This window comes from Nitrospirota bacterium (genome assembly GCA_040754395.1).
Classification (GTDB): Bacteria; Nitrospirota; Thermodesulfovibrionia; order Thermodesulfovibrionales; family SM23-35; genus JBFMCL01.
In genome coordinates, this window is the sequence record JBFMCL010000001.1 from 173,015 (window position 1) to 230,685 (window position 57,671).

General features: G+C 50.6%; 60 protein-coding genes (2 of these 60 running past the window's edge). 37 read left to right on the forward strand and 23 right to left on the reverse strand.

Features of this window, described 5'->3' with window-relative positions; translation table 11 throughout:
• Window positions 1–102, forward strand: partial view of a ribonuclease PH gene (gene rph, locus AB1552_00820; GenBank protein MEW6052317.1) — the final stretch only. The gene continues 630 nt to the left of window position 1, outside the view; only the last 102 of its 732 coding nucleotides appear in the window; the start codon falls outside the window, past its left edge; its stop codon occupies window positions 100–102.
• Window positions 103–218: 116 nt separating this feature from the next.
• Window positions 219–2,027, forward strand: coding sequence for an ATP-dependent zinc metalloprotease FtsH (ftsH, locus tag AB1552_00825; protein ID MEW6052318.1), 1,809 nt, complete (start codon window positions 219–221; stop codon window positions 2,025–2,027).
• A 63-nt stretch (window positions 2,028–2,090) separates the two neighbouring features.
• Here ftsH and chrA read toward each other — a convergent pair whose 3' ends face one another.
• On the reverse strand, window positions 2,091–3,416 hold the full coding sequence (chrA, locus tag AB1552_00830) for a chromate efflux transporter (protein ID MEW6052319.1): 1,326 nt from the start codon (window positions 3,414–3,416) through the stop codon (window positions 2,091–2,093).
• Between the two features lie 27 nt (window positions 3,417–3,443).
• A complete protein-coding gene (locus AB1552_00835; GenBank protein ID MEW6052320.1) occupies window positions 3,444–4,103 on the reverse strand; it encodes a transposase in 660 nt (219 codons plus the stop codon).
• Between the two features lie 87 nt (window positions 4,104–4,190).
• Between AB1552_00835 and folP the strand changes: the two genes are divergently transcribed.
• From folP to AB1552_00850, 3 genes are read left to right on the forward strand one after another with little or no spacing between them, the layout of a single operon-like run.
• Complete coding sequence (gene folP, locus AB1552_00840; protein MEW6052321.1) at window positions 4,191–5,042, forward strand: dihydropteroate synthase; 852 nt, start codon at window positions 4,191–4,193, stop codon at window positions 5,040–5,042.
• 48 nt (window positions 5,043–5,090) lie between these two features.
• On the forward strand, window positions 5,091–5,501 hold the full coding sequence (locus tag AB1552_00845; GenBank protein ID MEW6052322.1) for a threonyl-tRNA synthetase editing domain-containing protein: 411 nt from the start codon (window positions 5,091–5,093) through the stop codon (window positions 5,499–5,501).
• An 18-nt stretch (window positions 5,502–5,519) separates the two neighbouring features.
• Complete coding sequence (locus AB1552_00850; protein ID MEW6052323.1) at window positions 5,520–5,789, forward strand: cupin domain-containing protein; 270 nt, start codon at window positions 5,520–5,522, stop codon at window positions 5,787–5,789.
• Window positions 5,790–5,820: 31 nt separating this feature from the next.
• On the opposite strand, the gene glgA is transcribed toward AB1552_00850, so the two are convergent.
• The 8 genes from glgA to AB1552_00890 all read right to left on the reverse strand — a co-directional run bounded on the left by glgA (window position 5,821) and on the right by AB1552_00890 (window position 11,973).
• Window positions 5,821–7,047: a glycogen synthase gene (gene glgA, locus AB1552_00855; protein MEW6052324.1), complete on the reverse strand. Its 1,227-nt coding sequence runs from the start codon at window positions 7,045–7,047 to the stop codon at window positions 5,821–5,823.
• A 24-nt stretch (window positions 7,048–7,071) separates the two neighbouring features.
• Window positions 7,072–7,644, reverse strand: coding sequence for a CAP domain-containing protein (locus AB1552_00860; protein ID MEW6052325.1), 573 nt, complete (start codon window positions 7,642–7,644; stop codon window positions 7,072–7,074).
• Between the two features lie 149 nt (window positions 7,645–7,793).
• The gene (locus tag AB1552_00865; GenBank protein MEW6052326.1) at window positions 7,794–8,378 is read right to left on the reverse strand and encodes a hypothetical protein; all 585 of its coding nucleotides are present in this window, start codon (window positions 8,376–8,378) and stop codon (window positions 7,794–7,796) included.
• A 171-nt stretch (window positions 8,379–8,549) separates the two neighbouring features.
• Window positions 8,550–8,987 (reverse strand): hypothetical protein, encoded by a 438-nt coding sequence (locus tag AB1552_00870; protein MEW6052327.1) that lies wholly within the window; start codon window positions 8,985–8,987, stop codon window positions 8,550–8,552.
• Between the two features lie 2 nt (window positions 8,988–8,989).
• Entirely contained in the window at window positions 8,990–9,817 is an 828-nt protein-coding gene (locus tag AB1552_00875; GenBank protein ID MEW6052328.1) for a radical SAM protein, read from the reverse strand.
• Window positions 9,818–9,919: 102 nt separating this feature from the next.
• On the reverse strand, window positions 9,920–10,753 hold the full coding sequence (locus AB1552_00880) for an aldo/keto reductase (protein ID MEW6052329.1): 834 nt from the start codon (window positions 10,751–10,753) through the stop codon (window positions 9,920–9,922).
• Window positions 10,754–10,852: 99 nt separating this feature from the next.
• Entirely contained in the window at window positions 10,853–11,233 is a 381-nt protein-coding gene (locus AB1552_00885) for a YkvA family protein (protein MEW6052330.1), read from the reverse strand.
• A gap of 92 nt (window positions 11,234–11,325) precedes the next feature.
• On the reverse strand, window positions 11,326–11,973 hold the full coding sequence (locus AB1552_00890; GenBank protein MEW6052331.1) for a SagB/ThcOx family dehydrogenase: 648 nt from the start codon (window positions 11,971–11,973) through the stop codon (window positions 11,326–11,328).
• A gap of 54 nt (window positions 11,974–12,027) precedes the next feature.
• On the opposite strand from AB1552_00890, the gene AB1552_00895 reads away from it, so the two are divergent.
• Window positions 12,028–12,750, forward strand: a complete 723-nt coding sequence (locus AB1552_00895) for a DNA alkylation repair protein (protein ID MEW6052332.1) — start codon at window positions 12,028–12,030, stop codon at window positions 12,748–12,750.
• 10 nt (window positions 12,751–12,760) lie between these two features.
• Here AB1552_00895 and AB1552_00900 read toward each other — a convergent pair whose 3' ends face one another.
• Complete coding sequence (locus tag AB1552_00900) at window positions 12,761–13,300, reverse strand: lipocalin family protein (GenBank protein MEW6052333.1); 540 nt, start codon at window positions 13,298–13,300, stop codon at window positions 12,761–12,763.
• A gap of 4 nt (window positions 13,301–13,304) precedes the next feature.
• Window positions 13,305–14,072, reverse strand: coding sequence for a hypothetical protein (locus tag AB1552_00905; GenBank protein ID MEW6052334.1), 768 nt, complete (start codon window positions 14,070–14,072; stop codon window positions 13,305–13,307).
• 236 nt (window positions 14,073–14,308) lie between these two features.
• On the opposite strand from AB1552_00905, the gene xseA reads away from it, so the two are divergent.
• From xseA to AB1552_00920, 3 genes are all read left to right on the forward strand, one after another.
• The gene (gene xseA, locus AB1552_00910; GenBank protein ID MEW6052335.1) at window positions 14,309–15,775 is read left to right on the forward strand and encodes an exodeoxyribonuclease VII large subunit; all 1,467 of its coding nucleotides are present in this window, start codon (window positions 14,309–14,311) and stop codon (window positions 15,773–15,775) included.
• Window positions 15,726–15,965, forward strand: a complete 240-nt coding sequence (gene xseB / locus AB1552_00915; protein MEW6052336.1) for an exodeoxyribonuclease VII small subunit — start codon at window positions 15,726–15,728, stop codon at window positions 15,963–15,965. The genes xseA and xseB overlap by 50 nt, the downstream gene beginning before the upstream one ends.
• 105 nt (window positions 15,966–16,070) lie before the next feature.
• On the forward strand, window positions 16,071–16,412 hold the full coding sequence (locus tag AB1552_00920) for a hypothetical protein (protein ID MEW6052337.1): 342 nt from the start codon (window positions 16,071–16,073) through the stop codon (window positions 16,410–16,412).
• 12 nt (window positions 16,413–16,424) lie between these two features.
• Here the strand turns inward: AB1552_00920 and AB1552_00925 are convergent, their stop codons facing one another.
• Complete coding sequence (locus tag AB1552_00925; GenBank protein ID MEW6052338.1) at window positions 16,425–16,802, reverse strand: hypothetical protein; 378 nt, start codon at window positions 16,800–16,802, stop codon at window positions 16,425–16,427.
• A gap of 196 nt (window positions 16,803–16,998) precedes the next feature.
• Between AB1552_00925 and AB1552_00930 the strand changes: the two genes are divergently transcribed.
• Window positions 16,999–17,763 (forward strand): tetratricopeptide repeat protein, encoded by a 765-nt coding sequence (locus tag AB1552_00930; protein MEW6052339.1) that lies wholly within the window; start codon window positions 16,999–17,001, stop codon window positions 17,761–17,763.
• A 33-nt stretch (window positions 17,764–17,796) separates the two neighbouring features.
• Here the strand turns inward: AB1552_00930 and AB1552_00935 are convergent, their stop codons facing one another.
• From AB1552_00935 to AB1552_00945, 3 genes are all read right to left on the reverse strand, one after another.
• Entirely contained in the window at window positions 17,797–20,331 is a 2,535-nt protein-coding gene (locus AB1552_00935) for an FtsX-like permease family protein (protein MEW6052340.1), read from the reverse strand.
• Window positions 20,328–20,972 carry an ABC transporter ATP-binding protein gene (locus tag AB1552_00940; GenBank protein ID MEW6052341.1) on the reverse strand — a complete coding sequence of 215 codons (645 nt, stop codon included), beginning with the start codon at window positions 20,970–20,972 and terminating at the stop codon, window positions 20,328–20,330. Before AB1552_00940 ends, AB1552_00935 begins: the two co-directional genes overlap by 4 nt.
• 138 nt (window positions 20,973–21,110) lie before the next feature.
• Window positions 21,111–22,157, reverse strand: coding sequence for a lipocalin-like domain-containing protein (locus AB1552_00945; protein MEW6052342.1), 1,047 nt, complete (start codon window positions 22,155–22,157; stop codon window positions 21,111–21,113).
• Window positions 22,158–22,452: 295 nt separating this feature from the next.
• Here AB1552_00945 and AB1552_00950 point away from each other — a divergent pair, with 295 nt between their 5' ends.
• The 4 genes from AB1552_00950 to AB1552_00965 all read left to right on the forward strand — a co-directional run bounded on the left by AB1552_00950 (window position 22,453) and on the right by AB1552_00965 (window position 27,527).
• Complete coding sequence (locus AB1552_00950) at window positions 22,453–23,904, forward strand: M48 family metalloprotease (GenBank protein ID MEW6052343.1); 1,452 nt, start codon at window positions 22,453–22,455, stop codon at window positions 23,902–23,904.
• A gap of 96 nt (window positions 23,905–24,000) precedes the next feature.
• Window positions 24,001–24,807, forward strand: a complete 807-nt coding sequence (locus tag AB1552_00955) for an inositol monophosphatase family protein (GenBank protein ID MEW6052344.1) — start codon at window positions 24,001–24,003, stop codon at window positions 24,805–24,807.
• Window positions 24,808–24,901: 94 nt separating this feature from the next.
• Window positions 24,902–26,533, forward strand: a complete 1,632-nt coding sequence (ade, locus tag AB1552_00960; GenBank protein MEW6052345.1) for an adenine deaminase — start codon at window positions 24,902–24,904, stop codon at window positions 26,531–26,533.
• Window positions 26,534–27,095: 562 nt separating this feature from the next.
• Window positions 27,096–27,527 (forward strand): hypothetical protein, encoded by a 432-nt coding sequence (locus tag AB1552_00965; protein ID MEW6052346.1) that lies wholly within the window; start codon window positions 27,096–27,098, stop codon window positions 27,525–27,527.
• 38 nt (window positions 27,528–27,565) lie between these two features.
• Here AB1552_00965 and AB1552_00970 read toward each other — a convergent pair whose 3' ends face one another.
• The 3 genes from AB1552_00970 to AB1552_00980 all read right to left on the reverse strand — a co-directional run bounded on the left by AB1552_00970 (window position 27,566) and on the right by AB1552_00980 (window position 31,976).
• Window positions 27,566–28,585, reverse strand: a complete 1,020-nt coding sequence (locus AB1552_00970; GenBank protein ID MEW6052347.1) for a hypothetical protein — start codon at window positions 28,583–28,585, stop codon at window positions 27,566–27,568.
• Window positions 28,582–30,561: an ATP-dependent helicase gene (locus tag AB1552_00975; GenBank protein ID MEW6052348.1), complete on the reverse strand. Its 1,980-nt coding sequence runs from the start codon at window positions 30,559–30,561 to the stop codon at window positions 28,582–28,584. The genes AB1552_00970 and AB1552_00975 overlap by 4 nt, the downstream gene beginning before the upstream one ends.
• A 71-nt stretch (window positions 30,562–30,632) precedes the next feature.
• Window positions 30,633–31,976 (reverse strand): Mur ligase domain-containing protein, encoded by a 1,344-nt coding sequence (locus AB1552_00980; protein ID MEW6052349.1) that lies wholly within the window; start codon window positions 31,974–31,976, stop codon window positions 30,633–30,635.
• Between the two features lie 178 nt (window positions 31,977–32,154).
• Here AB1552_00980 and yajC point away from each other — a divergent pair, with 178 nt between their 5' ends.
• The 6 genes from yajC (at window position 32,155) to AB1552_01010 (ending at window position 40,003) form a co-directional block, all read left to right on the forward strand.
• A complete protein-coding gene (gene yajC, locus AB1552_00985) occupies window positions 32,155–32,496 on the forward strand; it encodes a preprotein translocase subunit YajC (GenBank protein ID MEW6052350.1) in 342 nt (113 codons plus the stop codon).
• A gap of 90 nt (window positions 32,497–32,586) precedes the next feature.
• Entirely contained in the window at window positions 32,587–34,209 is a 1,623-nt protein-coding gene (secD, locus tag AB1552_00990) for a protein translocase subunit SecD (GenBank protein MEW6052351.1), read from the forward strand.
• A 14-nt stretch (window positions 34,210–34,223) separates the two neighbouring features.
• Entirely contained in the window at window positions 34,224–35,135 is a 912-nt protein-coding gene (secF, locus tag AB1552_00995) for a protein translocase subunit SecF (GenBank protein ID MEW6052352.1), read from the forward strand.
• 93 nt (window positions 35,136–35,228) lie between these two features.
• Window positions 35,229–36,953, forward strand: a complete 1,725-nt coding sequence (gene recJ, locus AB1552_01000) for a single-stranded-DNA-specific exonuclease RecJ (GenBank protein ID MEW6052353.1) — start codon at window positions 35,229–35,231, stop codon at window positions 36,951–36,953.
• 38 nt (window positions 36,954–36,991) lie between these two features.
• On the forward strand, window positions 36,992–39,124 hold the full coding sequence (locus AB1552_01005) for a bifunctional (p)ppGpp synthetase/guanosine-3',5'-bis(diphosphate) 3'-pyrophosphohydrolase (GenBank protein MEW6052354.1): 2,133 nt from the start codon (window positions 36,992–36,994) through the stop codon (window positions 39,122–39,124).
• Between the two features lie 129 nt (window positions 39,125–39,253).
• Window positions 39,254–40,003: a DUF72 domain-containing protein gene (locus AB1552_01010; protein MEW6052355.1), complete on the forward strand. Its 750-nt coding sequence runs from the start codon at window positions 39,254–39,256 to the stop codon at window positions 40,001–40,003.
• A 1-nt stretch (window position 40,004) separates the two neighbouring features.
• On the opposite strand, the gene AB1552_01015 is transcribed toward AB1552_01010, so the two are convergent.
• From AB1552_01015 to AB1552_01025, 3 genes are all read right to left on the reverse strand, one after another.
• Entirely contained in the window at window positions 40,005–40,949 is a 945-nt protein-coding gene (locus AB1552_01015; protein ID MEW6052356.1) for an FAD-dependent oxidoreductase, read from the reverse strand.
• A 76-nt stretch (window positions 40,950–41,025) separates the two neighbouring features.
• Window positions 41,026–41,847, reverse strand: a complete 822-nt coding sequence (locus AB1552_01020; GenBank protein MEW6052357.1) for a ParB/RepB/Spo0J family partition protein — start codon at window positions 41,845–41,847, stop codon at window positions 41,026–41,028.
• Window positions 41,819–42,598, reverse strand: a complete 780-nt coding sequence (locus AB1552_01025) for an AAA family ATPase (GenBank protein MEW6052358.1) — start codon at window positions 42,596–42,598, stop codon at window positions 41,819–41,821. Before AB1552_01025 ends, AB1552_01020 begins: the two co-directional genes overlap by 29 nt.
• A gap of 103 nt (window positions 42,599–42,701) precedes the next feature.
• Between AB1552_01025 and AB1552_01030 the strand changes: the two genes are divergently transcribed.
• The 15 genes from AB1552_01030 (at window position 42,702) to nfi (ending at window position 55,986) form a co-directional block, all read left to right on the forward strand.
• On the forward strand, window positions 42,702–43,373 hold the full coding sequence (locus AB1552_01030; protein ID MEW6052359.1) for an MBL fold metallo-hydrolase: 672 nt from the start codon (window positions 42,702–42,704) through the stop codon (window positions 43,371–43,373).
• 5 nt (window positions 43,374–43,378) lie between these two features.
• Window positions 43,379–44,155, forward strand: a complete 777-nt coding sequence (locus AB1552_01035) for a biotin--[acetyl-CoA-carboxylase] ligase (GenBank protein ID MEW6052360.1) — start codon at window positions 43,379–43,381, stop codon at window positions 44,153–44,155.
• Window positions 44,152–44,916 carry a type III pantothenate kinase gene (locus AB1552_01040; GenBank protein ID MEW6052361.1) on the forward strand — a complete coding sequence of 255 codons (765 nt, stop codon included), beginning with the start codon at window positions 44,152–44,154 and terminating at the stop codon, window positions 44,914–44,916. Before AB1552_01035 ends, AB1552_01040 begins: the two co-directional genes overlap by 4 nt.
• Complete coding sequence (locus tag AB1552_01045) at window positions 44,909–45,913, forward strand: HIT domain-containing protein (GenBank protein ID MEW6052362.1); 1,005 nt, start codon at window positions 44,909–44,911, stop codon at window positions 45,911–45,913. The genes AB1552_01040 and AB1552_01045 overlap by 8 nt, the downstream gene beginning before the upstream one ends.
• Window positions 45,913–46,359, forward strand: a complete 447-nt coding sequence (locus AB1552_01050) for a universal stress protein (protein MEW6052363.1) — start codon at window positions 45,913–45,915, stop codon at window positions 46,357–46,359. The genes AB1552_01045 and AB1552_01050 overlap by 1 nt, the downstream gene beginning before the upstream one ends.
• Before the next feature lie 11 nt (window positions 46,360–46,370).
• Window positions 46,371–46,877 carry a Mov34/MPN/PAD-1 family protein gene (locus AB1552_01055; GenBank protein ID MEW6052364.1) on the forward strand — a complete coding sequence of 169 codons (507 nt, stop codon included), beginning with the start codon at window positions 46,371–46,373 and terminating at the stop codon, window positions 46,875–46,877.
• Between the two features lie 130 nt (window positions 46,878–47,007).
• On the forward strand, window positions 47,008–48,102 hold the full coding sequence (locus tag AB1552_01060; protein MEW6052365.1) for an NAD(P)/FAD-dependent oxidoreductase: 1,095 nt from the start codon (window positions 47,008–47,010) through the stop codon (window positions 48,100–48,102).
• Window positions 48,099–48,920: an energy transducer TonB gene (locus tag AB1552_01065; protein ID MEW6052366.1), complete on the forward strand. Its 822-nt coding sequence runs from the start codon at window positions 48,099–48,101 to the stop codon at window positions 48,918–48,920. Before AB1552_01060 ends, AB1552_01065 begins: the two co-directional genes overlap by 4 nt.
• A 31-nt stretch (window positions 48,921–48,951) precedes the next feature.
• On the forward strand, window positions 48,952–49,173 hold the full coding sequence (locus AB1552_01070) for a DUF3553 domain-containing protein (GenBank protein ID MEW6052367.1): 222 nt from the start codon (window positions 48,952–48,954) through the stop codon (window positions 49,171–49,173).
• 84 nt (window positions 49,174–49,257) lie between these two features.
• On the forward strand, window positions 49,258–50,262 hold the full coding sequence (locus AB1552_01075; GenBank protein MEW6052368.1) for an HD domain-containing phosphohydrolase: 1,005 nt from the start codon (window positions 49,258–49,260) through the stop codon (window positions 50,260–50,262).
• Window positions 50,255–53,644, forward strand: a complete 3,390-nt coding sequence (locus AB1552_01080; protein ID MEW6052369.1) for a diguanylate cyclase — start codon at window positions 50,255–50,257, stop codon at window positions 53,642–53,644. The genes AB1552_01075 and AB1552_01080 overlap by 8 nt, the downstream gene beginning before the upstream one ends.
• Window positions 53,616–54,116: a methylated-DNA--[protein]-cysteine S-methyltransferase gene (locus AB1552_01085; GenBank protein MEW6052370.1), complete on the forward strand. Its 501-nt coding sequence runs from the start codon at window positions 53,616–53,618 to the stop codon at window positions 54,114–54,116. The genes AB1552_01080 and AB1552_01085 overlap by 29 nt, the downstream gene beginning before the upstream one ends.
• A 16-nt stretch (window positions 54,117–54,132) precedes the next feature.
• Window positions 54,133–54,447, forward strand: coding sequence for a divalent-cation tolerance protein CutA (cutA, locus tag AB1552_01090; protein MEW6052371.1), 315 nt, complete (start codon window positions 54,133–54,135; stop codon window positions 54,445–54,447).
• 11 nt (window positions 54,448–54,458) lie between these two features.
• Window positions 54,459–55,289 (forward strand): nitrilase-related carbon-nitrogen hydrolase, encoded by an 831-nt coding sequence (locus AB1552_01095; protein ID MEW6052372.1) that lies wholly within the window; start codon window positions 54,459–54,461, stop codon window positions 55,287–55,289.
• A 31-nt stretch (window positions 55,290–55,320) separates the two neighbouring features.
• Complete coding sequence (gene nfi, locus AB1552_01100) at window positions 55,321–55,986, forward strand: deoxyribonuclease V (protein ID MEW6052373.1); 666 nt, start codon at window positions 55,321–55,323, stop codon at window positions 55,984–55,986.
• Window positions 55,987–56,014: 28 nt separating this feature from the next.
• Here nfi and AB1552_01105 read toward each other — a convergent pair whose 3' ends face one another.
• Window positions 56,015–56,356: an Mth938-like domain-containing protein gene (locus AB1552_01105; GenBank protein ID MEW6052374.1), complete on the reverse strand. Its 342-nt coding sequence runs from the start codon at window positions 56,354–56,356 to the stop codon at window positions 56,015–56,017.
• 137 nt (window positions 56,357–56,493) lie between these two features.
• Between AB1552_01105 and AB1552_01110 the strand changes: the two genes are divergently transcribed.
• Window positions 56,494–57,318, forward strand: a complete 825-nt coding sequence (locus AB1552_01110) for a class I SAM-dependent methyltransferase (protein ID MEW6052375.1) — start codon at window positions 56,494–56,496, stop codon at window positions 57,316–57,318.
• Between the two features lie 112 nt (window positions 57,319–57,430).
• A protein-coding gene (locus AB1552_01115; GenBank protein MEW6052376.1) for a diguanylate cyclase crosses the window boundary here: on the forward strand, window positions 57,431–57,671 show its beginning. 1,145 nt of this gene lie beyond the right edge of the window; only the first 241 of its 1,386 coding nucleotides appear in the window; its start codon is at window positions 57,431–57,433; its stop codon lies off the right edge, out of view.

Here is a 57,671-nt window from a genome sequence, read left to right on the forward strand (position 1 = left end):
AGGGAATCTCTCGAAAGCCTGCTTAAACTTGCAGAGGAAGGCATCAATACCCTGATAAATCTCCAGAAAACGCTCTTGCAGGAAAACACTATCGGCTTCTAAAAAAGCTGTTCACATGTGCTAAAATATAACCTGAAGGTTTTTTTATTTCCCCCCTCAGTGTGAAGGGTCAGAAAAAGAAGGAATACGTGTAGAACAATTTTTCAGAGGTGAATGCATTGAACACATACAGGAGTTTATTTGTCTGGCTGCTGATCGGCGTCATGATGATTCTCATGTTCAACCTCCTCAGTACGCCCAAGAAAGCAGAACAGGAAATGATATTTTCCGAATTCATGACCAGGCTCGAGGCCGGGGAAGTGGTTGACGTAACCATGAAGGGCAGCGTCATAACCGGTCAGTTAAAAGATGGCAAGCAGTTCAAGACATATGCCGCAGAGTTCCCTGACCTTGTGAAGACCCTGCGCTCGAACAATGTGAAGATATCGGTAAAACCGGAAGACCAGAATCCCTGGTACTGGAACCTCTTCTTCTCCTGGGGACCTATCATCTTCCTTGTTGCGATCTGGATCTTCTTTATGCGCCAGATGCAGACAGGCGGGAATAAAGCCCTTTCATTCGGAAAAGCAAAGGCAAAACTCGTATCCGAGAAATCCGTGAAGATAACCTTTGCCGACGTCGCCGGCATAGAAGAGGCAAAGGCTGAAGTACAGGAAATTATCGATTTTCTCAAGGATCCCCAGAAGTTCCAGAAACTCGGCGGAAAAATCCCCAAAGGGGTTCTTCTGGTAGGCGCTCCCGGCACCGGCAAGACGCTGCTGGCAAGGGCTATCGCAGGAGAGGCAGGTGTCCCGTTTTTCTCAATATCCGGGTCCGACTTTGTGGAAATGTTTGTCGGCGTCGGTGCATCGCGTGTGAGGGACCTTTTCGACCAGGCGAAGAAAAACGCCCCCTGCATCATCTTTATCGATGAGATAGACGCGGTCGGCAGGCACAGGGGAGCAGGTCTTGGAGGGGGACATGACGAACGCGAGCAGACCCTGAATCAGCTTCTTGTTGAAATGGACGGGTTTGAGGCCAATCAGGGTGTTATTATCATTGCAGCCACAAACAGGCCTGATGTGCTCGATCCTGCGCTCTTGCGGCCGGGAAGGTTTGACCGGCAGGTAATTGTTCCTCCGCCTGATGTCAAAGGGAGGCTCGAGATACTCAAGGTGCATACCAGAAATATCCCTGTTGACGAAAAAGTCAGTCTCGATGAGATCGCAAGGGGGACACCCGGCTTCTCCGGGGCAGACCTTGAAAACCTTGTAAATGAAGCCGCCCTGCTCGCGGCCAGAAAGGCCAAAAACAAGGTGGAGAGGTCGGATTTCGAGGCGGCAAAGGACAAAGTACTGATGGGTGTTGAAAGAAGAAGCATGATTATCAGCGAAGAAGAGAAAAAGAACACCGCATACCATGAAGCCGGACATGCACTGGTCGCGAAGCTTACCCCAGGCACAGACCCGCTTCATAAGGTGAGCATCATTCCGAGAGGCAGGGCCTTGGGCGTGACACAGCAGCTTCCGATAGACGACAAATATACCTATTCAAAAGATTATCTTCTGAACGCCCTGATGGTGCTTCTCGGCGGGAGGGCCGCAGAAGAGATCGCACTGAACCACATGACCACAGGTGCAGGCAATGACCTTGAGCGCGCGACGAATCTCGCACGCAAGATGGTCACTGAATGGGGCATGTCCGAAAAACTTGGCCCCCTGACCTTCGGCAAAAAAGACGAGCAGATATTCCTTGGACGGGAGATTGCACAGCACAAAGACTACAGTGAGAAAACTGCGGTCGAAATAGATGAAGAAGTCAAGAGAATCGTGACTGACGCATACAATTCAGCCAAAAGCCTCCTTACAAAACAGCGGGACCTTCTCGAACTGTTCGCAAAGACCCTTCTCGAAAAAGAGACCATGGACATTACCGAGATAGACGCCCTAATTCATGATATGCAGTCAGGGAGCGCTGTTCAGGCATAGGCACGACCGGAACCTGAAAAAAACGACGACTCCCAGCAGCGCGTTCTGACAGTCCTTTCTTTCCTAAAGCAACAGGGAGTATACCAACCCAACCACCGCACATGCGCCAATAACTGAGACAATGCCTGCCTTGTACCTGAATAGCGCAATAAACGCTGCTATTCCAATTAAGGCGGCAAACCACTCGAACCTTGCATCAAAACCATGAGGCCACAGCACATGATAGGCAAAAAAAACGGCCAGATTGATCACGACACCAGCCACCGCAGCCGTAATACCGGTTAAGGGCGAGGTAAATCTGACTTCATGTCTCGTTGCCTCAACTGCCGGACCGCCCACCAGAATAAACAGAAACGACGGCAAAAATGTAAAAAATGTGGCAACACCCGCGCCTGCTGCGCCTGCCAATGGCAGCATCTCAGGCCCAAAAAGCTCCTTGGTCCAGCCGCCCACAAAACCCACAAAGGCAACAACCATGATCAGCGGACCAGGCGTGGTTTCGCCCAGCGCAAGTCCGTCAATCATCTGTGGACCGCTCAACCAGGCATAGTGCTCAACACCTCCCTGATACACATAGGGCAGAACTGCATACGCACCCCCAAACGTGACGAGTGCAGCCTTGGTAAAAAACCAGCCCATTTGTGTGAGCGTACCTTCCCATCCTCCTGCCATGTAAAGCATACCCATGACACTGCTCCAGATAAGAAAACCTATCAACGCGAATACAATGACCCGGCTCCATTTGAAGCGGGCATGGGGGGGAACAGGGGTATCGTCATCAATGAGCGCAGGACCAAAGTCCTTGCGTGATTCTGCATGATGCCCAACCGCCCTGAATTTATTGGGTATAAAGTGCGAACCGGCATAACCGAGAATGCCTGCCATCAGCACGATATAGGGAAAAGGCACGTTGAAGGCAAAAATCGCGATGAACGCAAGGATAGCGATGGCACGAAGCATATTGTTTTTCAACACGCGCGAGCCAATGCGGTAGGCCGCAAAGACCACAATAGCCGTCACCGCAGGTTTTATCCCGTATAAAACACCCGCTACCGCCGGCATGTCACCGTATGCAAGATAAATCCATGTTAAGGCCATCAGCATGAATAATGAAGGAAGCACAAACATAACGCCGGCAACAATGCCCCCCCTCACGCCGTGCATAAGCCAGCCAATATAGGTCGCCAGCTGTTGCGCTTCAGGCCCCGGCAGCACCATCGTATAATTGAGCGCATGCAGAAAACGATGCTCGGAAATCCATCTCCGTTTCTCGACCAACTCCTGATGCATCATGCTTATCTGACCTGCCGGTCCGCCAAAACCGGTAAGACCCAGCTTGAGCCAATAGCTAAATGCTTCCGAAAACGATACCACTTTTTGCTGATCCATTTTTTTTATTAGGGACAACCCCCAATTTTATTTCTTTCTTGGTCTTCCTCTTTGCTCTGGCTTCAATTTGCGATGTAATATCTCTTCTAACATATCCACAAATTTCGTTCCGCCAAACGGTCTGCCAGACGATGTCGCTTTCCTTATCTTCTTCTGGAATGTTTCTTCAAGTATCATTTTTGCATATTCATTTTGTTCTTCATCTCTTAACCATTTATGAAGTGCTAAGGTATTGTCAGTTCTTCCATTTATATGCTCTTGAGCGCTTGACCATCTCCACTCTTCAGGATGTTTCACAATCTGCGCTCTCACCGGGTTCATCTCTATATACTTGACTACAGCCCACAAATATTCCTCCTTTTCCACAGGACATGAAAAATAGCGATTCTGCCACAGTCTGCCACTTCGGTTATATTTGGCATTGAAATGCTGTGCATACAAAAAAGTCACGCCATGTAAACATTTCCCTAATCCTTCTGCACTGACTGGAGTTAGCAAAAGATGGAAATGGTTGTCCATCAGACAATATGCCCATACCCCAGATTGAGTTCTTTTTGTCCATTGATCGAGCAATCTAAGAAAATAGAGATAATCTTCAGAATCAATAAAGATTTCTGACCTATTCGTCCCCCTTTGGGTAATATGATGCGGATATTGTGGAACTACAATCCGTGCTATCCTTGGCATAGTGAATGATAGTAGAAATATGGAGTTATTTCAATAAAAATTAGGGGGTTGTCCCTATTATTTACGGATAAAATGATACAATAGACCATGAAAGTTAAATGGAAAAATTTCTGTCTCGACTTCTCACAGAGAACACATATCATGGGCGTCCTGAATGTCACTCCGGATTCCTTCTCTGACGGCGGACGCTATTTTGATGAATCCTCCGCAACAGCACATGCGCTCCGGATGGCCCGGGAAGGCGCCGATGTCCTTGATATCGGTGGAGAATCCTCAAGGCCCGGCGCAGAACCGCTGCCCCTTGAAGAGGAATTGAAGCGAACAATCCCTGTTATTGCACGCATTGTAAAAGAGATCAGCATCCCGATATCCATTGATACCTACAAGGCAGAGGTAGCGCAGAAAGCGCTCGATGCAGGCGCCTCGATAGTGAACGATATAAGCGGACTGCGGTTTGATCCTGAAATGGCCCGGATCGTCGCCCGCTATGAAGTCCCTGTTGTCATCATGCACATGAAGGGCACCCCAAGGGATATGCAGAAGAATCCTGTGTACGATGATCTGATTCAGGAGATACTCGACTATCTAAGGAAAGGCATAAGGACAGCAGAGGAATCGGGCATAGCAGAGGACAGGATCATCATAGATCCGGGAATCGGTTTTGGAAAGACGTTTGCACATAACCTTCAGATTATTCATAAGCTCCATGAATTCACTCTTTTGGGGAAACCGGTGCTCATCGGTCCGTCCAAAAAGGCGTTTATCGGGAAGGTCCTTGGAGATGTGCCTCCCGACGAACGGCTTGAGGGCACGGCCGCAGCAGTGGCCATATCCGTCATGAACGGAGCCAGCCTTGTCCGTGTCCATGAGGTGAGGGAAATGGCAAGGGTGGTGAAGGTAGCCGATGCGATCAGAAGGATGAAAATACATGATGCATAAAGTTGTCGCTACTGTTTCTGTGTTCCCTTTGGAGAGCGGGGGAAAAATATGAAGCTGCTCCTTTTCTATGCCCACACCTGGTGGTTCAAAACCGCATCCAAAGGTCTTGCCCACGTACCGGATGCTGATTTGGAAGCCTCACTGGACAATACTGTGGTGGTGTTCTTCCATGCCGAGCAAGAGGATGAGGAAAAAGGCAAGGGACTTCTTGACAAGCTGATAAAGAACATTAAGTGGCTTGCCGGGAAATTCGTCACAAAAAATGTCGTCATCCATTCATTCAACCACCTGTCAACGAGCAAGGCGTCGTCTGAATTTTCCGAACAGATGATCAAGCAGGCTGCAGACAGGTTGCAGCACGCGGGGTATACGGTCATGTGTACTCCGTTCGGGTATTTCAACCAGTTTAAAATACACGTCAGCGGAGAAAGCCTTGCAAAGGTGTTCAAGGAGTTATAAATGGGAAAGGAGAAACGCATGGAGATCAGGATCGAAAAACCCTCGGAACAACTGCTCGAAAGCCGCAAGGTGAAGGCATGGCCTGTGTGGGAAAAAGAGGTATCGCGCTTTGACTGGCATTACGATGCGATAGAGGAATGCTATTTCCTCGAGGGCAAGGTCACGGTTGAGACAAAAGACGGGGAAAAAGTCGAAATCGGGAAGGGAGATTTCGTGACATTTCCGAAAGGGCTCTCATGTGTATGGGATATCAGGGAGCCGGTAAGGAAGCATTACAATTTCAGATGATGCATGTCTGATGCATGCATGCAGGTCGTTATTAATGCTGCTGTTGAACCAGATCACGGTAGAACTGCAGCGTCTTTTCCGCGACGGTCTTCCAGCTGAACAGGGCAATAACCCGTGCCCTTGCCTTAATGCCCATGCTTCTCATCGTGTCAGGTGACGCAAGCAGGCTTTGTATCGCTTCCGCAAGATGCTCCGCGTATCGCTTCGGGTCCCGGGGTTCGGGATTATCCGGTCCCATCGGTGCAAACGGGACTGTCAGCCCCGTTTCCCCGCTGACGACCACCTCGCGGATGCCGCCAACAGCAGCGGCTACTACAGGTGTTTCACAGGCCATGGCTTCGGCATTAATCAGTCCGAATGGTTCGTAGATGGAAGGACAGACAAACACTGCCGCGTGGGTATAGAGGGTGATAAGATCGTCTCTCGGAACAAAGCGGTCCACCCAAATGATCTCATGAGCCGTCTCTGTCTGTGCCTGCCTTACCCTTCCGGTCATCTCCTGTGCGATTTCACCGGTATCAGGGTCCGCAGCAACCAGCACGACCTGCGCAGAGGGAGCAACGTAGCGTACCGCATTGAGAAGGTGAAAGAGACCCTTCTGTCTCGTAATTCTTCCTACAAAGAGAATAAACGGTTTGTCAGGTTTGATATGGTACCGTGACAGTATCGCATGGTTTGGCCTCGGTCTGTACTGCTGCACATCTATGCCGTTCGGGATTGTGCGTATTTTTGCAAAGGGGATACCGTAGAGGTCGTGAATTGCCGTCCTCATCGACTCTGAAACAGCAATAATGCCGTCTGCGTTTTCAAGCGCTGTCCTCTCCATCCAGGTGCTTGCCTTGTATGCGGCGCCAAGCTGTTCTTCTTTCCAGGGTCTCTGGGGCTCAAGGGAATGCACGGTAATCACGAGGGGGACCCGGAACATCTGCTTTACAAGACATCCGGCAAGATGTGTATACCAGGTATGACAATGGACAATATCCGTTCCTGATACCGCGCCGACCATCATGATATTCCTGCAGAGGGTATCCAGCAGTTTTCTGTGCCTGCCGCCGGGGAAGGGAAAATCTCCGTTCAGGTGCATGCCTTCGACCGATACATTCCCTTTATGCACTTTCTGGTCACCGAAACAGAGAACCGAGATATCGTTGCCGGCGCCGTTCAGGGAAGACAATTCACGGGTGAGGTATTCCACATGCACCCCTGCCCCGCCGTATATGCGGGGAGGATATTCATTCGTGAAAAGCGTAATCTTCATCGTCTTTTTCTGTCAGAAGAACTCTCAGTGTTTCGCCTTTCCCAGCACCAGCGTCCAGTACATCCTCAGGGTTTTGCTTTTTGCATATGCAGCCCCTGCCTCGGCAAACGCCGGGGTCATGATGTTTTTGCAATGCATCTCGGACTTCAGCCATGCACGTAACGCCTCATCCGGAGACCGGTACCCCTGACCGACATTCTCTCCGTACGATGTCCACCGGTAGCCCGCTTTTGCAAGTCTTTCTTCCGGATCGCTATTGTCAGAGCCCCTGTGGCTCAGGAAGCCATTCCTTGCCATGTCCAGAGAATGTGCGAGGGATGCCTGTCCAAGCCTGTCATTCCAGGTTACCGGCTTGGCAGGCTTATAGTAGGTAGTGCCGCACATCCTTCCTTTCGCGCGAGCCTGGTTTAGATGCCCGATGATATCCTTCACGTAGGCATCGTCCCCCGTGTCCCACCATGAAGACGAGATCAGGCTGCCACCGCACCCGCAGCAGAGGGCGATAATGCCTATAAGAATAATTTTTCTTACTCTGGTCATTGAAAAAATCTTTTCATTATAAATGACCCCGGCAATCAGGTCAATTTTTTCAGGCATGTGATGAGGTGAACTGACCGGAAGAAGTCCTCGGAATCGGGCGCACTCCCTCTGCCCAGCAGATGGCAGTCCTGCAGAGGGAACTCACTCTTTACGGGTGCAGGGAATGCGAAATAGAACCCGGCTACGGGCCGTTTCTCCCTTCAGAATCAGGGTGTCTGCAGATAATTTTCGATTGTCTCTGCCGTGCTGTCAAGCATTGATGCTGTTGACCGGTCTGAATCCCTGGATTCCCTGCTGACTGCAGACTCATAGGCTCTGTAACCCTTGAATGTCGTGTTTACCGTAATGGTGCCCTGTAAACCATATTCATAGACATACAGGTACATCTTCATCTTTATTTTTCCCGTGATCCTGGTCGACTGCTTGTTCTCCGAACCGGTGAACGAGAGACTGACGATATCGACATCAACATCTGCCCCGAGTATCTCTCCCAGCGCTTCCTCGAAATAGCTTTCCATGTCATCAGGATCGAGCAAAACGGTAAATTTTCTTGCCTTCTGGCTCCATGACCCTTCCATATCGATCATCTCGAATGTGCCGTCATCATGGAAAACGAATTCATCTTCAAAATATGTGGTTTCCTTTTCGGTCCCGTATCCCTTAATAGTAACCTTTGCCGTTGTTTTGCCTTCCACATCCCATGCGCCTTCGACCAGTGCCCATGCCTGACTGCAGAAAAGAACTATTATTAAGACAAGGCTGAGTATCAGTGGAACATATTTCCTGTACATATCTCCTCCTTTGAGAAGAAAACGTTCGAAAGATTAAAATAAAATTTTTCGGATAGCGATTGAGAAACAGCTGAGACCCCTGTCATTCTATCCATCCCCCTGTCCACTCCCATATGGAAGCACAGCCCCGAATGGGGTGTCAAGGAGAAAACAACAGGTTTGCCCAGTGGGCTATTTTTTGAACATATCCCGGAGCTTAGCCCTCATTTTGAGAAAAAGGGAGAACTGCCGTGAACAGAAAAGCAGTCTGGACAGGGTTATCTCCGGAGGGGCTTCCGTGCTCACTTCAAGATTATTTGCATGCACGATCGATTCGGGTTCCGGATGCACTGGGAGAGAGCCGACCTTCTCGACGCATTTGCATATCGGATGGAATTTTCCTTTCAGAATATACGCCCTGACCTCCTGCTGCACACGGCCGTTCCAGATTTCCTGAAAGGTCTGCACTGACAGATCACCGACCGAATCCACCTGATAACAGCAATTCCTGATCTTTGTTCCGTCCTCTATCCACATCTTCATCCAGGGGAGCGTGCAGAAAGGTTGTTCATTCTTCAATCGTTCCCGGATAAAATCCCTGAGCTGGTCTTTTTTGACAATCGTTTCCATGATCAGCTGAAAAATTCATTCTCCCTGGTATATTCTGTTTCGAAAATCACCCTGTGCGCTTCCGCGATCTGCATACATCTCTCCCTGACGCGCTTGAAATCCTCATACAGGTCTCTGTGTTCGAGTATGGCCTGTTCAGCGTATCTGAAATGAAACCCGTTCCGCGTATGATCTCTGTAATCATTCTCGTAACTCTGCTTTCTCATATGCCATGTCTTGAAATTCCTGATGCCGATTTTTATGCCGTTTTCGATGAACTGCGGCAGTTCCCGGTAGTTCTCCTTCATGATCACAAACAGCAGCATGATCCTGGTATCCTTCTGCTGTTCCTGAAACCTTTTTACAAGATATGCGACATTCCCGAGGGTTTTTTCGAGCGTATAGCTGCCGTGCCCCCTGATTTTCCGATATGTCCCTTCTGTGCCGGCGTCGATGCTGAGACCGATATCCTTCACGTTGTGGGGTATCAGTTTTTCCACGTTTTCTTTGTCCAGCAATTGTCCATTCGAAAAAAAACTGAAAGGAATACGGGGGTCAAAATGCTCAAGAAAATAAAAAAAAGACTTTGACAGCAACAATTCTCCCAGCCCGCAAAAGAAGATATGGTGCACATTGAGAAACAGGTCCCTGTTTTCCTCCATTATCCTGCTGTCCAGATGTCTCATCGGCCGGTAGCCGTTATCTCCGGCTATGGATTTCAGGGCACACATAGGGCAGGGTGGCCATATATTGCATCCCCTGAAGAGCTCGACTTCCAGCGTGAGAGGATATTTCTCGCACACAGGGGAAAACTTGTATGCAGGATGCGACGCAACATTGGAATTATTCACTCTTTTTCCTCACTCATCGTCCTCCTGCAACGGTACTTGCTTCACAACAGATATTGTGTTTCATGTCAAATATCACAGCTCCGGCATGCTGACAATCCGCGTTCATGGCTTGTAGTACATAAGCTGCCTTGCAAATGGCGAAACACGCCGGATCATTTCATGCATCTGCTCTTCTCCCATCGGCGTGAAACGCGATGCAAACCGGACATTTTCCTCAAGCTGCGCGGTGCTGTCACAACCGATGACTGCGGCAGCTATTGGCTGTGACAGGGCAAAATGCAGGAAAGGCTCCATGCTCTCTACCCACGGCAGTTTTGCGGCAAATCCCCTGAAATAGACCTTCATTCCCACTATGCCCATCCCCTTATCCTGTGCGAGGGGAATTACCTGCTCAAGGAAACTGCGGTATGAGGGCTCTGCAGGATTAACCGGCAGCAGCACGGTATCGAAATCAAAAAGCCTGATGCACTGCTGTAAGATAAGGGGATCATGATGTCCTGTTACCCCGATGAAGCGTGTCTGCCCCTTTTCTCTGGCTTTGCGGAATGCTTCAAGCGCACCGTCCGGACCGAATATCTCGCCGATATCCTGCTGAGTCCTGACGTCGTGCACCTGCCAGAGATCCAGATGGTCTGTCTTCATAGTACGCAAGGTTTCCTGCAGGTGCTCCTGCGCACCCTTTTTGTCCCGTGCATGGGATTTACTCGTCAGGAATATCTCCTGTCTCCGCTCTTTCAATGCTTTGCCGTAGTACGACTCGCTTCCGGAATAGGCCCGTGCCGACTCAAAATAATTGATGCCGAGGTCCAGCGCGCGATTGATCAATGTATAGGCTTCCCTGTCATATCCGTATGTCCTCAGAACCCCTTCACCTCCGAGGCCGAGGATCGTCACCTGAACGCCGGTTTTTCCGAGCTGTCTCTTCGGAATGCTCACTGGCCTATGTCCGTTTCCCTTCCCATTACATTTCAACTGTTGTTGCGGGCACCTGCGCTCTCAGCAATCTGCAGTGAGTCTCCGCAAAAGGTTGCCCGGCTATCTTTTCGCACGCCATTCCCGATAGTGGTCAATTTCCTTTTTGAGTGAATTGAGCACGAACAGCACAATGGCTGCATCATCGGCAAACCCTACCGCACCCAGAAAGTCCGGGACAGTATCAAGCGGAGAGAGAAAGTAGAGGAGTGCGGCAATCGCAAACAGAAGGGTTTTTTTCGAAACCCCTGCATATTCACCAGAACTCCAGTCTCTGACAAGTCCTGCCAGTATCTGAAGGTCCCCCCTGAAACCCCTGATCAATCCTTCTTTGCGCGTTGCATACTCTTTCACCGCAGCAAGGAACCGCGAGCGGCTGTGAGGGTCCTGCAGATAGCCCCTCGCAAGGGTCAGAAATCTTTGAAATCCTTTTGGTCTTCGCATATTTATGCCGGGAGTTGAACGTCTCTGCTGACGCAGGAAACATCACGTATTGATAGGGAATAAAACGCGCAGATCGCCGGCCCGTTCTCTCTTTATTGCATCTTATACCCGAGCGGCATCACATACAGCGGCACCATGTCCTTTGACAAACCGAGCGATTTTCTGATTTCCGCTTCCTTTATCCCTGCCACAAGGCAGGTGCCGATGCCGCGTGCCGCAGACATGAGATAGACGTTCTGGGCGATTGTCCCTGCGGTAGCGTGTGCCCAGTTGAGTTTATTCTCTTTTGAGGAAAACATGCCGGGAATCTTTTCCATGTCCGCAACAAATATGAGTATGTGCGACGCCTTTGCTACAAATCCCTGCCCTGACATGTTCCCCTTCACATTCGCGGAGAGGATTGATTTCAGCTGGTGGTGCGGGGCATCATACAGATAACTCCCGGCATCAGTCACGATATATATATCGATGTAGTCCTCTCCGTACGCAGACGGTGCCGTTCGCTTGCCGTTTGGCCTGTTCACCCCATTTGCAGCCCAGAGGATTGCGGAAAGATCTTCCGGAGAGAGTGAAACGGACGTATATTCCCTCACGCTTTGTCTCTTTTCAAGGGCAGAAACGAGGTCTGTTGTTGCAGTCGGGGGATATTTCGGGAGTTCGATGTCTTTCCCGGATGCAAACACTGAAGCCACAAGGAACACAACAGACAGGCAAGTAAGGAAAAAAATGTTCTGCTTCATCTTCCGCCTCCTTTTTTCAGTATTATATTACATCAGGGAAGAAAAGAAAAAAGCATGGGTTCATCGATTGAGAATATCAGAAAAGATCTGCACACGCTGGGCAACCCTGACAAGGCAAAGATACTGACACGGTTTTTCAAAACCGGCAGGGGCGAATACGGCGAGGGTGATGTCTTTCTCGGGATCACTGTCCCGGAACAGCGCAGGATTGCAAAAAAATACCCCGGACTCTCTCTCAATGACCTCCGGCAGCTGCTTGCAAGCAGGATACATGAACACCGGATGATCAGCCTGCTTATCCTGATCGCGAGATACAGGAAGGCGGACGAAATAGGCAGGAAGGAGATCTTTGATTTTTATCTGGACAATATCGCACGTATTAACAACTGGGACCTGGTGGATCTTTCAGCCCCGCATATCGTGGGGGATTACCTGCTTCGCGGGGACAGATCGCTGCTCTACCGCCTGGCACATTCCCGGAGCCTCTGGGAAAGAAGAATTGCGATCATGGCAACCTTCGCGTTTATCAGAAAAAATCAGTTTGAAGATACATTCAGTCTTGCCCGTATGCTCCTGCAGGACAGGCATGACCTGATTCACAAGGCAGTGGGATGGATGCTCAGGGAGATCGGGAAGAGAGACCGGGAAGCAGAAGAACAGTTCCTGAGAAGGCATTGCCGGGAAATGCCGAGAACCATGCTCAGGTATGCAATCGAGAGGTTTGATGCAGAGAAGAGACAATCCTACCTGAAAAACCTTTCTACCGCCCCGGGATAACTCTTCTGATTTACCGGGTTGCCTGGATCGTCTTCAGCAACCGTCCCACATCGTATTCCTGCAGTTTTAGCCGTTCAAGTATTCCGCGGTACAGAGATTCATCCATGCGGGGAGTCCGGCTCAGAATCCAGAGATATTTTCTTTCAGGATGGCCTACGACCGCATACTCATAGTCATGCCCGATGTCGATAATCCAGTATGGACCATAGAACGGCCAGAAAAAGGTGACCTTGAGTTTCGCATTCGTCTTCTGATCAACAACGGTCGCCTTCCCCTTCGCATATACCACCGGACCGTCAAGGGTGTGTTTCCGGCACTGATTGAGCACATCTATCCTGCCGTCTTTCCGGAGAGTGTAGGTAGCAGTGCTTGCCACGCACCCCTCCTGAAAGCTGTTCGGATAACGCGCAATCTCGTACCACACTCCGGTATATCTCTGCAAATCGATATGGGACACAACCTTCAGAGTGGATGCCGTGCGGGTACCACAGGACAGAAGGCACACACATGAAAGCACTGCAAGCAGAAAAGCCCCCATCTGTTTCATCATGCAGTTACTCCACCACAATCTTCACCTCATCAGAAAACAGGATCCTTCCCGAAGGTCTCTGGAAGAACCCCGCGGTATCTGCGTTTTCTGTGCCGTAAAGAAAGGCTGCGGTCAGGCTGTACGTGCCGGGAAAATCGGGTGCCCTGAGAGTGAACGCCACGGTGCCTGCGGGAAAAACCCCGCTTTCGCGATCCATCTTCTGGTCAAGCACCTGAACATGGTTCATGTTTCGTTTTGTACCACTCACCCGCCGTTCAAGCCACGTCTTCTGGATATGTCCTTCCTGTTCTTCAACGATGGGCTCGCCGACAATACTCCATCCGTCCGCTGTAACAGGTCGTGCCTGATAGCGCAGGGGTTTGTCTACCAGCATGATACCGACTGCAGGGCCATTGCCGCCTTTAAAACGTACCGTTGCCAGTATCTCGGTGTTTTTTTTCACCCTTGAAGGAACATTTATCGTTACAGATGCGAGTGCGTCAATCTGCTGTGCATCCCGGATGATCTTTTCCTTCCTGTCTTTGGTCAGCTCAAGATAGGGAGAAGGTGGCAGTTCCGCGCGGATCAGGGCATAGTGCTTGTGCGCTGCAGTCTCTTTTGCGGACATCTGATCGGGCAATTCAGGCATATAGGTAGCTTTGGCAACAGCATGGCAGGATGCGCAAGAGGGGGTTGCATCGGTCACATAGAGCGGTGTTCCATTCGGGTAACCATACACAGTGCCTGCCGTTGTCAGCAATACGACTCCTGCGAAAAAAAGCAATCTTTTCATGGCCTTTCTCCTTTACAGGATCTCTTTTACACACATTATAGAACATCCGCAACATTCTGCAACCGGTCAAGAAAGGTGAAGCGTGTCATCACGGATAACGCAGACGAGTATCATTCTTCTCAGGGAAACACAGGGCTTCGCAGTTATCCTCCCTGGACAGCTGTCTGCGGGAGTGTATCTTGTAAATAAGGTGAAAAACTGCGGAAGAAACAGAGACGGATGGGGAGAAACGTTATGTGGTGACTTTCACGGTCAATCTTTACTATAGTAATACTGTGCATTATCTCAGCTTACAGGAACTCGGCGCCCTCATCAAAACGACGATTCATTCCACCCTTTCTGATGAGTACTGGGTAACTGCGGAAATCGCACAACTGAACTGCCATTACCACTCCGGGCACTGCTATATCGAGCTGGTCGAAAAAACGGATGCATCCGTCACCGCCCAAATGAGGGCAACCATTTGGGCAAGGGACTACAAAAGAATTACCGCTGCCTTCCTTAATATGACCGGTCAGGAACTTCAGCCCGGCATGAAAGTGCTGGTGCTTGCCCGGGTAAATTTCCACGAGCTCTACGGATTATCCCTCAATATTAAAGATGTCGATCCACGCTACACACTGGGGGAAATGGCATTGAGGAGGAAACAGATACTGGAACAGCTCACCAGGGAGGGTATCATAGACATGAACCGAAAGGTGCATCTGCCCCCTGTGCTCCAGCGCATTGCGGTCGTCTCCTCGGTAACCGCTGCAGGGTACAGGGACTTCCTGAGCAGGCTCGAAAACAACCCTTACGGATACCAGTTCTCTCACAGGCTCTTCCAGGCATATGTCCAGGGCGAAAAGGCCGAGGAATCGATACTGCATGCCGTGAGGGAATGCCTGAGATTCAGGGACCGTTTTGATGCGATTGTGCTCATACGTGGAGGAGGGTCAATCATCGACCTTCACTGCTTTGACAGTTATCCTGTTGCAAAAGAAATCGCACTGTCTCCCCTTCCTGTCCTGACCGGCATAGGCCACGAAAAAGACGAGACGGTTGCCGACAGGGTTGCCAATATGAGGCTGATAACCCCCACCGCAGTGGCAGAGTTTCTCATATCGAGGGCAAAGCTCTTTGAGGACAATATCGATGCGCTGAAACATGCGCTGATAACCAGAACCCATGAACTTGTGCACAGGGAAAGACTCATTCTGAAAAGCCTCGCAGAAAATCTCTCGCAATGCTCCCGGCACTTTCTCCTGTCCATATCCGGCATACTGGGCAACAACATGCACGCGCTTCAGGCGCGCGCACTGTCAGCAATCAGGAATCCTTCGCTCAGACTCGCGGCGTTTGAAGGGAGACTGAAAAATGCGTCCGACAGCCTCTTCAAGACTATGTCCCGCACCTTAGTGGAACACGCCAGGGCGCTCAAGGTGCATCCGAAACACATGCTGACGATGCACACGCAGATGCTCGAAAAGCATGCGACAACAATACGGTTGCTGAACCCCCTGAATATCCTGAAGCGGGGGTACAGCCTGACCCTTCTGAACGGCAGGGTTTTGAAGGATATCAGTCATGTCAGCAAGGCTGATATAATAGACACAAGGTTATACAATGGAAGCATTGTCAGCATTGTAGAGGATATCAGGGAGGAGAAACAGAGTGAACAGGCAGAAAAAAATCACCTATTCACAGGCGATAGAGGAGCTTGAGGGAATAATTCAGGATATCGAGACGGAAAATATTGATGTGGATGCCCTCACCGAAAAGGTCCGGAGGGCTACCACTCTGATAAAGTTCTGTAAAAGGAACCTGAGAACAACCGAGGAAGAAGTGAAAAAGGTTCTTTCCGAAATCGAAGAAACGCCTGAATCTGAAGAGGCAGAAAACGAGCCCTTCTGATCAACCCCTGTATGCAGCGCATCGGGACTTGAAATCTGCGCGCATCGGCTGGGAAATCGTCATGCGGGTAACACCGGGTACGGAAACCCGGAAAAAGGAGAACACATGAATCTGAATATCTTTGCACTGAAAAAAAACGCGCTTGACTCTGAAAGCGGAGAAGCAATCCTCGGCTCTCAGGAAACCGGAAGTCATGCGTGCTACCTTATTTACGGGGTGTTAAAACCCGGGGAAAAAGGAAGAGTAGTGAAGCCCGGAAAAGGTCACGAGGAAATCATCCTCGCCATGAAGGGAGCACTGAATGTAAGCGGGCATTATTCCGGTTATCTGCAGGAAGGATCTGCATTCCATGTATCCGGAGAAGATACCTGCTACCTTGAGAACCCGGAGGATTCCGATGCGGTATATATTATTGCAGGGGGTCATTCGGGGTCCGGTCATCACTGAACCCGCGCGCAGTCACTGCCCGAACAGCGTGCGCAGGAAAAAATAGGCGCCTCCTGCCATGACTATGGCGGCCAGCACGATGAGCAGAATCCTCATGAGGGTGTATTCTTTTTTCTGACTCCTCTTTCCGGGTTTCCGTGTCCGGGGTCTGGCCGTTTTTTTCTGTCCGGTTCCCGATGATTTGCCCGGACTCCTCAGGGATCTCCTTTCCGATGCCTTCGGTTCACCGTTTCCGGATGTCTGCTGCTTTTTCCTGATTTCAAGAAATTCCGATATCTTGAAGTCCTTGTACTCAACCTCAAGTTCCGCGTCCGGTCTCGGCACCTTTTTTCCGCATCCCGCGCAGACATCTTTCCCTTTCAGTTCTTCACCACAGTAAGGACATTTCATTTGCTGGCTATTCCCTGGATTCATTTTTTCACCGGCTACAGCATTTTAATACCACTGCCGCGAAAATTCAATACAGGAATTTTTTCTGCGAGGAATTCTCTCAGCCGGATGATGAACCGGCTGCCGGATTTTCGGAATGATACGCAAAAAGTCAGTGTAATAGTATAATAACGTTAGGCAGCGCACATTCTGTACGATGATGGACAAACAGGATAAAATACAGATCACTTCAAGCCTCCACAAGGAAATATCTACGCAGGCGCTCATTGACGGCAAGAAGTTTCTTATCCTGACCGAGGAAATTGATCCCCGCAAGCACCATCTCACGACAAAAGTCTATCTTGGCGGAAAGATCCTGATGACAAGAGACGTGGAGTGCGCACATATCCTAAATGCGCCGGATGCGGAAAAAAGACTTGCGGAACTGATTCACCGGCAGCACAAAATACTCCTGGGAATGCTCAAGGCAGACCATGAACAGAAAGTGAAGAAACCTTCAGATTATCTTGATGAGATAAAAATCCTTCTCCAGAAAAAAAACCTCAAGAAAGCCCTTGATCTGCTTCTTGCCGCACTTGAGCAGTATCCTGATGAGCCTTTCCTCCTCTCCTACTATGGGTGCCTTGAAGCCATCATCAACAAAAATCATGCATATGGCATAGAAGTGTGCCTCAGTGCGATACGGATATGCGATGAGAAGATGCCCTTCGGTCACGAGATTTTCTATCCCACGTTTTACCTCAATCTTGGAAGGGCTTATCTTGCTGCCAGAAAGAAAAAGGAAGCGGTCGCCGCATTTCAGAAAGGCCTTACGTACGACAGGGAAAACAAGGATATTCTCTGGGAAATGAGAAAACTCGGCGTCCGGAAAAGACCACTTGTTCCGCATCTGAAAAGGGCAAACCTGATCAATAAATATATCGGTCTGATACTTCACAGGCTCGGGAAAAGCGGCCCCTGAAAAACCCGCCTTTTGCCGTTTCGACGACACCGTTTACTCGAAACTCACAAACCGCCGGGGGTCTATCTTTCGAGCAACTTTTGAAGGAAGAAACCCTGCAAATACTGTCGTCACAAAAAGGATAAAGGTCACCGCAGACAGAGAGAGAACAGGTACGCGGAAATGAATCTCCCATCCGAAGGAGATCTTGTTGACCACCTGAATCAGGATGAAACTCATTACAGGCCCGAGAAGCATCCCCAATACAATCCCGGCAACTCCCACAAGTCCGGCCGAGAGCATGAGATTCTGCTGTACCTGCGACCAGCTCCCTCCCAGATACCGCAGGATGCTGATCTCCCGTTTCCGCTCGAATACAAGGGCAAGAAGAGTGTTGATTACCCCTATCAGGGAAACAAGGATTGAGATGATTTCGATCGCATAGGTGATCGCAAAGCTCTTGTTGAAGATGTCCAGCACCTTATCCCTGAGTTCCTGATTGTTCATGATTTCAAGAGAGTATTCAGGCGACAGCCGCTCCCTTACCTTATGGATAAACCCGGCGACATCAGCATCTTTTTTCAGATATACGCTGATCTGCGTCGCATCGTCAATACCCCAGTACCTCTTCAGCCACTTCCGGTCGAGGTAAATAAACCCTGCGGTGGTTGCGTAACTCGAAAAGATATCGTTAATGGTAAACTGCACATTCCCTGACGGAGATTCCAGCGTAATCGGGTCGCCCTTCTTCAGTCCGTATTTAATGCTCAGGAACTGGGAAATTCCGGCAACCTGTTCCGGCCCCCCCATCTCGCTCAGCACTTTCTCATACGCCGGGTCAGAATATTTCCTGTGAAGGTATTCTCTCTTGATCCCCGTATCGGCAAACCCTGCCGTCACCTTTTTGCCGTTCAGTTCGAGCTGCATCCCCCTGAATTTATCGATACCTTCCACCTCAGGGAACCCCAGCACCGCCCGGATGACCTCATCGGACATCGGATAAAAGCAATAGTTCGCCGTGCAGGATGCGGGTTTGATATACACATCCGCGGTGATGTTCTTATGTATCCATCCCATGAGTGATCCCCTGAAGGAAAAAATGAGGGCTAATAACGCAATGATCAGGGCGCTGCTGATGGCTACGCTCATTAGGGCGACAGAAAACCGGTAGGTGCTGCCGTTCATGTCCCCGATCGTGATCACGCCGGATGCCCCGAAAATCTTTTCAAGGGGAATTCGCAGAATGCGGAGGATTATCCGAAGATACAGGGGGGAGGCAAGCGTGAATCCCATGATAATGAGGAGTATCCCTCCGTACGCGAGTGCAGGAAACTCAAACGGCGCAAACCTGTAGTCCAGATAGGAGATGCCGGTCCCGCCTGCAATGCAGGCAATTCCGGCAAGAGAAATTATCCCGTAATATCTCCTGTACCTGCTCTCAAAAGACCCTTCCCTCGCACTCTCGGTCGGCCTGATCTTCGAGGCTTCATAGGACGGGATGGAAGAGGCGAGGAGAGATACCAAGAGGCCCAGCATCAGGGCCATGAGTGCATCTTTTGCGGTAATCATGTAATCAGCCATCGATATGGTGCTGTACATCGTTGAGATGGTCTTTTCGACCGCGATGACTGAAAAATATGCCGCGAACTGTCCCAGAAGAATGCCGAGGAGTGATCCGACCAGTCCCAGCACCAGCCCATGGATGAGAAACAGCAACACCACCGTCCCCTTGCCTGCCCCGAGACCTCTCAGAATGCCTATCTCGGTCCTTCGTTTTACCACGGAAATGAACACCGCATTGTAGAGGAGAAATATTCCCACAAGGATGGCGATGAGGCTGACGAACTGGAGATTGTACCTGAAGGATGCGATCAGCGCCTTCTGGTTGCTGAAGATCTCCTCCTTCCTCTCGATGCGCAGATGCGGGGGGAGCGTTTTCCGGAGCCCGGCAACTGTTCCTTCGTCTGATATCAGATCGATCCTGGACAATGTCCCGCTCCTGCCGAAATATTCCTGGTAATTCCCGATATCCATGATGACACTGTTGGTGAGAAGTGATTCGGCGTCAAGGATACCGGCTATTTTCAGGGGATACTCCCTGTCATACACCAGGGCGTGTATCACATCCCCCTTATGCAGGGAATGCCTGGCGGCGAATTTATTTGTGACGAGAATACCGTTCACATTCCGGTACAGCGCTTCGATGTCTATCTGCTGATGGGGTGCAGACCGGAAAAACCTGCCGGCCTTCACCGTATAGATACCGTTGATATCGATCGTATCCCTGAACGCTGCAACATACCCGAAGGTTTTCAGGACCGGAAAACTTTCCTCTGCGACAGCACGGACATGCGGATATGCCCGCTCGTCGAAATCGATTCCCGAGATGTCCAGGACCTCATAATTGGCATAGGGATTCGTTCCCGTGATCCCTGCTTCGAAAGACGCAATTGCACGGTCAGAGGCAACTTTCACTCCGGTAAAGAGCCCGATGCCTAGTGCGATCCCGACGACAGACAGGAAGGTAAGGAATTTTTCCTCTCTGATATTCCTCAGTATCAGTATTCTGACAAGGCTGAGAAACCTCATTCCATCAATGCTCCATCCCTGATCTTCACAATTCTCCCGGCATATTCCGCAATATACGATTCATGCGTGACAAGAATGACGGTCTTGTCCGAGCTCTTAATGCATTGCATGATGAGGCCCATCACCATTCTGCCGGTATCGCTGTCCAGGCTCCCGGTAGGCTCGTCTGCAAGAATGACCGCCGGGTCGTGCACGAGAGCCCTCGCAATCGCCACACGCTGCTGCTCTCCTCCCGAGAGCTGAAAGGGATATTTGTCCTCTTTTCCGGCAAGTCCTGTGCGCACGATATAGTCGGATACCCTCTCTCTGTCCTCATTCCCGTTCAAAAGCAGGGGCATCGCAATATTCTCGAATACGGTAATATTCGGCAGCAGGTTGAAAAACTGGAAAATGAACCCTACCCTTTGCCTCCGGTAGAGGGTCAGTGCATCGTCCCCGAAACGCGATATCTCGCTGTCATGCACGAAAATTCTCCCTCCATCAGGACGGTCCATGCCGCCGATGAGGTTCAGAAGGGTGGATTTCCCGGAGCCTGAACTTCCCATGACCGAGATGAACTCGCCTTTGTGCACTTCAAGCGTGATGCCTTTGAGGACCTTATGCCCGCCATAGGATTTTTCTACATTCTCGAGTCTGATCATACGCGGAAACCCGATATCCTCTCCTGTTTTCCTGTGGTCAGGCAAGGCATGGAGGCGATATGGCGCATATTCCGACTATGCTCCTTTTGTTTCCGGCATTCCGGTTTCATCATACCTGTCATTGCGTAAAAACCCATCTCAGTACCCGGTCATCTCGACATACGCCCTGCCCTTTGCCGAACCTTCGACCCTGCAGGCTCCTTCCCAGTAATAGTTTCCGGTTGAATTGTACGCAAGGACCTCCTGATCCGCAAGAAGCGGGATGACCGTTATCGAGATATGCTCGGAGGGAACGGTGATCTCCCACCGGGATGGATATCGCGCCCCTGTCTTGCTGGACGTGTAATGGTCTTGCACCCTGACAGAAAACCGGTCACGTGAGAGATACCGGTATTTTCCGTTGCGGTCTATGAATGTTCCCGACGAAGACCGGTCGAGAGTACCGTCTTTGTTTCTCATCAGATAAAGCATAAGCTCCCTGTTATCATCAAGCTGTACGCTGAACCAGTCCCAGCCCGCGAGCTTTTCATCCAAACCCCTTGAAGAGATCTCGCGGTCAAACCAGCTGTTGCCCTTCACCGTGAATACGTCGCCCCCTATCCGCAGTGTCCCCTCTGTGCGCAGGCTGGAAAAGGAGAAATAGAAGGATGCCAGGAGGGGCGATGCATCCGATTTCCGCGAATATCCGTGTTCGCCGTGCAGCACCACAGGTTTCAGGGGTACCAGGTGCAGGTCTATGCGTTTCTCCCGGTCTTCAGCCCTCAAATGCATCTTTGCGGGACTGCCTTCGAGCACAGTAGAATCAACCCATACCTTCAGTTGTGTATCGCTGGCGCCTGCAAACCCGAATGCACCCGTGTCTGTCTTCTCAGAGAAATAGAAGGTGTTTTTTGCAATATCCGAGACCGCAAAATGCGAGATGTAGAGAGTATTGACACCGAACCGTGAGGAGTAATCCTTTTTTTGTACCCCGACAATAAAAAACGTAAGCTCGTATCCGAATTCCCTGCCGCTGTCATCATACAGATGCCCGGTCACGTACCACCACTGGACCCGGTAATCCTTCTGATAGAAGAATGCACCCGGAAAGGCAAAGGTATGCTCTTCAGTAATGTCGAGGAATTCCTGCGCAGAGACAGGCAAGCAGAGAAAGAAAACAAGGAATACCGGCAGCAGTTTCTTCATGTATCTATTATAGTGTACCGGATCTCTTCATGTTCCATAACCTTCCTGAGGCATATTTATTTTTCCCGCGGTACAATAAAGAAAAAGAGAGTGTTCTGTAAGGTCTTTTACCTTCTCCGGCATCGTTCCCGCCGGCCCCGGGCAGAGGTGCCCGTTACTGCGGGAAAGGCCGGGGCCGGAACGTGAATTCCTTGTTTCGGAAGGCGAGCGGCTCGGGAATCAGGGGAAGCATACGTTCTTGACAAGAGGGTTTTTTTGGGATAACGTTAGGAAAAGCATTCCATCCGGAGGAAGTATGATGATTTTGCGTCAATTGAGATTGGCTGCGCTCCTGATACTCTGTGTATCGCTCATATCCTGTGCAGTGAACCCTGTCACCGGCCACAAGGAATTTATGCTCGTATCCGAAAGTCAGGAGATTGCGATGGGCAGGGACTTTTACCCCAATGCCCTTTGGGGCGATGTCGGCGGCGGCGGTGAGTTCAGGGACGAGCGGCTTAAGGCGTATCTTGCAGATGTCGTGCGCAGGATTCATCGTGTCTCACACCGGCCGAACCTGCCCGTCGATTTCGCGCTACAGAACAGTTCTGTGCCGAATGCCTGGGCGATACCGGGCCATGTGGTCATGACACGAGGGCTCGTTGCCGCACTCGACAATGAAGCCGAATTCGCGTTTGTCATGGGCCATGAGATGGGGCATGTCTCTGCGCGCCACTCTGCAAGGCAGATGTCCTATGGCATCCTCCAGCAGGTAGGCATGGGAGCGGCCGGCCTTGCACTTCAGGGCAGGGAATACGCAGACGCAGCACTCGGTATCGGAGCGGTCGGAAGCAGCCTCCTTCTTCTCAAATATGGCCGGGATGACGAGCTGGAGGCTGACAGGCTCGGCATCGACTATCTGGCAAGGCTTGGCTATGATCCGGCAAGCGCAGTGAGCGCGCACAGACGCCTGGAGAAGGTCTCCGCAGAATTCTTGCAGGCAGCAGGGAAAAACCCCCGGGACAAGGGCTTCTTTGAAGACCTTCTCTCCACGCATCCAAGGACCTCCGTGAGAATCGATGAGCTCCAGAGCATGATCAGCAGAACACCTCCGTATCCGCGTGCAGGAGACGGGCTGCACAGGGAAAGACTTCAGGAAATGACCGCAGGAGTCAGAAAACTGCATACGATCTATATGGAAACATATGACAAGGCACTTGCAGCATATCAGGAAAAGAACCTCGCTGAAGCCGAGTCTTTTGCTGCACGGGCAATCAGTGCAGCTCCCGATCAGCCGGCCTTCCATACCCTGAAGGGATTCATCATGCTGAAGAAAAAAGACTATGAAGGGGCGGAACGATATTTCGATACCGCTATCCGGATTGACCGCAACTACGCGCCCGCATACAGGGGAAAAGGCACCCTCATGTATTTCAGGGAGAGATATTCTGAAGGGATAGGGAATCTGCAGAAGGGCCTCGCCCTCTTCCCGCAGGACATCCCCGCTCACTACTTCCTCGGAATGAGTTATTACAGGACGACACAATACAGAAATGCGATCCCGCATCTGAATCAGTTTGCCGGGGTCAGCCCCGATCATCCGGAAATCCACGGCATTCTCGGCATCTGTTACGAGAACGCAGGAGATCTGCCTTCTGCATATCAGCATTATATCCAGCAGACACGGGTTGCACCGGAATCCGAGATTGGCAGACATGCAGCCTCGCGTGCAGCAGCATTAAAACCTGTTCTGGAAAAGAGACGTTAAGAGCACCATGAGGGTCGCTGTCCGGCGGCACGTGCATGAAGTGACCCGTGACCGACCTGCGTGCAGCAGCACAATAAAAAATACAGGAGCGCCTGAGTGACCATTGAACGCTTTCGCACCATAGGGAAAAGTCTTCTGCATCAACTTTCCTCTGCCGGGAAGTTTTCCACACGCTCCCTGGGCACCGGTGCGTCCGGCGATGCGACCTATCAGATAGACAAGCTGGCAGAGGATATTGTCCTTTCAGGACTTCAGGATTCCGGAGAATCATTCACGGTCATCTCCGAAGAGGCCGGGATCGTAGATATCAGAGGTGGGGGAAGAAAGGTGCTGATCGATCCTGTGGACGGAAGCAGGAATGCCGTTTCGGGCATCCCCTTTTATTGCACATCCATTGCGGTCGCTGAGGGGAATACCATCGGAGATATCGTAGCTGCCTATGTGGTGAATCTCGTGAATGGTGACGAGTTCTGGGCTGAAAGAGGCAAGGGGGCATTCAAGAATGGCGAACAGGTCGTTACACAGCAGGACGACATCCTTTATCTCGCGGCGTATGAGGCCCAGGCTCCCCATAAGGACATCCCCATGATCATCCCGCTTCTGTCGGAGTCGAGAAAAACACGCTGTCTCGGTGCAACCGCGCTCGACCTCTCCTACCTTGCAGCCGGGTCTATCAGTGTCTTTGCCAACCCCTCCCCTTCGAGGAGCTTCGACTTTGCAGGGGGATGGCTGCTGATAAAGGAGGCAGGGGGGATTTTTACCGATATCAGGGGAAAACCGGTCGATCCTGTTGAAGTCAGTCTCAGGAAATCCACGTCCCTGCTCGCATCAGGAAATGCGCGTCTTCATGAGAAAGCGTTGCGGTTGCTGAACAAAAGTGCCCGGAGCAAGTCCCCCGGGTGATTCATCATTCGGCGCGCATCATTGTAGTGTACCCTGTTACATGCCCCGCCATACAACCCTTCATGACCGGTGATGCATCGGACAGAGAGGACATGTGGTGAAAAGGGTATCGGGAAATATCGTTGATGTGCCCGGCAAGGAAATCTTCCCCGGCACGCTCATCATTGCTGACGGGAGAATCACGGATATTGTGCGGGAAGACAACCAATATCCCCACTACATTATCCCCGGATTTATCGACGCCCACGTGCACATTGAGAGTTCGATGCTTGTCCCGTCGGAATTTGCCCGTATCGCGGCTGTCCACGGCACCGTGGCAACCGTCTCAGATCCCCACGAGATAGCAAATGTCCTCGGGACAGACGGGGTAAGGTATATGATCGATAATGCACGTTCCGTGCCGGTGAGATTCTACTTTGGCGCTCCTTCCTGTGTGCCTGCCACGGAATTCGAAACAAGCGGTGCGGCCCTTGGAATCAGCGAGGTCGAAGAACTCCTGAAAATGCCCGAAATACACTACCTCGGAGAGGTCATGAATTTTCCGGGGGTCATCTCCGGCAATACGGAAGTCCATGAAAAGATCAGGCTCGCGCAGAAATACGGAAAACCTGCAGACGGCCATGCACCCGGACTGCGGGGGAATGACCTGAAAAAATACCTCAGCGCCGGAATCTCGACAGACCATGAAACACTCAGCAGGGAAGAGGGGATCGAGAAGATCAGGCTTGGCATGAAACTGCTCATCCGGGAAGGTTCTGCTGCGAAGAACTTCGATGAACTCATCACGCTTGTGGATAAATACCCTGAACAGTGCATGTTCTGCAGCGATGACGCGCATCCCGATGCGTTACAGCAGGGGAATATCAACCTGATGGTTGCGCGTGCGGCACGGCTTGGGATCGACCACATGAAAGTGCTGCAGGCAGCCTGTGTCAATCCTGTCCGGCATTATGGCCTTCACGCGGGTCTGCTCCGGATCGGGGACAGCGCTGATTTTCTGATTGTCAACAATCTGAAAGACTTTACGGTGCTCAGCACTTGCATACAGGGCATGGCTGTCGCTGAGGCCGGGAAATCGCTGATCCCCCGCACAGAGGTGAAGATGATAAACAGGTTCTGTGCGGAAAGAAAAAAGACGGATGATTTCAGACTGCATGTCCGCAGCGACCGCATCCGTGTCATCGAGGCAATCGACGAACAGCTGATTACCGGCTCCCTGACCGCAGCCGTCTCTGCAACAGGGGGAAATGCGGTCTCCAGTGTGGAAAGGAATCTCCACAAGATCGTGGTGGTCAACCGGTATCAGGAGACCGCACCCGCAATAGGATTTATCCGGAATTTCGGGCTGACCCGCGGAGCGATCGCCTCAAGCATCGCCCATGACTCGCATAACATTATTGCGACCGGGGTGTCTGATGAAGACATCTGCAGGGCAGTGAACCTGGTCATCGCACACAAGGGAGGCATTTGCGCAGTATCGGGGGATAAGGAAATGATACTGCCGTTGCCGGTTGCCGGGATAATGAGCAATGAGGAGCATACGGACGTGGCAGCGAAATACTCTGCACTCGACAGCATGGCAAAGGAACTCGGCTCAATGCTGAGTGCGCCGTTCATGACCCTCTCATTCATGGCGCTTCCGGTCATCCCGAAGCTGAAGATAACCGATAAAGGATTGTTCGATGCGGAGCGGTTCAGGTATGTCGATCTCTTTGTGAACCTCTGAGAGGTGATGGGGAATGCATTTTGTATAATGGCACAGAAGCAGCAGGGGCATTGCCGGGGCAACAAAGCGAGCATGTGGCAACGGTCCGGAAATGAATAGAGATCCTCAACGACTGAACTATGCGGTGGCTGATAGCCATCCGCACGAGTGATTTGTTATTGACCTATTATCTCGTTCAATCCTTCGACAACCTGCACGATTTTTTCAGGAGAAACTTTTTCGACTATTTTCCCTGTTCTCTCAACGGAAAGCGTCTATTGTGTCGACCTCACCTTGATGCAAGTTGACAGGAAAACCCAAGCTGATACAATAAAGTAAGGGGGAGCACCAATCATGCATCTGCCGGAGCAGATTATCAGCACGCACATTTGGGATCTATTTTTTGCAGCCCTTTACAAATTCTGGGGGTTCGACATTTCCCCTCCGCATTTTTCCAAAACCTGCATATAGCATAAACGGCAGATTTTTTCGGGGGCGATCCGCAGCAGTAAATCACTGAGGGAACAATACACCGGGTCATGCACACACGCCTTCTTACAATCACAAAAAAAAGGAGGACCCAATGGGTTTTTTCAACAAGATTCTGGGAGGACAGAAAAAGGAACTTCCCCGGCTCGATCCGGCCAGCCCTACGGGGCAGGACGTCGAGAAGGTAAAGGATGCACTCGCAACGATCGTGAAACAGATCAGCGATCCGCTGGAAGTGGTGCCGGGAAGGGATAAGACGTTCGTCTTTATCGGAAAACCCCCTCAACAATTCGGGATGTTCTGGATACAGGGCGGTGAGGTTCGGAACCTGACGAAATTCGCAAAGGAGAAAAATATTCCGCAGGCGCAGTTTCAGTCTATTTCAGAACAGCTCCGTGCCGCGTACAAGAACAATGCGCCCGAGGAGAAATTTTCGACGAATATCGGAAACACGTTGATCACGGTTCTGCCGTCTGATTCCCTGAAGAAGGAAGTCAACCGTATCGTCGAGACACTCCCGGGGTAAAGCATGCGGATGCAATAAATGACAACGATGTGGCGACGCTACGTATCTGCCCTGAAGAGACCGCCGGGCGAACCGGTGTCCTGTGCCGGATACTCTTCCCTTTCAGACGGTGACTGCACGGGTTTTTCAATGGACGGTGAGGTCTTCTCAGGACGAATTTCTGTCGCATAATAGTACACAAGTACTGTTGCAACAATCACAATGCCCAGGTAAGTCTCGAAGGCCGAGGAGATGAGCTGATACGGAAAGGAGAGGATCGTTCCTATGATCGGAATCAGTGTGAACGGATAGCCGACCAGGATGAGCAGGAAGCTGGTGATAAGGTACCCCGCAAAAAGCACGGAATATAGCCAGAATGCGCTGGGGTGCCGTATCAGATACTGCACCGTTTCCCTGATCGCCCTGAGGGCACCCGTCTCCTTGAACGCAAGTGCCGCGATCCCGTAGAGCGTTATCGAGAGGATTCCGAGTATCAGGACAAGTGCGAGAACGATAAGGAGAAGGGAAAAGAAGCTGCCGAAAAAGAGCGCAAGGGTTGAGTCCTGGCTCTGGGCAAAACTCACCAGTATGGCGATGCCGCCTCCGAGTGTGCCGAGCAGGAAAGCGGCGATGATCAGGATAATCCCCACGAGGGAGGTAAACCCGAGCAGCCGGAGAAAAAGCCTTTTTGCCTCATCAAAAAAAGCTCTGAGCGTGAACTTCCGGGCTTCATCCCTGAGCGACTGGACCAAAATGCCGACCGACCCGCCAAACACGTAGATGCCGAGCAGGGCAACCAGAATGACATATATAAGAAAGCTTGCGATAATGATCAGAATGAGCCCGAGATATTTCGAAAGAAGGGCAGAGGGGCCTTTCAGTACCCTGAAGATGTCTTTCATGTCTGCAAGTTCGGTGAGGTCAATGCCGAATATGATGAATGCAATGGCAATCGGGATGCCCACCATGAGAAAAAACCCGATGGTGCTCAGAAAAACCATACCGAGTTGTATCAGGACGAGCTGCCAGTTTCTGTTCACAACCCTGAATCCTTCCCTGAGCGCATCAATGAACGTCATTCGATCCCCTCATTCACCACTATCATTTCCTCGTATGCATCCGCAGGCAGTTCCCTGAGAAAACGGGACGGCCGGAGGAATCCAAAGCCCTGCCAGTCGTCTGAAGAGACAGGATAACAGAGATAGATATCATCCTTTGCCCTTGTCACAGCCACATAAAAGAGCCTTCGTTCCTCCTCCTCTGATTCTGTCTTCAGCGCCTTTGCAGACGGAAACCTCCCATCGTTCAGGCCTATGAGAAAAACCGTGCCCCATTCAAGCCCTTTTGCCTGATGCACTGTAGTGAGTATAACACATTCCCTGTCCTCATCCCCCTCCTCCCTCTCATCCCCGGAAGCACTCTGGAGGCTTAAATCGCTGACAAAGGTTTCAAGTGAGGCATACCTGAGCGCAAACCTTGCCATCTGTGCAATATCATCGATCCGCTCCTCTGCATTCGGGTAATGGCTGTACAGGAAATCCTCGTACCCCTGCACGAGTATTTGTTCTATGGCCGAAGAGGGCTGGTGAGGGGCATCGTCGTCGTGACCACCTCTCCTCAGCGTGTTCAGGAGCTCAATACACCGGGAGAAGCCGGAAACTGCTTTTTTCGGCACGAGCCTTTCCATGCCGGATATCGCATCCAGAGGGCTTCCGCTTGCGTGTATTGCGTCCCAGAGCCTTCCCGCGGTTACATTCCCGATGCCGGGAATCAACTTGAGGATTCTTTTCCAGCTGAGTTCATCATAGGGGTTTATGACAACCCTGAGAAAGGAAAGGACATCCTTGATATGTGCCTGTTCGAAAAATTTCAGACCGGACCGCACCTCGAAGGGGATGCCCCGCCGCTGCAGCTCCATCTGCAATTCCATGGACTGGTAATGCGAGCGGTAAAGCACGGCAATCTCATGCAATGATATGCCCTCTGCATTGATGTCGAGCATCTTCTGGGCAACAAAATCCGCCTGCTGGAACACATCACTGAGCGGCAGGAGAAAGGGGAGGTTCCCCGGCCCCTTCACTGAATGGAGTTCCTTGTGAAACTGCCTGGAATTGTGGATGATGCTCCGGTTCGCAAGATAAAGGATCTCCGGCGTCGACCGGTAATTCGTGGTGAGATTGAATATCGTCACACCGGGATACCGCTCGGGGAATTTCAGGATATTCTCAAAATCCGCCCCCCTGAAGGAATAGATCGACTGCGCATCATCGCCGACTACGGTAAGGTTTCTGTCAGGGCCGGAGATCAGGTCGATAACCTCGGCCTGCAGTCTGTTCGTATCCTGGTATTCATCCACAAGCACATGCACGAACTTCGATGCGTAGTGTTCCCTGACCTGCGGATGCTCGGTCAGCAGCCTTTTCCAGTTCGAGAGCAGGTCATCGAAATCCATCAGATTGAGGGAATGCTTCTTCTGTTCATAGCGGGTCACCACAGACTTTATTTCATCAACCACATTGAGAAAATGCGGGAAGCGCAGGGGAACCGTCTCATCAATGCCGGCCTCCTGGTTTTTCGCAAGACTGTGTATTTCGCACAATACAGACCCTTTCGGGAGCAGTGTTTCGCGCTTCCCGATCTCGGCGAGGCAGATATCGAACAGGTCTTTTGAATCCTCGCGGTCAAGGATCGAAAACCCTTCCCTGTATCCGACGAGCTGACAGTGACGACGCAACAGCATATTGCCGACATGATGAAATGTGCCTCCCCAGAGTCCCTTCACGTTTCTGCCAATAAGGAACTCTACCCTCCGCATCATCTCCTTTGCAGCCTTATTGGTAAATGTCAGGAGCAGGATATTCTCAGGCCGGACACCGCTTTCGATCAGTCGCGCAACCCGGTAGGTTACCGTCCTCGTCTTTCCGGTCCCCGCGCCCGCGAGCACAAGCATGGGGCCTCCGGGATGCATAACAGCCGCGAACTGTTCCCTGTTGAGCTCTTTTTCGTAGTCGAGCTTCATGCCCGAGGGTTCTTTCCGGAGGTAGTATTTTTTCACCTGAAAACCCCCTTACGCGTTCCTTTCCCGTATGGCGAAGAACGGGAGTGTGAGACCGGTGTGTGCATATTTCACTGAAGTCTCCGCGCAATATCCTGTGCATAATTCGCCAGTGTGTCATCACGGGCTCCGAAAACGATATAATTGTCCCATTCCCCAAGCCGGTCGAAGAGCAGAGCCCTCTCCTGCAAAACCTCTGCCGACCTGCCTGCCGACTTGATCTCATCCGACAGGAGTTCGCTCGAGACATTTCTGTGTGCCGTACCTCCCGCGAAATAGATGGGAAGCAGCATGAGATGATCCCCTGGACGGAGATTCCGCACAAACGCCTCAATATACTCCTGCTTCATCAGCAGTGTCGGTCCGAAACCGTGGGGCTGGAATATGTAACATACCCTATCACGCATTGCCGTTATCGTCTGCATGAGAGAAGTGATCTTATGGGGGTTATGGGCATAATCATCGATCACCAGATGTCTTCCGTTGTCGAGGTGGATGTCGAACCTGCGCTCAACGCCGGCAAAATCAAGCAGGACGCCGGCGATATCGCGCAGCCCGACTCCCATCTCTGTAAGGAGGGCTATTGCCGCAAGCGCATTGCAGAGGTTGTGTTTTCCCGGCAGGGCAAGCTGAAAATCAACTCCCTTTACGCTGAAGGCAGTGCTCAGCGAACGGTATTCCACTGATTCTACCGTATATTCAGATTGCGTATCTACCGAAAACCTTACGGGATGGTCGAACCGCAACCCGGACAGATTCCGGTCATCTCCGCCTATCACGAGCACCTGCGCGGTATTCCTTCCCAGCGTCTCAAACATCTGCCCGGTCGTTTCGATTGCATTATGATCAAGACTGAGGTTGGTGATAATGGAATGCAGGGGATAATAATGAACGACCGAGCCGTCAGATTCACAGGCTTCGATAACAAGAAAATCAGAACTGCCGGAAAGGCTGTTGCCGGGATTCACTGCTGACCTGAACTGTTTCACCCTTCCTCCGCCGATAAAGTTCGGTTCCATGCCGAGTGCGCGCAAAAGAAAGGCGAGCAGGCCTGCCGTGGTTGATTTTCCGCTTGTGCCGGCAACCGCGATAGTCCTGAATCCGGCTGCAATCTCGCTCAGGTACTGCGGACGGGTCAGCATTCTGACATTGGCTTCTCTTGCTTTCACGATGTCCGGGTTCCTGTCTTCAACCGCGGTACTGAGGACGAGCAGATCATATGATGCGTCGATGCCCGAGCCGTCCTGGGGGACGATACTGATCCCCCTGGCCCTGAAAAGGGCGCACAGGGCATTATCCGGTGATCTGTCGAAGGACCGGTCAGAGCCGGCAATATGGTGACCGCGGTCAGCCATGAAACATGCAAGCGCAGACAACCCGCTGCCGCCGATCCCCGAAAAGAATATCTTTGCCATGTGAATTTTTATTCTAAGATAAAAACCGCACAAAGCGCAAAGGGCAGCGCACGGAGGACGCATCAATACCTGTATTTTCCTTTCTGTTCGGTCTGCGGCTGCGTGTTCCTGACAGGTTGATAAAAAATGCAGAAAGAAGGTATAGTATCAGTTAAAATTCTGGAGGTGTTCTATGCTTATGGATCTGATAAATACAGCATATGCAATGGGTCCTGCCCCGCAGGGAGGCGCAGGACAGGGAGGCGCAGGAGGTCTTATCGGAAGCCTGATTCCTCTTGTCCTTATTTTCGTTATCTTTTATTTCCTCCTTATCAGGCCCCAGCAGAAAAGGGCAAAAGAACACAAGAACATGATAGATAATCTCAAAAAGGGTGACAAGATCATCACATCAGGAGGGATTTACGGCATTATTGAGTCCGTAGGAACAAATACGGTTACCATTAAGGCCGGAGAAAATGTCAAGATGAAGCTCGGGAAGTCATATGTGGCTGCCCTGAGAGCATCTTCCGATGAGGATTAATTCAAAGAACGGGGCCTAGGCTAAGAAACGTGTAGCGCTCACACTTAACCTCAACCTGTACATTTCATCTACGATTTTTATGGAGGCTGAATGAAGAAAAAGGTTCTCTGGAGATTACTGCTTATCTCCATAACAGTGGTTCTCGCAGTGGTGTTCTTCCTCCCCAACACGCCCGTGTTTCAGCATATGCCTGAGTGGTGGAAGAAAAACATGCCCGGCAAGGGTATCGTGCTCGGACTCGACCTCCAGGGCGGGCTTCATCTCGTATTTGAGGTCGAAGGTGACAAGGCAGTGGAAATCACCACAGACAGGTATGCCTCGCAGCTGAGGGAGCTGTTTGTGAAAAAAAATATCACCACTGACGTGAGCGTCAGCGGTCTGACGATAACAGTAAGCCCGTCAAGTGCCGAGACAAAAAAACTCATTGCCGATAACTTCCCGATATTTTCCGCAACTGAAAGCGGGAACAGCACTGCATACAAAATCCTGTCCAGGGAAGCGCAAAGAATAAAGGATAACGCCGCAGACCAGGCGCTCGAAACAATCCGCAACAGGATTGATCAGTTCGGGGTTGCAGAACCCACGATCCACAGGCAGGGCGAGAACGAGATCGTTGTCCAGCTTCCCGGGATAAGAGACCCGAAACGTGCCATCGACCTGATCGGGAAAACCGCGCAGCTGGAATTCAGGATTGTCGACGACGAGGCAAAGGTCGCTGCCGAGCTTCCCCAGTCGATAGGCCCTGGCGAAGAGGAACTGCTTCTCAGGGAGTTTGCGGGGAAAATCCCCGAAGATACCGAAATCCTGTTCGAAAAAAAGGTGAACACAGAAACAGGTATCGTACGAAAGTTGCCTATTCTGCTGAAAAAACAGGCCTCTCTTACCGGAGATCTGCTGAGCGATGCGAAGGTAAATATCGATACCCGGTTCAGCGAACCATATGTCTCCTTATCTTTTAATGCCGCAGGGGCAAAGCTCTTCGAGGAAACAACGGGAGCAAATGTCAAGAAGAGGCTTGCGATAATCCTCGACAACACAGTCTATTCCGCACCCGTGATCCAGGAGAAAATAACTGGAGGGAACGCACAGATCACCGGGAGCTTCACCATGGAGGAGGCCAAGGACCTGAGCATAGTGCTGAAGGCCGGCGCGCTTCCCGCACCGCTCAAAATGCTGCAGAATGTGACGGTAGGACCTTCTCTGGGAAGGGATTCCATAGAGGCAGGAAAGTTGGCGGCCATTATCGGCACAATCGCAGTCGTCATATTTATGATTTTCTATTACAGGCTTTCGGGAGTAATCGCAGACTTTGCCCTGTTACTGAACATCATTCTTCTTCTGGGGGCTATGGCGTCCCTGAACGCCACCCTGACCCTGCCCGGTATCGCCGGGATTATCCTTGCGATCGGCATGGCGGTCGACTCAAACGTGCTGATGTTCGAAAGAATACGCGATGAACTGAGGGCGGGCAAGACCCCGCGCGCCGCGGTCGATTCAGGATACGACAAGGCTTTCTGGACGATTTTCGACTCTCACGTCACCACGCTGATAACCGCAGCTGTACTGTTTCAGTTCGGTACAGGACCTATTAAGGGGTTTGCGGTAACATTGAGCCTGGGTGTCTCCATAAACCTGTTTACTGCGCTTATCGGTACAAAATCAATCTTCGACGTCATCAACAGCAGACGCGAGCTAAAGAAATTGAGCATATAGGAGAAGGACGTTACATGATAGAACTGATCAAGAACACAAATATCAACTTCATGGGGAAAAGAAAGATAGCCTTTGTGGTTTCCGGAATCCTGGCCGTTATCGGTATCATAGCAATAGTGCAGATCGCAACAGGCCGCGCTAACCTCGGGATAGACTTTGCCGGAGGAACCGCCATACAACTCAAGTTCGACAAGCCTGTGGTGCTGCATGATGTCCGCATCACGCTGGAAAACGGAGGGATGAAAGACTTTGATCTCCAGGATCTGCCGACAGAAAACAAGATACTGATACGGGTCAAAAAAACGGAACAGGAACTTGGCCAGGTTTCAGACATCATAACAAATATCCTCAGCCAGAAATTCCCTGAAAATACCTATGTAGTCGACTCGACCACTGTGATCGGCCCCAAGGTGGGCAGCAGGCTGAGGGCGGATGCTGCAAAGGCAGTGGCAATGGCCGTTATCGGTATCCTTATATATGTTGCGTTCAGGTTTCAGTTCAAGTTCGGGGTTGGCGCCACTGTCGCTACTTTCCACGACGTCCTCGCGGTGCTCGGGATGTTCTATCTCATGGGCAAAGAGATCAACCTCATCCTTATCACTGCCCTTCTGACGATCGCGGGATATTCGCTTACCGACACTGTCGTGGTATTCGACAGGATACGGGAAAACCTCAGACAGCGCCAGAGAGAGAGCGTTGAAGCGGTGATGAACATCAGCATCAATGAGGTGCTATCAAGGACCATTGTAACTTCCTTGACCGTTCTGCTGACATCGATCTCGCTGTTTTTCTTCGGTGGCGAGGTACTCCATGACTTCTCGCTCGCCATGATCATGGGAGTAATTGTCGGTACATTTTCTTCTGTGTTCGTGGCAAGCCCGATCGTGCTCCTGTGGGGAGGAAAAAGGCCGTTCGCTAAAAAATAGCGCACGCACAAGGTATGAGAAGTGAAATGCAGTGTGACATTGAAGTCTTTGTTGCTGCCTGACATTTTCCATTGTATGTTTCATGGTCGTTAAATGAACCGGCGCTGGCTTGTCAACAGAACCAATCCTGAATACATAGAATATGTATCGAAAACCGCCTCTGTTTCCCGTCCCCTCGCGCAGATACTTATTAACCGGGGGATAAAGACTTCGGAGGAGATACACTCCTTCCTTTATCCGCAACTCTCCCGGTTGTCCGATCCGTTTGATATTCCGGGCATGAGGACAGCAGTCGAAAGGATTCTTGCCGCTTCGAGGAACGGAGAGAGGGTGCTTGTGCACGGCGATTATGATGTCGACGGCCTGTCTGCAACCGCCATTGTTCACGGCGCGCTGAAGGCGACCGGGATCGACAGTGTCTATTTCATCCCCGACAGGATGAGCCAGGGATACGGCTTCAAGCCCTCATCTGTCGCAAAGGCAAAACAGGTCGGGGCATCCCTTATCATAACCGTCGACTGCGGGATCACGGCATTTGACGCGGCAGATGAATGCCGGAGAGCACGCATCGACCTGATCATTACCGACCATCATGAACCCCATGTGCGCAAAGAACCAAAACATGCGAAGCGTCCTGAGTCTGTGGCAATTCCTGATGCAGTTGCGGTCGTCAATCCCAAAACCACCGGCCCTGCGTCACGGAATACGAATCTTTCCGGCGCCGGCATCGCATTCAAACTTGTGCAGGCATTGTCAATGACGCATAGTGCACAGTTTTCGGCTTATGCCTTCCTTGACCTTGCAGCCCTTGGAACAATCGCCGATGTCGTCCCTTTGACCGATGAAAACCGTCTTATCGTAAAAGAAGGGCTGAAGCTGCTTGAAAAGGGGACCAGGCCGGGAATCCAGGCGCTCCGGAACATATCGGGCATTAAGGGAAAAGGAATCAGGACCGGACTGCTGTTATTTACGATAATACCGAGAATCAATGCTGCGGGCAGAATTGCTGATTCCCGCGATGTGGTAAAACTTTTTCTTTCCGAGGATGAGGACGAATCCGCCGCGCTGTCGGTCTGGATGGACTCACTCAATGCGAAAAGGCAGATGATAGAAGAAAACGTGTATCAGGAAGCCCTTGGCATGCTGAAAAAAAGGGGAATACCAAGGGTAATTGTACTGGCCGCAGAAGCCTGGCACAGGGGTGTCATCGGGATTGTGGCATCACGGATCGCAGAGGAATTCTGCCGCCCCGCCTTCATCATTTCGATAGAGGGAGATCATGCCAGGGGCTCCGCAAGGAGCATCCCGTCGTTCGACATCTGCAGGGCGCTCGCCGGATGTGACGCTGTGCTGAAGGGGTTTGGCGGACACAAACAGGCCGCAGGCCTGGAACTGGATACAGTAAACATTCCCCTTTTTGAGAAATACATCAACAGCATTGCCGAAGAGGCCTTTTCCGAAAACGAGTGCGTTCCCGTTCTGGAGATTGATGCGTATGTCGACCTCGAGGACGTAAGCTTTTCCCTCACAAAAGAGATGGAGATGCTTGAACCCTTTGGGGCAGGCAACTCCGAACCGCTCTTTGGATCAAAGGGCCTTGAGATCCTCTCGCCAAAGATCGTGAAGAACAATCACCTGAAAATGAAGCTCAGACAGAGGAGACGAACTATTCATGCCATAGGGTTTGACATGGCAGGGGTTCTCAGCACCCTCGAAGACTCCCCCTTAGTCGATGCAGTCTTTACTCCCATGGTCAATGAATGGAACAGAAGCAGAACCCTCCAGCTTAACCTCAGGGCTTTAAGGCCAAGCAAATAACAGGGATTGTACCTGTTTTGAAATTGTATAATAGAGTCATGGAAGAGGAACTTGTAGACATTGACCTGCTCATTAAGAAAGTCCTTTCATACAACCCCGACGCTGACATTGAACTCCTGAAACAGGCGCATCTGTTTTCAAACAAAGCACATGGCAGTCAGCGCCGTATCGAGGGCTCGCCATACATCGAACATCCCCTCTCCGTCGCATCAATCCTCGCGGACATGAAGATGGATGTCGCAACCATTGCAGCCGGCCTTCTGCATGATACGATTGAGGATACGGAAACTTCTGTCGCAGAGATGAAGGCCATGTTTGGCGATGAAGTCGCCTTTCTCGTCGAGGCATTAACAAAGCTTTCCAGAATTGAATTCAGAACAAAGGAACAGGCACAGGCTGAAAACTTCAGGAAGATGCTCCTTGCCATGTCAGAGGATATCAGGGTAATACTGATAAAGTTTGCCGACAGGCTCCATAATATGCGCACCCTGCAGCATCTTTCAGGAAACAAACAGCAGCGGATTGCGCACGAAACGCTTGATATATATGCACCTATCGCCAACCGGCTCGGAATCGGCTGGCTGAGGGCAGAACTCGAAGACCTCAGTTTTCAGACCCTCATGCCCGAACTGTATCATGAGCTCGTCAGGAAGGTGGCAACGAGGAAAGAGGAACAGGAAGCCTATTTAAAAGAAGTGTCGCAAATAGTCAACAACAAGCTGAGTGAGGAGAAAATCCCCGGGAAGGTCTCATGGAGGATAAAACACTATTACGGCATCTATCAGAAAATGCAGAAGCAGATAATCACGTTCGAACAGGTACATGATGTCCTCGGCCTACGGATAATTACCGACACCAAGGCAAGCTGCTATGCAATTCTCGGGCTTATCCATTCTCTCTGGGCACCGGTGCCTGGAAGATTCAAGGATTATATCGGCGTGCCGAAATCGAACATGTACCAGTCACTGCACACCACGGTTATCGGGCCGAAGGGAGAACGGGTCGAATTCCAGATCAGAACGGATGAAATGAACATGATCGCAGAGCACGGCATCGCATCCCACTGGCGGTACAAGGAAAAAGACCAGGTTGACGAAAAAAGCGAACGGTACATCTCTTGGCTGCGAGAGCTCATACTGGCCCAGAGGGAACTCAGTGATGCAACAGACTTCATTGAAGCGGTGAAGGGCGAGGTTGTCCCTGAAGTCATCTATGTTTTTACCCCGAAGGGCGAAATAAAAGAGATGCCTGTCGGCTCAACCCCGGTTGATTTTGCATACAGCATTCATACCCAGGTGGGAAACAGATGCACAGGCGCGAAAGTGAACGGAAAGATGGTACCCCTGAAATTTACCATGAGAAACGGGGATACCATCGAGATTATCACCTCACAGACACAGGGCCCGAGCAGGGACTGGCTGAAATTCGTCGTGACCCAGCGTGCGAAGAGCAGGATCAAGCAGTGGATAAAGGCGGAAGAAAGGAAACAGAGCATTGAGCTCGGCCAGAAACTGCTCGAAGGCGAAATGCGAAAGCAGGATGTCAGTCAGTCCATGCTGAAGTCAGATGAAATGCAGAAAGTGCTGAGATCTTTTGCGATCCAGTCCCTTGAAGACCTCTATGCCTACATCGGTCACGGGAAATTGTCCGCGCACCAGATTGTCAATAAACTGCTGCCGGAAAAACCGCCCGAAGAGTTACCCATCGCCAAAATCGTGAAGCCGCAGAAAGAGCATAGAGGCATCACCATTAAGGGGGTGGATGATGTCCTTTATCATACCGCCAAATGCTGCTTTCCGATACCGGGTGACAGGCTGATCGGTTTCGTCACAAGGGGACGGGGAGTTACAATCCACCGTAATGACTGCCCGAACCTCGACAGGCTTGCGGTTGACGATGCACGGCTTGTGGACGTTGAATGGAAGGCAGAGGGCGAAGCGACTTCGCCGGTGAAGCTCTTCATCGAAACAATCGACAAGCCCGGGATTCTCGCGAATCTCAGTGCGCTCATATCCTCGGTCAACGTGAACATAAGCAATCTGACCGCCAACTCAACCGAGGAAAAAAAGGCTCAGATCATATTCATCCTTGATGTGAAAGACAAGGCTCAGCTTACCGGGCTTATACAGAAAATTGCGCAGCTCGACGGCATATTCAGGGTCAGCAGATAGCATACTTTCGCGGATCGCATTATCCTGAGATTCCTGCCGGCGATATCTCCGGTGAACCTTTCCCCGGGTTTGTCCGGTCATTGCCAGGCGGGGCCACTTATAGCTCTTATTATGGTATAATGTTCAGTAATGGCCGACCTACGGATAGGGTGCAGTGGTTTTCTCTACGATCACTGGAGAGGAACGTTTTACCCTGAAGATGTCACAAAAAACCGTTGGCTTCCCTATTACAGCAAGCATTTTTCGACCATAGAGCTCAATGTAACCTTCTACCGCCTCCCTGAACGGGAGACCTTTGCAAAGTGGTACCGTTCAACGCCTGACGAGTTTATTTTTTCGCTGAAAGGCAGCAGGTTCATCACCCATGTAAAAAAACTCAAGGACTGTGCAGAGCCTATTGAGGCGTTTTTTTCGAGGGCATCGGTGCTGAAAGAAAAACTTGGCGTGGTACTGTGGCAGTTCCCGCCTACCTTTAATCTCGATCTTGACCGCTTCAAGGAATTCCTTGAAGCACTGGAACCCTATGGCACAAGAAACACGTTCGAATTCCGGAACAAGACCTGGATTAATAAAAAGGTCTTCACGCTTCTCGAAAAGCAGAATGCAGCCCCCTGTATGGCAGACCACCCGGAGTTTCTGAAAGACCTTCCCGTGACCTCTGATTTCATCTATATCCGGAGACACGGAAAAGAAGGCAGCCATACAACTTCATACAGCGCAGAAGCGCTGAAGGAAGATGCAAAATATGTGAAATCCCACCTGAAGATGAAAAGTGATATCTTTGTGTATTTCAATAACGATGCGTTCGGATACGCTCCCCTGAATGCCGCGGAACTGATTTCCCTCACAAGGAATAAAAAGAAAAAGAAGAAAAAATAACCTATTTCGCCCAGTCCATCTTCAGCCGCTTTCTCTTGTATATGAATTTCTCCGCTGACAGTGCCGCGATACAGCCGTTTGATGCGGCAACCACCACCTGCCTGACTTCAGTACAGGTCACATCACCTGCAGCAAAAACTCCCGGAACCGATGTCTCCATCATGTTATTGACAGGGATGCAGCCTTCTTCGCCGGTCTCGAGTGCTCCGTAAAGGAAGTCTATTACCGGCTTGTTCCCGTGCAGATAGACAAATACTCCTGCCACCTCGAGTTCGGTTTCCTTTTTGTCTGCATCAATCATCCTGATTTTTTCCACCAGTTCGGTCCCCTCAATTGAGGCAACCGTGTATCCTGTCATCACTTTAATGTTCGGTTCGTGCAGCGCGGGGTGATCCTCTACGTGAAGCTTTGTGGGAGATACCAGATAGACGGTCTCTGCAAATCTCGTAAGTACTCCTGCTTCTTTCACCGCCTCTTCTGAATTTCCGATAACACAGACCCTGAATCCTCTGTAGAATGCAGCGTCACAGATGGCACAGTAACTGACTCCTCTTCCGAGGAACTCTGCCTCACCCTTAATGCTTGCTTTCCTTCCCATGGACCCGGTGGCGATGATCATTGTCTTGCCGCTGTATGCCCTGTCCATGGTAATCGCCTCTTTCACCTCACCCGAAAAGTTGACTCCCACAACCTGTGTCTCGACATATTCGGCACCAAACTCAATCGCCTGTTTTCTCATGATGTCAAGCAGCTCCTTGCCGGGGACAGCATGGGTGAGACCGGGATAATTTTCAATCCTGCTCGAATACGCAAGTGCTCCTGCAGTCGATGATTTATCAAGGATGACGGTCTTTAATTTTGCCCTGGATGTGTACTGGCCTGCAGTAAGGCCGGCAGGCCCGCCTCCGATGATGACGACATCATAGATATCTGTATGTTCCTGCATTCAATCCTCCCTTGTCTGGACTACGTGCCAACTTACTCCATAATACTGCCGCACATTCTCGCTGAGAATGCAGGTATCAGGGTCCCAGCAGGACATCAAGAAGCCTTTCGAGCTCTTCAAACGAATAATACTCTATCTCGATCTTGCCTTTCCTGCCTTTGTTGAGTATTCTTACCCGGGTTCCGAGGTTCTTGATCAACTTTTCTTCGAGAGAAGTAATCTGGGGATCTCTCTCCGGATGTAGCTTTGGCGGTCGTGATATCTTTTTTGTCAGGTGCTCGGATTCCCTGACACTGAGGCCTTTTCTCACAATTTTCCGGGCTGCATCGATCTGATTCGCTTTTCCCTCGATGCCGAGTACTGCCTTCGCGTGCCCCATACTGAGAGAACCGTTGTACACAAGCGATTTCACCTCATCAGGCAGCTTCAGGAGACGCAGATAATTGGCAATAGTTGCCCTGTCTTTGCCGACTCTGTCAGAGAGGTCCTCCTGGGTCAGCTTGAATTCAGTGATGAGCTTGCTGAAGGCTTCAGCAGCTTCAATCGGGTTCAGATCTTCCCTTTGAATGTTTTCTATAAGGGCTATTTCCAGGGAGTCTTTCGAAGCCACGTTCTTGATCAGGGCGGGGAGTTTCTTCAAGCCTGCCAGCGCGGCAGCCCTCCATCTGCGCTCACCGGTAACAAGCCTGAAAGAACCGTCACCTACCCGGGAGACGATTACCGGCTGAAGTACCCCTTTTTCCGTTATCGAAGCTGCAAGTTCCCTGAGCGAATCATCCCTGAAGGTCTTTCTCGGCTGCTGTTCACCCGGGAAGATACGGTCTATATCCAGATGTACAACCTCATCTCCCCTCTCAGGGATTAATGCCTCAAGCCCTTTGCCCAATGCCGTTTTCATGCAGCATCTCCTTTGCAAGTGACAGATAACTCTGTGCACCCTTGGATCGAATGTCATAAAGAATCGCCGGGATACCGTGACTCGGCGCTTCACCAAGCGTCACATTCCTCGGTATTACCGTCGTGAAAACCTTTTCCCCGAAATGCTTTCTGACTTCCCTGGCAACTTCCTGGGACAGATTGTTCCTTGGATCATACATGGTCAGGATGATGCCTTCAATTTCCAGGTTCGGATTCAGGGACCCCCTCACCCTGTGCAATGTCTTTGATAAAAGCCCTAATCCTTCGAGGGCATAGTATTCGCACTGTACAGGGATGAGCACAGAGTCTGCTGCAACAAGTGCATTCAGCGTAAGCAGCCCCAGAGAAGGCGGACAATCAATAAAAATATACCGATAACTGTCTTTTATCACACTAACCGCATTGTATAATATACTTTCCCGGTCCTCTTTTCCAACCAGTTCCACTTCCACACCAAGAAGGTCGATCGTGGAAGGGAGGATGCTCAGGTGTTCCACCGCGGTGGGCGTTAATGCATCCCTGATTCCGCATCTGCCTGCATATACGTCATACAGGTTCATACCGACATTTTCCCGTGCTATGCCGAGCCCTGAGGATGAATTTCCCTGCGGGTCGGTATCGATAACGAGTATTTCCTTTTCGGCAAGCGCAAGGGACGCGGCAAGATTAATGGCTGTCGTGGTCTTTCCCACTCCGCCTTTCTGATTGACTATTGTAATAACCTTCCCCATGTGATATTGTGCGGGCTGCAAACTTCCTTATTATACCAGATAATTTGTGATATAATTTTCTGAGGCGGAGGAACTGAATCGCAGCATTTCCCGAGGGTTTTGTATGAGAAACAATGCGTCTGTCCGTGTGTCACGGCAGAGGGAAAAGGGGGTATGCACCATGGTAGAGGATATTCACTGGCTCGGACATGATACGTTTAAAATTGTCGGAGAAAAGGTCATTTATACGGATCCCTTCAAGATAAAGAAAAAGGATACTGCAGATATCATCCTGATTACCCACGAGCATTTCGACCATTGTTCTCCCGATGATGTGAAGATGCTCCAGGGGCCGGAAACCGTCATCGTTGCCACGGCCGACTGCGCAAAAAAACTGACAGGTACGGTAAAGACTGTCAAACCAGGAGATGCGCTCACGGTTGCCGGCGTCGATATTAAGGTAGTGCCTTCCTATAATACCGATAAGAAGTTCCATCCGAAGGAAAACAACTGGGTAGGATATATTTTTACCGTGAAAGGCCGTCGGATATACATTGCAGGCGATACAGACTATATCCCCGAGATGAAGAACTTCAAGGTCGATATTGCCCTGCTGCCTATATCAGGCACGTATGTGATGACCGCAGCAGAAGCAGTGAAGGCTGCCCTTGATATCAAACCAAAGATTGCGATACCCATGCATTTCGGTTCGATAGTCGGCTCACAGAAAGACGCGCACGCGTTCGCTGAAGGACTGAAGGGAAAAATCGAGGTTGTGATCCTGAAAGAAGAATAATACCGGTGCAACCGGCTGATATACGTGAAGGAATTAAGGGGAGCGTAGGAAAAGAGATACTCTATTTCGAAAAGGTCGGCTCCACAAATGCACTCGCCCTGGATATCGCCGAAAAAGTCACTGACGGCACTGTGGTGCTTGCTGACAGCCAGGAAAAGGGGAAAGGCCGTCTCGGCAGAATCTGGTTGTCACCCCCGGGGGTAAATGTATATCTGAGCGTTATCCTGAAGCCTGCACTCACCTCAAGGGATGCTGCCCTCCTCACCTTTATGGCTGCCGTGGCCGGTGTACATGCTCTGAGAAGAACCTCAGGACTTGAGATAAGGATCAAATGGCCGAACGATCTGGTGGTATCTGAAAGGAAACTGGGAGGGATTCTCACTGAGACAAAAATCGAACGTCAGAGGATACTTGTTGCGGTAATCGGGATCGGCCTCAACGTAAATATGGATATTGATGCATTTCCGGCAGATCTTCTTCATACGGCAACTTCAGTCAAGATTGAAACCGGCCGCATCTTTCCCAGAGAAAGGATTATTGCGGAGATCCTGAATGAAATGGACAGATGGTATACAGAACTCAAAGGAAAAAAGAGAGAAATCCTCCTTCACGAATGGCAGCGCCTCACCTCCACGTTAGGGAGACATGTCACTGCGATTGTTGGCAAGGAGGCATATACCGGATTAGCGGACTCCGTTGACGACGAGGGAAGGCTCATTATCCGTCTTCCTTCCGGCCGGACAAGGAAGATAAGCTCCGGTGATATCACGATACTCAGATGATACTCGCCATTGACATAGGCAACTCTTCGATAAATTTAGGTATTTTCACTTCATCAGCGCTGTTCGTCAGGAAGTTTGATACCTTTCCGCTGCTGCCTCCTGCAGAATACACGGCACTGGTGAATCAGTTTATCGCAGAAAAACATGTGGAAAAAAAAGCCGAAGGGATTATAATATCTTCTGTCGTGCCGGGCCATACAAAGGTATTCATGAGGGTTTTCGCCGGGATTTCCTCCCGTAAGCCACTCACAGTCAGTCACGCATTAAAAACCGGCCTTGCATTCAGGATCCCGAATCCCGGTGAACTGGGCGCAGACAGAATAGCAAATGCTGCAGCAGCATACGAATTTTCCCGAGATGCTGTTGCAGTGGTCGACTGTGGCACTGCCACAACAATAAGCATTGTCGATAGAGATGGGAATTATACTGGCGGAGCCATCATGCCGGGAATCCGGCTGATGAACGAGTCTTTGGCCAGAGGAGCGTCGCAACTGTTCGAGGTGCCGGTTCGGCCACCGGTATCCGCTCTCGGCACTTCTACCGCAGAATGCATTCAGGCAGGGTTGATCTTTGGGACCGCGGGCGCTGTGGAAAGAATTCTGAAGGAAACTGAAAAAGAAGCCGGCTGCCGTCTGAAGACAGTCGTGACAGGAGGGTATGGTGAAATGATGTCAGGTTTTCTCACAAGGACGCATGTTCTCCTGCCTTTCCTTACACTCGAGGGCCTTCATATCATTTACAGGAAAAACACGGATGCATGAGCTGAGAAAAGATATCCTGCTCGGACGATGGGTTGCAGTTACCTCGGAATCCAGACACCCCTCTTACTATACCGCTGCTGTCCCCGAAAAAGCTGATGAAAGCAACTGTGTTCTCTGCTCCGGTCGGGAATCCGAGACACCTCCGGAAATAGTTTCCGTAAGAAAAACCGGCACCGGCGGATGGTGGGTCCGGGCACTTCCGAGTTTCAAACCGATTTTTCAGGTAGAAGGGGACCTCGGCCGCAAAGGGGTCGGCATCTATGACAAAATGAACAGCATCGGGGCGAACGAAATCCTCGTCGAATCTCCTGAACATACTGTAAGACCCGAAGACATGGGGCTTGAGCAGATGATACGGGTGATTACCCTCTACCGGGACCGTGTGGCTGACCTCGAAAAAGACTCCCGCCTGAGGTATATATTGATATACAAGGATGCGGGAAAAGAGGCAGGCGAGGTCTTTTCGCATCCTCTTTCAAACCTCATGGCAACCCCTGTGATACCCAAGACAGTCAAGGATGAACTGGACAATGCAAAACAGTACTTTGCCTATAAAGAAAGATGCATCTTCTGTGATATAATTAGTGAAGAATTGAGGGTCGGCGAGAGGATAATCCTCGAAACGAGGAATTTTTTGGCCTTTTGTCCTTACGCAGCCCAATTCCCTTTTGAATCATGGATAATTCCAAAAAGACACTGTTGTGCATTTCATGAGATTTCGTATGATGAAATAGAGGATATGGGCCTGATGCTGATGTCTGTGCTGAAAAAACTCCGGAAAGTCCTTAATGAACCACCCTATAACTATTTCATTCATACTGCCCCGAATATGGTTCCGAGGAGAAACCACTGGCATACGCTTGGTGAGGATTTTCACTGGCACCTGGAAATAATACCTCGGCTTTTAAGGACAAGCGGGTTTGAATGGGGTTCAGGATTTTGTATCCTTCCCACATCACCGGAAAATGCAGCAAAATATCTTAGGGAGGTTGAATAATGGAAATCAAAAGTATTCTTTTTCCGACCGATTTTTCTGATGGAGCATCTCAGGCACTGAAGTATGCTGTGGACATGGCAAACCGTTACGGAGCAAAGCTCCATATTATCCACGTAATCTATGACATTGCAAAGGCCTCAGGGTGGTATGTGCCGCACATATCTGTTGACCAGATGTACAAGGAAATTGAAGAGGGTGCAAAAAAAGAACTTGAGAGGTTCGGTGTTGAAGAGCTCAGCGGAGTGAAAAACCTGGAGCGCAGCGTCATTATGGGTGTCCCTCATGAAGAAATCGTGAACTATGCCAACAAAAACAAAATCGACCTTATTGTTATTGCCACACACGGGAGAAAAGGGATCGACAGGATTCTTTTCGGAAGCACCGCAGCGCAGGTTGTACGGTTCGCACCCTGCCCTGTACTTACCGTCAGGCTCCCGATGTACTAGGAACGCAGGGCATGCGGGTATACCTCTCGGAGAACGCGTTTCTGGATCTGCTTCTCAGCTCTGCAGAGGTGTACAGGAAAGAATGTTTTGGTTTTCTTTTGGGCTACAAACTTGAGGACAGGTTCATAGTTGAACATGCCTTCAGTGTCCAGACCGCACACAGAAAACACAAGGGGGTCGAATATACCAACAAGAACCACAGGAAGATAGAACCGATTCTCGCCCGGTTCAATAAACTGCAGAAAATAGGGGATTTTCACTCTCACACACAGTTCGGTCCGACGAAAGGCCTTCCCATACCGAGCGAGGAAGACATCAGGGGCATGATGCCCAATTGTGTGTATCTCATAGTTGCGATCAACAATAATGAGAAGACCATGTCATGGGGTGAAAACAGAGACGGTACGATATCCGGTACAGTAAGCAGATTCTTCTTCAAAATATCCGCGCATTTTCTGAATGGCGAAACTGCGGTAAAACGTGCGAAGATTCATTGCCCGTTCCCTCCAGGATTCTAAATGTACACAATATGATTCAGGGACAGGAGAGACGGTGAAGGCAACGAGCATTTCACCGGGTCTCTTCTCTCTGTATTATGTAATACCAGATCCAGCAGGTGGTGATTAGTACTCTCTCATATATACGAAAATGAAGCTGAGCACGAAAGTTCTCGTTATCGGAGGAGGCCCGGCAGGAGCAATGGCTGCGCGGTGCCTTGCAGAACATGGAGTAGACGTTCTGCTGCTCGAAAAAAATATGTCTTTCCGCAAACCATGCGGCGGAGGCATATCCCTCACCGCGTTCGACGAACTCGGGATCCCGAAAACTGCGATAAAAAGAGTAGTTCAGTCTTTCCGCATTGTTTCGCCTCAAGGCGCACAGATTGATCTTGACCTGAAAGGAAGTCGTCTGGCGATTGTCGAAAGGCAGGAGTTTGATGCAGCGATGCGAAAACAGGCTGAAGCAAGCGGCGCACGGGTCATGGAGGGGGAATTCTGCGGCATCATAAACGGCAGGAGGCATGAGATTACGGCAAATATTGCTGGTTCGGCAACGGCAATTGCATCTGAATTCGTGATTGCTGCAGACGGGGTTAACTCAAGGGTAAGGACAGTGCTCGGGATAAAACCCGCCCGGTCCTTTTTTACCGCATCGGAGCATATTGCAGGACAACACACCGACTGCTGCGAATTCTGGTTTGGTGCATCCCATGCACCGCTTGCGTATTCCTGGGTATTTCCCGCAGACGGCGGGATATCATTCGGAACCGGCTGCTTTGAACCGGGAAAAATCAGTCTGTATTTCGAAAAGTTCAAGGAAAGGAAGGGGATTGTCACGGGCAAACGCAGAAGAAAAATATACAGGATACCCATTTGGAAGGGTGATCTTTATAATAAAGAAAAGATTTTCTTCACCGGTGATTCCGCAGGACAGGTGATGCCACTTACCTATGAAGGGATCTATTATGCAATGAAGGCAGGTCAATTCGCCGCGCAGGCTGTCCTTGAGAAAAAGGCGGATAATTACAGGAGGATATGGACAAACAGCTTTCAAAAACGCTTCAGACTTATGGAAAAACTCAGAAACTACTTTCTCCGGGACGATGAATCTGCGGAGAGGCTGGTTGCCTTGCACCGCAGAGAAGAGATCCGGGAGGCATCTCTCAGACTCTGGGTCAGACACAGCAGCAGTACTGATAGCATTCCGGGGTATATGAAATTTTTCGGAAAATTCCTGCGTTGAGCCTGAGACGATTCTTCATTTATTCATTTGCGGTGCATCTCCTTGTTCTTGCTGCAATTCTCGTCCTCATGCCGGCTGAACAGAAACAGAAAAAGGGAGAAGATTTCTTTGCAAAAATCATTTCTCCCGAAGAACTCCTGCGTACGCCACAGACTGTCCCGATGCCCGGACCTCGGCCCGGAATCAAACCCTCTCCGGGAGCGCCGGGGACACATTCCCCGGTCATGAAGCCCGCGCCTTCAAAACAAGAACGTGGCATCATACCCGGAGACAGGGACACCGTTCCCTCCCGTCCCCCTTCCCCTCATATTCCTTCGCCCCCTCCTTCACCGGAACAGCGCGGAGACGGCAGGGAACGTCCTCCTTCATCCCTGAAACCGTATCCCGGGGAACCATCTGTGAGGGAAAAGCTCTTTGACAAAAAAATAATCGGCGACATTGCAAAGAGAGAAACCGAAAAACTGCAGGAAAAAGAAATCAGGGACACGGCTATTACATTCGATACCAAGGAATATAAGTTCCTGATCTATAACAGGCGACTGAAAGAACGCATCGAGAGCATCTGGATATACCCTCCCGATGCCGCAGCGCGAGGAATTTACGGAGACCTCAGGATCCGCTTTACGATCAGGAAAAACGGACAGCTTGGGGCGGTTGAGATTACAAGGACGTCTGGCCACAAAAACCTTGACGATGCCGCAATTAAGGCGTTGAGGGACGGAGCTCCATATTGGCCGCTGCCGGCAGAATGGGGCATGGACGCATATACAATAGAAGGCCACTTTATTTATACTATATACGGTTACTACATACGATAGCGCTTTGCTTTGAACCTTTTTGAACTCTACAATGAGACCGAGACTGTATTTGAAAGTCGGGGATGTCGTCAGGCATACCCGCTACAGCACATGGGGCGATGGAGAAGTCATAGAAGAACGTCATTCAACGCTTCCGGGCGGCTTCTGCCTTGTGAGAGTACTGTTTGAAGACGGTGTTGAAAGATCCTTTATTAACGACCTGAACAACGAATGCTGCTGCTATTATTCCGGCCTGAGAGTCTGCGAAATTTAAGATTTAGGTTAAGTTTGTTCTGTAACACTACATAATAAAAGAATTTTCTTGACAAAATAATCTCTTGATGGTTTAATTTTTAACATGGGCCCTTACACGTGTCTTATTGAGAGAGAGACACCTGCCATTTTAGTCGTGGATGATATGGAATCGAATCTCGAGCTGATGGAGGCGATTTTTCTCAAAGAGGGATTCAGAGTTTACAGCGCTCTGGGAGCAACTGAAGCGATTAATATTTTCAGGAAACAGCCCGTTGATCTCGCGGTGCTCGATGTGATGATGCCGGGTATCGACGGCTTCGAACTCTGCACCAGAATCAAGGACATATCAGGCAAACACTTTTTCCCTGTTATCCTCCTGACCGCGCTCTCGGACAGAACCAGCAGAATAAAGGGCCTTGAATGCGGCGCTGACGATTTCATCAGCAAGCCTTTTGATACATCAGAACTGCTGCTCAAAATCAAATCTCTCCTGAAACTCAAGACCCTTCAGGAAGAACTTGACCACTCAGAAAACATCATCCTGACCATGGCAGTGGCAATGGAAGCAAGAGATCCATATACAAAAGGGCATTCAACACGGGTCAGCAAGCTGTCGGTGGAGTTCTTATCCTTTCTGGGGCTTTCCCAGGAGGACAAGGCGGAAATGAAAAAAGCCGGAATCCTTCACGATATAGGAAAAATCTGCCTGAGTCAGTCTCTGCTCCGCAAGCCCGGCCCCCTCACAAAAGAAGAGGTCGAAATGATCAAGACCCATGCCCTGCTTGGTGAAGATATCTGCCGTCCTCTCGTCTCAATGAGAAGGATACTCCCTGCCATCCGGTACCACCATGAGCGCTGGGATGGCACAGGATTTCCTGACAGGCTTGCCGGCCATGACATTCCGGTCATGGCAAGGATACTCTCGATTGTCGATTCCTTTGATGCGATGGTATCGGTACGTCCATATCGGGATCGCAGATCCGTGAAGGAAACCCTCGAGATAATGAGCGCAGAGCGATACTCCGGCCAGTGGGACTCTGAGCTTCTCGGGTATTTTCTTGACATGATGTACCGTCTCTCAGCGAAGGATTACAGGATAGATGCTTAAATTAGCAATTGCAGGCGGAAATATCGGAGCCAGCGCACTGATTTCCCTTCTCAGGGGAGATACGAGCACCGATCTCATCGGTCTCTATGAAAAGAAACTTGACTCACCCGGTGTAATACTCGCCAGAAAATGGAATATTCCGGTCTTCGAGGAAATTCAGTTACTTTGCAATGCACACCCGGAAATGGTCATCAATGTTGCCGGAGACACAAAAATCAGCAATGAGATCAGAACACTGTCCGGCAACAGAATTGAGGTGATAGAAGGAGTCGGCGCCAGGCTCCTCTGGGAAATCATCGAGAAGCAGAAGCGTGCAAAGCTCGAAGCGTTCAAGGCTATCGAAAACCAGAAGACCGTCTCAGCCCTTCTGTCAAAGATTCCCGTAACATCCCCGGCCAGCGAATTATTCGAACTCATCCTTGACAAGGCGCTCGAACTGACCGAATCGCCTGCCGGCAGTCTTGCCCTGATTGAAAATCACGAAATGAACTTTGTGGTCTCAAAGGGGTTGAGCAAGCGGTTCACAGAAAATACATCGTGGAGCGTAATCCCCGGCGGACTGACCGATATCATTATCCAGAACAGGGAGATTATGGCGATCAGCGACACCCTGAAGGTCGATTATACCAGAAACAATCCTGCGCTTCTCACTGAGAAGATCAGAGCGCTGCTTGCCTGTCCCGTGCTATTGCGGGATCAGGTTATCGGAATCTTTTATATTGATGATTTCAAGCCGAGGCAGTTTTCCGAGCGACAGAAGGCATCCCTGAATCTCATGGCCGGCATCATGAGCGTCTGCATCGACAGGATTGCACTGGCAAGACAGGCAGAAGATTCCAAGCTTGAGTCATTCAATCTGATGGAAGCCTCAAACGACATGGTCATCATGACAGATCCTTCAGGCATTATCACCGTGTTCAACGACAGGGCAACTGCACTTCTCGGGTATTCCGAGCAGTACCTGAAAGGCAGGGATATCAGCCTCCTGCTGAAAGAAACCCTCCTGAAGGAAATCAGGGAAAAGCTTGAAAAACAGGTTGAACTCATCGACCAGGAAGCCACCCTCCTCGGGTCCGGGGGCCGTACACTCGAGGTGAAGCTGAACGCCCTCTCCCTGAAGGACTCAAAAGGAAAGATTTCGGGCTTTATTTTTATATCCAGGAGCCTGAAGGAAGAAAAAGACCTCAAGGAGCTACTGAAAGAGAAGTCCAGAGAGCTGGAAAACCTGAAGCAGAACCTCGAAAAAAAGGTGCTTGAGAGAACAGAAGAACTGGAAAAGACAAACAGGGAGCTTGAATATGCGAACCAGCTGAAAGGCAGGTTCATCGCAAACATGAGCCACGAACTGAGAACGCCCCTGAATTCCGTGCTTGGATTTTCAGACGTGCTGCTCGACAGGACTTTCGGGAATCTGACGGAGAATCAGGAACGGTACATAAAAAACATCTATACCTCCGGAAAACATCTGCTCGAACTGATCAATAATGTCCTTGACATCGCAAAAATAGAGTCAGGCAAATATGAAATGGTCTATGAAACATTCCTCGTCGACGAAGTCATCGGCGATGTCATCAATGTCATGAAATCACTCGCAGAGGATAAGTTCATCGAAATCTTTGTCTCGATCGGTGAAGGTATCAGCACGCTCACGGCAGACAGGGTAAAACTGAAGCAGATCCTTTACAACCTCCTCTCGAATGCAATAAAGTTTACGCCTGAAGGCGGCATGGTGAAAATCGATGTCATGAAGGAAGAATCTGCGGACAAACTGAACGCAGGTGCCGCACCCGGCATTGAGTTCATTAGGTTTTCCGTGCAGGATACCGGCATCGGCATCGGCCCTGAAGACAAGGAAAGGATATTTGACGAGTTCGAACAGGCCAGCACGTCATTAGCAAAAAAATACGGCGGGGTAGGGCTCGGTCTCGCCCTCACGAAAAAGCTGGTGGAGCTGCATGGAGGGGCAATCGCCGTTGAGAGCAACCTTGGAGAGGGAAGCATGTTCTCTTTCTGGATTCCGGTCACCTCCCCTGTGCCTGAAATAACGGAAACAGAGAACCTGGAAGCAGTCAGCCTGAATTTTCCGTGGATGAAAGACGAAGCGCCTCTCATTCTCATTGTTGAGGATGACCTGTCCACCTCAGAGCTCCTTACCCTGCATCTGACCCAATCAGGATATAAAGTCGCCCACGCCTTCAACGGTGAAGAAGCGCTGGAAAAGGCAAGAAAGCTCCAGCCGTTTGCCATCACACTGGACGTCCTCCTCCCGAAAAAAGACGGATGGGAAGTGCTGCAGGAACTGAAGACCGACCAGACGACATCGCATATTCCTGTCATCATTCACTCCATTGTTGACAACAAAGACCTTGCCTTTGCTCTTGGCGCAACTGACTACCTCCTTAAACCGCTTGATAAGGAAGCCATGCTCTCGAAACTCGAGGAAATCACCATTGCAAAAGGCAAACGCGTCCTGCCTGTATCCCTTCTCATCATTGAATCAGAGGATGAGGTGACGAACACCCTGAAGGAGATTTTTGAACCGCAGGGCTTTCTCATGTATACCGCTCCCACCGGGAAAAGGGGGATAGAACTCGCATCCGCGCTCAGGCCGGGAGCGATTCTGCTGAATTTCACCCTTCCGGACATGCTCAGTTATGATGTCATTAAGGAGATCAAGGAAAATCCGTCGACAAAGGACATCCCGATCTTCATACTCACCGAAAGGGATATTTCGGTCGAGGACAGACTGTCTCTTGTCGGAAAGATCGAACGGATCGTTCAGAAATACGCGTTTGATACCAAGGAACTGGTCGGGCATATTAAGGAGCTTGAGATCCTTTACCCCCGCCGGGCAGGGCTCATCGATGACCTCACAGGGGTATTCAGCCACCGGTATTTTCAGATCAGGCTCGCGCAGGAAGTCGAGAGGGCAACACGGTATAAAATCCCCCTGAACCTTCTGCTGCTCGATCTGGATTCATTCAGCCAGTATGTAGCACGTCATGGAGAATACTACGGCAATATCACCCTGAAAAAGGTTGCCGACCTCATACGGAAAAACATACGGGGATCGGATGTGGTCGTCCGCTACGGGGGAGACTCTTTTGCGATCATACTGCCGAATACCGTAATTTCATCAGCTCTCTCGATGAGCAACAGGTTCAATGCGATTATCAAGAATTATCCTTTCATCTATGAGAATTCACAACCAAAGGGACATATCACGGCCAGCATTGGCCTTACCTTTCTTGACGGTCAGACAACAGAGGAATTTATCTTGTGCGCTGAGAAAGCCCTGGCCCGTGCGTTCAACAAAGGGGGAGACAGGGTAGAAGTGTACTCCAAGGAACAGTATGAAAAGGAAGAAGTCGAGCAGTACTGAGTCCTTCTATGTTGCGGTTGAAAGTCCTGTTGGCACACTGTATCTGCTCTTTACAGAAAATACCCTCAGGGGCATTGAATTCAGAAGACCGAATGAAATGCTCCGCAGAAGCGATGCCCCCGCATCCATCATAAGGGAACTCAGGGAATATTTTGCACACGGCAGGCAGAATTTCACACAGAAGATATCCCTTACAAAAGGCTCGGATTTTGACCGCAACGTCTGGCTGGCGCTCCGGGAGATCCCCTACGGAGAGACAAGAACCTATAAATGGCTGGCCGAACAGATAGGCAAGCCGAATGCCTTCAGGGCAGTTGGGCAATCCCTCGGCAGAAACCCGCTTCCCATCATACTCCCCTGCCACCGCGTCATCGAATCCGATGGATCACTCGGGGGTTATTCAGCAGGCACCGACATAAAAAGGCGGCTGCTTGATATTGAATACTATATTAAACTCACAAAGGAAGTTTAGCGCAAAGGGAAAAAACATGCATGAAATCGTGGTGTTCATCACTGCTGCAAAGGAAGAACAAGCAACAAAAATCGCACACGCATTGGTTGAAGCAAGGCTTGCCGGATGCGTTAACATTATCAGCAACATCCGGTCCGTGTACCGCTGGGAAGGCAAAATAGAGAATGATAAAGAAATACTGATGATCGCAAAGACACAGAAAAAGCTTTTCAGGCGGCTTGCAAAAAAGGTGAAAGAGCTCCACAGTTATTCGGTTCCCGAGATCATTGCCATGCCGGTCGTCAGCGGTTCACCGGCTTATCTGAAATGGCTGTCTGAAGTGACCGGCTGAAAGAACCCCTGATGAAAGCCGCTTTTTTCCAGTTTAATCCCCTTTTTGGCAAAAAGGATGACAATCTGCGCAAGGTCTTCTCAGCGGTAAGCGATATGGATGCAGATCTCCTTGTGCTGCCGGAGTTTTTTGCAACCGGGTACCAGTTTATTGCGGAAGACGAGGTGTCGGAGCTCTCCGAGAAGATACCCGGAGGACATACCGTGCAGTTCCTCGCAGAATTGTCGCACTCAAAGAACTGTTACCTTGTTGCCGGTCTCCCGGAGCGGCATGGCGATGCGTTTTTTAACAGTGCGGTGCTCACCGGACCGGACGGGTTTATGGGAGTGTATCGCAAGACCCATCTTTTCTTCGAGGAAAAACGCTTTTTTCAGCCGGGCGATACGGGGTTCCGGGTGTGGGATACCAGGGCAGGCAGAATCGGTGTCATGATATGCTTTGATTGGTTTTTCCCGGAATCAATGAGATCCCTTGCGCTGATGGGAGCCGAGGTGATTGCCCATCCGTCCAACCTGGTACTGCCGTATTGCCCGGACTCCATGCCCGTGAGATGCCTTGAAAACAGAGTGTATGCGATAACAGCCAACAGGATCGGGGAAGAGCAGCGCAAAGAAGGGGTCACCCTGAAATACATCGGTCAGAGCATTATTGCGTCCCCGAATGCGGAGGTGCTGGCGAAGGCGCCGGCAGATCAGGAAATTCTGATGGCAGCAGATATAGACCCCTCTCTTGCAAGGAATAAAGCATTAAACCCTCTCAACGACCTTTTCGATGACCGGCGACCCGAGATGTATGTTTCAGTCAGCATATCCCGCGCCGCCTCTCCGAAAAAAGGGGATTGAGGGAAGTGCCGGCTTTTTTCAGGCTTCGGGGTTGAAATCACCCCTTTTCCCTGCAACTGTCAGAGCGGCAAAGAAAGTTCAGGCCGCTCTCAGAGATACCGTACATATCATCCCTCTTCCAGTACCGCCAGAATATGTTGCAGGGGTTGACGCAGCGTTTCACGGAGACAATATCGTCGCGGTCACCTGCCTTTATACCTATCCTGAGCTCTCTCCTGTCGCGGAGACATTTGCAGTGCAGAAAGTGGCGTTCCCTTATATCCCGGGATTTCTGTCATTCAGGGAAGGCCCTGCGCTCATTGCATCCATAAGGAAATTGAAGGTTATTCCTGACGTAATCCTTTATGATGGTCAGGGGATCGCGCATCCGGAACGGTTCGGCCTTGCTTCCCATGCAGGGGTGCTCCTTGATATCCCTGCGATCGGATGCGCAAAGTCGAGGCTGATCGGTACATATCAGGAACCCGGGGTCCAGAAAGGCCAGTGGTCTGCGCTGTACCATGACGGAAATGTCGTAGGCGCCGTCCTGAGAACGAGAGAACGCACACGGCCGGTCTTTGTCTCTCCCGGACACAGGATTGATATAAAGGATTCCGTAAAGATCGTGCTCGGATGCACGATAAAATATAGAATTCCTGAACCTCTCAGGAGGGCGGATCTCCTGTCCAGGCTCCTGAAAAAAGAAAAATTCGGGTGAGCATTCTCTTCTGATGCGGAACAAAGTCTCAGCAGGTCAGGTGAAATGCCGCGATCACCGTCTTATCCGTCTGAAGGGTGTTAAACAGCTCAGCAGCCTTGTCAGTCTTTTGCACAAACACCTCGATATCCCGGGACTCGAGGTAGTCGCGTGTTTCCTTCGGTACCTTCATCAGCCCGTGTGCACCGGTGCCGATCAGGAGAACCTGCGGTCGTGCGGCAAGCACCTCTTGCAGGTCGGCAACCTCAAGCATATGCCCGGTCTTCCTCCACCACGACGCATCAACCCTGCCGGGATAGATGATCAGATCAGAAGTATATGTTGTGCCACCTATACTCATCCTGCCAAAAGAGTAATGCTCGATTTTCACTTCACACCGCCCTTCATGTTGCTCCACGATGAATAAGGCAACGGTTGATATGCATTGTTTTTTATTGTTTGTGCATGATATCAGGCATATCGTCACATGCACTATTATTATAATAAAGAAACCATGGGATGCGCAGAGTGGAAAGAGACTCTGCCAGCAGGAATACTGACACCGTGAAAAGAAAATACGACCAGACCGGCAGGGAATCAGGGGTTCATGGGCCGCAGTGGGAGATACTCCACGGGGGCTATTTTTCCGACCCCGCGGTCGCGGCTCCCTTTCTGGAGAGCGTGCAGCAGGCAATCGTTCTCTCAGGGCCTGAGGTCATTGTTGACCTCGGTGGTGGAACAGGATTCATGCTCCGCGAACTGCTGAAACACCGTTCAGCAGCCGGGCTGCATCTGGTAAATCTTGATATTTCACAAAAGCAGCTCGACATGACAGGCGAACATCGCATCGTGACAGTGAGGAAATCTATCAATGAGTTCCGAAGGGAAGATGCGGAGCGGGCTGAGAAGCGATTCCTTTTTATCATGCGTTCTGCGCTGCACTACTTTGGCCGTGACGGGATGATGCCGGCATTGCGTCATCTGCGCGCTCAGATGAAACGCGGCGAGTTTTTTGTGCATCAGACAGCCTGCCTCACCCGCGGCAGGGAGGCCCGGTGTCTGAACCGTCTTTATGACTGTATGGACTCACAAAAATGGTACCCGACCTGCACATACCTTGCCGCATGCCTGAAAAAAACAGGATGGCAAATACGGTCTGTGATTCCTGCGCCACCCCTTCGACTGACGTCTCGGGATCTCGCACGACGCTACAACCTCGGGAGACAGCATCTCGCGGAGATCCGCACAATCTTCCGCACGCATTCTGAAAACCTTGCAGACATCTTCAGAAACACTCCTGAGGGGTTCGAGGCCCTGCTGCATTACCGGATTTTTACCTGTATTGCCGAATAGGACATGCGCCTTCACGCAAGAAGCAGGCGTTGACAGTTATTCCCAATGTCTATAGAGTATATATTGCATAGAGGCGTCAGGGGACATGCCTTTTCACCGGGGAAGCAGGGATATGACGGACGAGGATAAGACAAAAGCGCAGCTGAAAGAAGAAATAACCGGATTGCGCCGGCAGATCGCTGAAATTGAAGAATCCTCAGCCGGTTGCCGGCAGATGGAAGAGGCCTTCAGAAAAAGCGAAGATCGCTACAAAAAGCTCGTCAATGCGGTTACCACCTATATTTATTCAGTTGAGATAAGAGAAAAGCGGGCCGTCTCCACCTGGCACAGCATAGGATGCATTGCAGTGACAG

Bases quoted from the DNA above. Each gene is read 5' to 3' on its own strand.
- chrA (MEW6052319.1), bottom strand. From the start codon at position 3,416: ATGGATCAGCAAAAAGTGGTATCGTTTTCGGAAGCATTTAGCTATTGG.
- AB1552_00835 (MEW6052320.1), bottom strand. From the start codon at position 4,103: ATGCCAAGGATAGCACGGATTGTAGTTCCACAATATCCGCATCATATT.
- folP (MEW6052321.1), top strand. From the start codon at position 4,191: ATGAAAGTTAAATGGAAAAATTTCTGTCTCGACTTCTCACAGAGAACA.
- AB1552_00845 (MEW6052322.1), top strand. From the start codon at position 5,091: ATGAAGCTGCTCCTTTTCTATGCCCACACCTGGTGGTTCAAAACCGCA.
- AB1552_00850 (MEW6052323.1), top strand. From the start codon at position 5,520: ATGGAGATCAGGATCGAAAAACCCTCGGAACAACTGCTCGAAAGCCGC.
- glgA (MEW6052324.1), bottom strand. From the start codon at position 7,047: ATGAAGATTACGCTTTTCACGAATGAATATCCTCCCCGCATATACGGC.
- AB1552_00860 (MEW6052325.1), bottom strand. From the start codon at position 7,644: ATGCCTGAAAAAATTGACCTGATTGCCGGGGTCATTTATAATGAAAAG.
- AB1552_00865 (MEW6052326.1), bottom strand. From the start codon at position 8,378: ATGTACAGGAAATATGTTCCACTGATACTCAGCCTTGTCTTAATAATA.
- AB1552_00870 (MEW6052327.1), bottom strand. From the start codon at position 8,987: ATGGAAACGATTGTCAAAAAAGACCAGCTCAGGGATTTTATCCGGGAA.
- AB1552_00885 (MEW6052330.1), bottom strand. From the start codon at position 11,233: ATGCGAAGACCAAAAGGATTTCAAAGATTTCTGACCCTTGCGAGGGGC.
- AB1552_00890 (MEW6052331.1), bottom strand. From the start codon at position 11,973: ATGAAGCAGAACATTTTTTTCCTTACTTGCCTGTCTGTTGTGTTCCTT.
- AB1552_00895 (MEW6052332.1), top strand. From the start codon at position 12,028: ATGGGTTCATCGATTGAGAATATCAGAAAAGATCTGCACACGCTGGGC.
- AB1552_00900 (MEW6052333.1), bottom strand. From the start codon at position 13,300: ATGATGAAACAGATGGGGGCTTTTCTGCTTGCAGTGCTTTCATGTGTG.
- AB1552_00905 (MEW6052334.1), bottom strand. From the start codon at position 14,072: ATGAAAAGATTGCTTTTTTTCGCAGGAGTCGTATTGCTGACAACGGCA.
- AB1552_00920 (MEW6052337.1), top strand. From the start codon at position 16,071: ATGAATCTGAATATCTTTGCACTGAAAAAAAACGCGCTTGACTCTGAA.
- AB1552_00925 (MEW6052338.1), bottom strand. From the start codon at position 16,802: ATGAAATGTCCTTACTGTGGTGAAGAACTGAAAGGGAAAGATGTCTGC.
- AB1552_00930 (MEW6052339.1), top strand. From the start codon at position 16,999: ATGATGGACAAACAGGATAAAATACAGATCACTTCAAGCCTCCACAAG.
- AB1552_00935 (MEW6052340.1), bottom strand. From the start codon at position 20,331: ATGAGGTTTCTCAGCCTTGTCAGAATACTGATACTGAGGAATATCAGA.
- AB1552_00940 (MEW6052341.1), bottom strand. From the start codon at position 20,972: ATGATCAGACTCGAGAATGTAGAAAAATCCTATGGCGGGCATAAGGTC.
- AB1552_00945 (MEW6052342.1), bottom strand. From the start codon at position 22,157: ATGAAGAAACTGCTGCCGGTATTCCTTGTTTTCTTTCTCTGCTTGCCT.
- AB1552_00950 (MEW6052343.1), top strand. From the start codon at position 22,453: ATGATGATTTTGCGTCAATTGAGATTGGCTGCGCTCCTGATACTCTGT.
- AB1552_00965 (MEW6052346.1), top strand. From the start codon at position 27,096: ATGGGTTTTTTCAACAAGATTCTGGGAGGACAGAAAAAGGAACTTCCC.
- AB1552_00970 (MEW6052347.1), bottom strand. From the start codon at position 28,585: ATGACGTTCATTGATGCGCTCAGGGAAGGATTCAGGGTTGTGAACAGA.
- AB1552_00980 (MEW6052349.1), bottom strand. From the start codon at position 31,976: ATGGCAAAGATATTCTTTTCGGGGATCGGCGGCAGCGGGTTGTCTGCG.
- yajC (MEW6052350.1), top strand. From the start codon at position 32,155: ATGGATCTGATAAATACAGCATATGCAATGGGTCCTGCCCCGCAGGGA.
- secD (MEW6052351.1), top strand. From the start codon at position 32,587: ATGAAGAAAAAGGTTCTCTGGAGATTACTGCTTATCTCCATAACAGTG.
- secF (MEW6052352.1), top strand. From the start codon at position 34,224: ATGATAGAACTGATCAAGAACACAAATATCAACTTCATGGGGAAAAGA.
- recJ (MEW6052353.1), top strand. From the start codon at position 35,229: ATGAACCGGCGCTGGCTTGTCAACAGAACCAATCCTGAATACATAGAA.
- AB1552_01005 (MEW6052354.1), top strand. From the start codon at position 36,992: ATGGAAGAGGAACTTGTAGACATTGACCTGCTCATTAAGAAAGTCCTT.
- AB1552_01010 (MEW6052355.1), top strand. From the start codon at position 39,254: ATGGCCGACCTACGGATAGGGTGCAGTGGTTTTCTCTACGATCACTGG.
- AB1552_01015 (MEW6052356.1), bottom strand. From the start codon at position 40,949: ATGCAGGAACATACAGATATCTATGATGTCGTCATCATCGGAGGCGGG.
- AB1552_01020 (MEW6052357.1), bottom strand. From the start codon at position 41,847: ATGAAAACGGCATTGGGCAAAGGGCTTGAGGCATTAATCCCTGAGAGG.
- AB1552_01025 (MEW6052358.1), bottom strand. From the start codon at position 42,598: ATGGGGAAGGTTATTACAATAGTCAATCAGAAAGGCGGAGTGGGAAAG.
- AB1552_01030 (MEW6052359.1), top strand. From the start codon at position 42,702: ATGAGAAACAATGCGTCTGTCCGTGTGTCACGGCAGAGGGAAAAGGGG.
- AB1552_01040 (MEW6052361.1), top strand. From the start codon at position 44,152: ATGATACTCGCCATTGACATAGGCAACTCTTCGATAAATTTAGGTATT.
- AB1552_01045 (MEW6052362.1), top strand. From the start codon at position 44,909: ATGCATGAGCTGAGAAAAGATATCCTGCTCGGACGATGGGTTGCAGTT.
- AB1552_01050 (MEW6052363.1), top strand. From the start codon at position 45,913: ATGGAAATCAAAAGTATTCTTTTTCCGACCGATTTTTCTGATGGAGCA.
- AB1552_01055 (MEW6052364.1), top strand. From the start codon at position 46,371: ATGCGGGTATACCTCTCGGAGAACGCGTTTCTGGATCTGCTTCTCAGC.
- AB1552_01060 (MEW6052365.1), top strand. From the start codon at position 47,008: ATGAAGCTGAGCACGAAAGTTCTCGTTATCGGAGGAGGCCCGGCAGGA.
- AB1552_01070 (MEW6052367.1), top strand. From the start codon at position 48,952: ATGAGACCGAGACTGTATTTGAAAGTCGGGGATGTCGTCAGGCATACC.
- AB1552_01075 (MEW6052368.1), top strand. From the start codon at position 49,258: ATGGGCCCTTACACGTGTCTTATTGAGAGAGAGACACCTGCCATTTTA.
- AB1552_01080 (MEW6052369.1), top strand. From the start codon at position 50,255: ATGCTTAAATTAGCAATTGCAGGCGGAAATATCGGAGCCAGCGCACTG.
- AB1552_01085 (MEW6052370.1), top strand. From the start codon at position 53,616: ATGAAAAGGAAGAAGTCGAGCAGTACTGAGTCCTTCTATGTTGCGGTT.
- cutA (MEW6052371.1), top strand. From the start codon at position 54,133: ATGCATGAAATCGTGGTGTTCATCACTGCTGCAAAGGAAGAACAAGCA.
- AB1552_01095 (MEW6052372.1), top strand. From the start codon at position 54,459: ATGAAAGCCGCTTTTTTCCAGTTTAATCCCCTTTTTGGCAAAAAGGAT.